Annotated in this window: 54 protein-coding genes, 3 pseudogenes and 1 other annotated feature (2 of these 58 running past the window's edge); of the genes and pseudogenes, 22 read left to right on the top strand and 35 right to left on the bottom strand. The window is 67.1% G+C overall.

Annotation, left to right across the window (positions count from 1 at the left end; all coding sequences use genetic code 11):
* Positions 1–219, bottom strand: partial view of a Fur family transcriptional regulator gene (locus tag EV657_RS07455; protein WP_113670623.1) — the 5' end (the start) only. Its footprint begins 270 nt before the window's first position; only the first 219 of its 489 coding nucleotides appear in the window; its start codon is at positions 217–219; its stop codon lies beyond the left edge, outside the window.
* An 81-nt stretch (positions 220–300) separates the two neighbouring features.
* On the opposite strand from EV657_RS07455, the gene EV657_RS07450 reads away from it, so the two are divergent.
* Positions 301–1296: a zinc ABC transporter substrate-binding protein gene (locus EV657_RS07450; RefSeq protein WP_113670622.1), complete on the top strand. Its 996-nt coding sequence runs from the start codon at positions 301–303 to the stop codon at positions 1294–1296.
* A 24-nt stretch (positions 1297–1320) separates the two neighbouring features.
* Here the strand turns inward: EV657_RS07450 and bhcD are convergent, their stop codons facing one another.
* The 4 genes from bhcD to bhcA all read right to left on the bottom strand — a co-directional run bounded on the left by bhcD (position 1321) and on the right by bhcA (position 5756).
* Positions 1321–2286: an iminosuccinate reductase BhcD gene (gene bhcD, locus EV657_RS07445; protein ID WP_134077525.1), complete on the bottom strand. Its 966-nt coding sequence runs from the start codon at positions 2284–2286 to the stop codon at positions 1321–1323.
* A gap of 58 nt (positions 2287–2344) precedes the next feature.
* Positions 2345–3508 (bottom strand): 3-hydroxy-D-aspartate aldolase BhcC, encoded by a 1164-nt coding sequence (bhcC, locus tag EV657_RS07440; RefSeq protein ID WP_134077524.1) that lies wholly within the window; start codon positions 3506–3508, stop codon positions 2345–2347.
* A gap of 93 nt (positions 3509–3601) precedes the next feature.
* Positions 3602–4570, bottom strand: coding sequence for a beta-hydroxyaspartate dehydratase BhcB (gene bhcB, locus EV657_RS07435; RefSeq protein ID WP_134077523.1), 969 nt, complete (start codon positions 4568–4570; stop codon positions 3602–3604).
* 7 nt (positions 4571–4577) lie between these two features.
* The gene (gene bhcA, locus EV657_RS07430; protein WP_134077522.1) at positions 4578–5756 is read right to left on the bottom strand and encodes an L-aspartate--glyoxylate aminotransferase BhcA; all 1179 of its coding nucleotides are present in this window, start codon (positions 5754–5756) and stop codon (positions 4578–4580) included.
* A 178-nt stretch (positions 5757–5934) separates the two neighbouring features.
* On the opposite strand from bhcA, the gene bhcR reads away from it, so the two are divergent.
* Complete coding sequence (bhcR, locus tag EV657_RS07425; RefSeq protein ID WP_075787201.1) at positions 5935–6774, top strand: HTH-type transcriptional regulator BhcR; 840 nt, start codon at positions 5935–5937, stop codon at positions 6772–6774.
* A 57-nt stretch (positions 6775–6831) separates the two neighbouring features.
* Here the strand turns inward: bhcR and EV657_RS07420 are convergent, their stop codons facing one another.
* Positions 6832–10428 (bottom strand): hydantoinase B/oxoprolinase family protein, encoded by a 3597-nt coding sequence (locus EV657_RS07420; RefSeq protein ID WP_243837506.1) that lies wholly within the window; start codon positions 10426–10428, stop codon positions 6832–6834.
* Positions 10429–10597: 169 nt separating this feature from the next.
* Here EV657_RS07420 and EV657_RS07415 point away from each other — a divergent pair, with 169 nt between their 5' ends.
* Complete coding sequence (locus tag EV657_RS07415) at positions 10598–11074, top strand: Lrp/AsnC family transcriptional regulator (RefSeq protein ID WP_075787203.1); 477 nt, start codon at positions 10598–10600, stop codon at positions 11072–11074.
* A gap of 16 nt (positions 11075–11090) precedes the next feature.
* Here the strand turns inward: EV657_RS07415 and ugpC are convergent.
* From ugpC to ugpB, 4 genes and pseudogenes are all read right to left on the bottom strand, one after another.
* Positions 11091–12133 (bottom strand): annotated as a pseudogene (ugpC, locus tag EV657_RS07410) (sn-glycerol-3-phosphate ABC transporter ATP-binding protein UgpC).
* 3 nt (positions 12134–12136) lie between these two features.
* Positions 12137–12985 (bottom strand): sn-glycerol-3-phosphate ABC transporter permease UgpE, encoded by an 849-nt coding sequence (gene ugpE / locus EV657_RS07405; RefSeq protein WP_075787205.1) that lies wholly within the window; start codon positions 12983–12985, stop codon positions 12137–12139.
* 10 nt (positions 12986–12995) lie between these two features.
* Positions 12996–13880 (bottom strand): sn-glycerol-3-phosphate ABC transporter permease UgpA, encoded by an 885-nt coding sequence (gene ugpA, locus EV657_RS07400; RefSeq protein WP_113670613.1) that lies wholly within the window; start codon positions 13878–13880, stop codon positions 12996–12998.
* A gap of 69 nt (positions 13881–13949) precedes the next feature.
* Entirely contained in the window at positions 13950–15266 is a 1317-nt protein-coding gene (gene ugpB, locus EV657_RS07395; protein ID WP_075787207.1) for a sn-glycerol-3-phosphate ABC transporter substrate-binding protein UgpB, read from the bottom strand.
* Positions 15267–15616: 350 nt separating this feature from the next.
* Here ugpB and EV657_RS07390 point away from each other — a divergent pair, with 350 nt between their 5' ends.
* Positions 15617–17764 carry a methyl-accepting chemotaxis protein gene (locus EV657_RS07390; protein ID WP_134077521.1) on the top strand — a complete coding sequence of 716 codons (2148 nt, stop codon included), beginning with the start codon at positions 15617–15619 and terminating at the stop codon, positions 17762–17764.
* Between the two features lie 478 nt (positions 17765–18242).
* On the opposite strand, the gene EV657_RS07385 is transcribed toward EV657_RS07390, so the two are convergent.
* Positions 18243–18542, bottom strand: a complete 300-nt coding sequence (locus EV657_RS07385; RefSeq protein WP_134077520.1) for a hypothetical protein — start codon at positions 18540–18542, stop codon at positions 18243–18245.
* A 72-nt stretch (positions 18543–18614) separates the two neighbouring features.
* Between EV657_RS07385 and EV657_RS07380 the strand changes: the two genes are divergently transcribed.
* The 3 genes from EV657_RS07380 (at position 18615) to pheS (ending at position 20872) form a co-directional block, all read left to right on the top strand.
* Positions 18615–18941, top strand: coding sequence for a DUF1491 family protein (locus tag EV657_RS07380; RefSeq protein WP_134077519.1), 327 nt, complete (start codon positions 18615–18617; stop codon positions 18939–18941).
* 62 nt (positions 18942–19003) lie between these two features.
* Entirely contained in the window at positions 19004–19729 is a 726-nt protein-coding gene (gene recO, locus EV657_RS07375; RefSeq protein WP_075787692.1) for a DNA repair protein RecO, read from the top strand.
* 69 nt (positions 19730–19798) lie between these two features.
* Positions 19799–20872 carry a phenylalanine--tRNA ligase subunit alpha gene (gene pheS / locus EV657_RS07370; protein WP_134077518.1) on the top strand — a complete coding sequence of 358 codons (1074 nt, stop codon included), beginning with the start codon at positions 19799–19801 and terminating at the stop codon, positions 20870–20872.
* 16 nt (positions 20873–20888) lie between these two features.
* Here the strand turns inward: pheS and EV657_RS07365 are convergent, their stop codons facing one another.
* The 3 genes from EV657_RS07365 to EV657_RS07355 all read right to left on the bottom strand — a co-directional run bounded on the left by EV657_RS07365 (position 20889) and on the right by EV657_RS07355 (position 24367).
* Entirely contained in the window at positions 20889–21533 is a 645-nt protein-coding gene (locus EV657_RS07365; RefSeq protein ID WP_134077517.1) for a phosphoribosyltransferase, read from the bottom strand.
* Positions 21534–21557: 24 nt separating this feature from the next.
* Positions 21558–23957 (bottom strand): phenylalanine--tRNA ligase subunit beta, encoded by a 2400-nt coding sequence (gene pheT, locus EV657_RS07360; RefSeq protein WP_134077516.1) that lies wholly within the window; start codon positions 23955–23957, stop codon positions 21558–21560.
* A 116-nt stretch (positions 23958–24073) separates the two neighbouring features.
* A complete protein-coding gene (locus EV657_RS07355) occupies positions 24074–24367 on the bottom strand; it encodes a hypothetical protein (protein ID WP_113670606.1) in 294 nt (97 codons plus the stop codon).
* A gap of 159 nt (positions 24368–24526) precedes the next feature.
* On the opposite strand from EV657_RS07355, the gene EV657_RS07350 reads away from it, so the two are divergent.
* Positions 24527–25219 (top strand): aspartate/glutamate racemase family protein, encoded by a 693-nt coding sequence (locus EV657_RS07350; protein WP_075787215.1) that lies wholly within the window; start codon positions 24527–24529, stop codon positions 25217–25219.
* Positions 25220–25223: 4 nt separating this feature from the next.
* Here the strand turns inward: EV657_RS07350 and EV657_RS07345 are convergent, their stop codons facing one another.
* Positions 25224–26894 carry a thiamine pyrophosphate-binding protein gene (locus EV657_RS07345; protein WP_134077515.1) on the bottom strand — a complete coding sequence of 557 codons (1671 nt, stop codon included), beginning with the start codon at positions 26892–26894 and terminating at the stop codon, positions 25224–25226.
* A 112-nt stretch (positions 26895–27006) separates the two neighbouring features.
* Here EV657_RS07345 and EV657_RS07340 point away from each other — a divergent pair, with 112 nt between their 5' ends.
* Together EV657_RS07340 and EV657_RS07335 are read left to right on the top strand one after the other, a co-directional pair.
* Positions 27007–27561, top strand: a complete 555-nt coding sequence (locus tag EV657_RS07340) for an NADPH-dependent FMN reductase (RefSeq protein ID WP_075787217.1) — start codon at positions 27007–27009, stop codon at positions 27559–27561.
* A 55-nt stretch (positions 27562–27616) separates the two neighbouring features.
* Positions 27617–28441, top strand: coding sequence for an HTD2 family dehydratase (locus EV657_RS07335; protein ID WP_113670603.1), 825 nt, complete (start codon positions 27617–27619; stop codon positions 28439–28441).
* A gap of 20 nt (positions 28442–28461) precedes the next feature.
* On the opposite strand, the pseudogene EV657_RS07330 reads toward EV657_RS07335, so the two are convergent.
* The 8 genes and pseudogenes from EV657_RS07330 to EV657_RS07295 form a co-directional block, all read right to left on the bottom strand.
* A pseudogene (locus tag EV657_RS07330) lies at positions 28462–29250 on the bottom strand (IS5 family transposase).
* Between the two features lie 92 nt (positions 29251–29342).
* A complete protein-coding gene (gene rnhA, locus EV657_RS07325; RefSeq protein WP_075787220.1) occupies positions 29343–29795 on the bottom strand; it encodes a ribonuclease HI in 453 nt (150 codons plus the stop codon).
* Between the two features lie 77 nt (positions 29796–29872).
* The gene (locus EV657_RS07320; protein WP_134077514.1) at positions 29873–30469 is read right to left on the bottom strand and encodes a class I SAM-dependent methyltransferase; all 597 of its coding nucleotides are present in this window, start codon (positions 30467–30469) and stop codon (positions 29873–29875) included.
* Positions 30466–30918, bottom strand: coding sequence for a DUF3429 domain-containing protein (locus EV657_RS07315; RefSeq protein ID WP_134077513.1), 453 nt, complete (start codon positions 30916–30918; stop codon positions 30466–30468). Before EV657_RS07315 ends, EV657_RS07320 begins: the two co-directional genes overlap by 4 nt.
* Positions 30915–31529 (bottom strand): LysE family translocator, encoded by a 615-nt coding sequence (locus EV657_RS07310; RefSeq protein ID WP_075787223.1) that lies wholly within the window; start codon positions 31527–31529, stop codon positions 30915–30917. Before EV657_RS07310 ends, EV657_RS07315 begins: the two co-directional genes overlap by 4 nt.
* Positions 31529–32479, bottom strand: coding sequence for a 4-hydroxy-3-methylbut-2-enyl diphosphate reductase (ispH, locus tag EV657_RS07305; RefSeq protein ID WP_134077512.1), 951 nt, complete (start codon positions 32477–32479; stop codon positions 31529–31531). Before ispH ends, EV657_RS07310 begins: the two co-directional genes overlap by 1 nt.
* A 64-nt stretch (positions 32480–32543) precedes the next feature.
* Complete coding sequence (locus EV657_RS07300) at positions 32544–32990, bottom strand: YqaA family protein (protein WP_075787225.1); 447 nt, start codon at positions 32988–32990, stop codon at positions 32544–32546.
* A gap of 105 nt (positions 32991–33095) precedes the next feature.
* A complete protein-coding gene (locus EV657_RS07295; RefSeq protein ID WP_113670598.1) occupies positions 33096–33668 on the bottom strand; it encodes a LabA-like NYN domain-containing protein in 573 nt (190 codons plus the stop codon).
* Positions 33669–33785: 117 nt separating this feature from the next.
* On the opposite strand from EV657_RS07295, the gene folK reads away from it, so the two are divergent.
* The 5 genes from folK to EV657_RS07270 all read left to right on the top strand — a co-directional run bounded on the left by folK (position 33786) and on the right by EV657_RS07270 (position 38489).
* A complete protein-coding gene (gene folK / locus EV657_RS07290) occupies positions 33786–34424 on the top strand; it encodes a 2-amino-4-hydroxy-6-hydroxymethyldihydropteridine diphosphokinase (RefSeq protein ID WP_134077511.1) in 639 nt (212 codons plus the stop codon).
* Positions 34425–34461: 37 nt separating this feature from the next.
* Positions 34462–34827, top strand: a complete 366-nt coding sequence (gene rpoZ, locus EV657_RS07285) for a DNA-directed RNA polymerase subunit omega (protein WP_075787228.1) — start codon at positions 34462–34464, stop codon at positions 34825–34827.
* 61 nt (positions 34828–34888) lie between these two features.
* Positions 34889–37006, top strand: a complete 2118-nt coding sequence (locus EV657_RS07280; RefSeq protein WP_075787693.1) for a RelA/SpoT family protein — start codon at positions 34889–34891, stop codon at positions 37004–37006.
* Positions 37007–37035: 29 nt separating this feature from the next.
* Positions 37036–37683, top strand: a complete 648-nt coding sequence (locus EV657_RS07275) for a DUF2062 domain-containing protein (RefSeq protein ID WP_075787229.1) — start codon at positions 37036–37038, stop codon at positions 37681–37683.
* 53 nt (positions 37684–37736) lie between these two features.
* Positions 37737–38489 carry a pyridoxine 5'-phosphate synthase gene (locus tag EV657_RS07270; protein WP_134077510.1) on the top strand — a complete coding sequence of 251 codons (753 nt, stop codon included), beginning with the start codon at positions 37737–37739 and terminating at the stop codon, positions 38487–38489.
* 78 nt (positions 38490–38567) lie between these two features.
* On the opposite strand, the gene rnc is transcribed toward EV657_RS07270, so the two are convergent.
* The 3 genes from rnc to acpS form a co-directional block, all read right to left on the bottom strand.
* Positions 38568–39248, bottom strand: coding sequence for a ribonuclease III (gene rnc, locus EV657_RS07265; RefSeq protein WP_134077509.1), 681 nt, complete (start codon positions 39246–39248; stop codon positions 38568–38570).
* Positions 39249–39250: 2 nt separating this feature from the next.
* Positions 39251–40042 carry a signal peptidase I gene (gene lepB / locus EV657_RS07260; protein WP_113670595.1) on the bottom strand — a complete coding sequence of 264 codons (792 nt, stop codon included), beginning with the start codon at positions 40040–40042 and terminating at the stop codon, positions 39251–39253.
* Positions 40043–40181: 139 nt separating this feature from the next.
* A complete protein-coding gene (gene acpS / locus EV657_RS07255) occupies positions 40182–40583 on the bottom strand; it encodes a holo-ACP synthase (protein WP_075787233.1) in 402 nt (133 codons plus the stop codon).
* A gap of 287 nt (positions 40584–40870) precedes the next feature.
* On the opposite strand from acpS, the gene EV657_RS07250 reads away from it, so the two are divergent.
* The 5 genes from EV657_RS07250 (at position 40871) to rpsO (ending at position 44469) form a co-directional block, all read left to right on the top strand.
* Entirely contained in the window at positions 40871–41395 is a 525-nt protein-coding gene (locus tag EV657_RS07250; RefSeq protein WP_113670593.1) for a hypothetical protein, read from the top strand.
* Between the two features lie 89 nt (positions 41396–41484).
* Complete coding sequence (locus EV657_RS07245) at positions 41485–41970, top strand: bacterioferritin (protein WP_113670592.1); 486 nt, start codon at positions 41485–41487, stop codon at positions 41968–41970.
* A 77-nt stretch (positions 41971–42047) separates the two neighbouring features.
* Positions 42048–42956, top strand: coding sequence for a GTPase Era (gene era / locus EV657_RS07240; RefSeq protein ID WP_134077508.1), 909 nt, complete (start codon positions 42048–42050; stop codon positions 42954–42956).
* 257 nt (positions 42957–43213) lie between these two features.
* Positions 43214–43951, top strand: coding sequence for a hypothetical protein (locus tag EV657_RS07235; RefSeq protein ID WP_134077507.1), 738 nt, complete (start codon positions 43214–43216; stop codon positions 43949–43951).
* A gap of 248 nt (positions 43952–44199) precedes the next feature.
* On the top strand, positions 44200–44469 hold the full coding sequence (gene rpsO / locus EV657_RS07230) for a 30S ribosomal protein S15 (protein WP_113670589.1): 270 nt from the start codon (positions 44200–44202) through the stop codon (positions 44467–44469).
* 120 nt (positions 44470–44589) lie between these two features.
* Here the strand turns inward: rpsO and EV657_RS07225 are convergent, their stop codons facing one another.
* On the bottom strand, positions 44590–45051 hold the full coding sequence (locus tag EV657_RS07225) for a hypothetical protein (protein ID WP_134077506.1): 462 nt from the start codon (positions 45049–45051) through the stop codon (positions 44590–44592).
* A gap of 334 nt (positions 45052–45385) precedes the next feature.
* On the opposite strand from EV657_RS07225, the gene pnp reads away from it, so the two are divergent.
* Positions 45386–47527, top strand: coding sequence for a polyribonucleotide nucleotidyltransferase (gene pnp, locus EV657_RS07220; RefSeq protein WP_134077505.1), 2142 nt, complete (start codon positions 45386–45388; stop codon positions 47525–47527).
* Positions 47528–47608: 81 nt separating this feature from the next.
* On the opposite strand, the gene EV657_RS07215 is transcribed toward pnp, so the two are convergent.
* From EV657_RS07215 to EV657_RS07195, 5 genes are all read right to left on the bottom strand, one after another.
* Positions 47609–48430 (bottom strand): glycosyltransferase, encoded by an 822-nt coding sequence (locus EV657_RS07215; protein WP_134077504.1) that lies wholly within the window; start codon positions 48428–48430, stop codon positions 47609–47611.
* Between the two features lie 76 nt (positions 48431–48506).
* Positions 48507–49160: a peroxiredoxin gene (locus tag EV657_RS07210; protein ID WP_134077503.1), complete on the bottom strand. Its 654-nt coding sequence runs from the start codon at positions 49158–49160 to the stop codon at positions 48507–48509.
* A gap of 120 nt (positions 49161–49280) precedes the next feature.
* The gene (locus EV657_RS07205; RefSeq protein WP_134077502.1) at positions 49281–49925 is read right to left on the bottom strand and encodes a pseudouridine synthase; all 645 of its coding nucleotides are present in this window, start codon (positions 49923–49925) and stop codon (positions 49281–49283) included.
* A gap of 38 nt (positions 49926–49963) precedes the next feature.
* Entirely contained in the window at positions 49964–50572 is a 609-nt protein-coding gene (locus tag EV657_RS07200) for a LysE family translocator (RefSeq protein WP_075787244.1), read from the bottom strand.
* Complete coding sequence (locus tag EV657_RS07195) at positions 50569–51021, bottom strand: GAF domain-containing protein (RefSeq protein WP_108024326.1); 453 nt, start codon at positions 51019–51021, stop codon at positions 50569–50571. The genes EV657_RS07200 and EV657_RS07195 overlap by 4 nt, the downstream gene beginning before the upstream one ends.
* 198 nt (positions 51022–51219) lie before the next feature.
* Here EV657_RS07195 and EV657_RS07190 point away from each other — a divergent pair, with 198 nt between their 5' ends.
* A complete protein-coding gene (locus tag EV657_RS07190) occupies positions 51220–52149 on the top strand; it encodes an HNH endonuclease (RefSeq protein ID WP_113670584.1) in 930 nt (309 codons plus the stop codon).
* A 241-nt stretch (positions 52150–52390) separates the two neighbouring features.
* Here the strand turns inward: EV657_RS07190 and EV657_RS07185 are convergent, their stop codons facing one another.
* The 3 genes and pseudogenes from EV657_RS07185 to EV657_RS07175 all read right to left on the bottom strand — a co-directional run.
* On the bottom strand, positions 52391–52666 hold the full coding sequence (locus EV657_RS07185) for a hypothetical protein (RefSeq protein ID WP_134077501.1): 276 nt from the start codon (positions 52664–52666) through the stop codon (positions 52391–52393).
* Positions 52667–52717: 51 nt separating this feature from the next.
* Positions 52718–53911 (bottom strand): annotated as a pseudogene (locus tag EV657_RS07180) (IS3 family transposase).
* Positions 53547–53663, bottom strand: a sequence feature (AL1L pseudoknot). (Overlaps the previous pseudogene by 117 nt.)
* A gap of 123 nt (positions 53912–54034) precedes the next feature.
* On the bottom strand, positions 54035–54834 hold the 3' portion of the coding sequence (locus tag EV657_RS07175) for an acetyl-CoA C-acyltransferase (RefSeq protein WP_134077500.1). The gene runs 373 nt beyond the window's last position; 800 of the gene's 1173 nt are visible here — the last part of the coding sequence; its start codon lies off the right edge, out of view; it ends in the stop codon at positions 54035–54037.

Raw genomic sequence — 54834 nt, 5'->3', positions numbered from 1 at the left:
CGGCGGTTGGCGCGCGAAGCCCGCCGCGACCAGCCGGTCGAGCACCTCATAGGCGCCGAGCGCCTGATGCGATTCAAGCAGGATCTCGAGAGTGCGTCGGCGCACCGGGGTCAGGCGCAACCCTTCGGCCGCGACGATTTCCTCGGCCCGCTCCAGCGTCGCCCGGCGGCAGGCGGCATGGTCATGGGCGGAAAACACCCGCTCGGCATCGATTCTCATCCGGACCCTCTTGACTTGTTATTTTATAACATATTCATTCCCGAGCACCTTCCGCAAGCGCCATTTCGAAGGAGTCGGTCCATGCGCCCCCTGTTTTTTCCTGTTTTTCTGGCCCTCGCCGCCCCTGCGAGCGCCCAGCCGCCGCGTGTGGTGACCGACATTCCCCCGGTCCAGTCCCTGGTGGCCGCGGTGATGGGCGATCTGGGCCGCCCCGAGATCCTGCTGGACCAAGGCGGCGACCCGCATCACTTCCAGCTGAAGCCCTCGCAGGCCCGCGCGATCAGCGAGGCCGGTCTGGTGTTCTGGGTCGGCCCGCAGCTGACGCCCTGGCTCGACCGCGCGCTCAAGGGGCTCGGCCCCGACGCGCAGGCCGTCGCTCTGATCGAGGCCCCGGGCACCTACCGGCGCAGCTACGGCACGCCGGACGGGCACGATCATGACCATGAGGGCGAGGCCGATGCCGAAGATCAGCATCATGGGGCCGCCGCGCCGGACGCGGATCACGACGCGGACGATCACGCCGCCGAGGAAGAGCATCACCATCACGAAGGCACCGACCCCCATGCCTGGCTCGATCCCGAGAACGCCCGGGTCTGGGTGCTTCGGATCAGCGGCGCCCTGGCCGAGGCCGACCCCGACAACACTGCGGTCTACGAGGCGAATGCGCGGTCTGCGCTCGACCGGATCGCGACAACCGAAACCGAGGCGCGGCAAGTGCTGGCCCCGGTGGGCGACCGGCCGATCATGGTCTTCCATGACGCTTACGGCTATTTCGCCGAGCATTTCGGGCTGAGCGTGGCCGGGTCCATCGCCATGGGCGATGCCGCCGATCCGGGGGCTGCCCGGCTGACCGGGCTGCGGGACGAGCTGCGCGCCGACGGCGTCGCCTGTCTCTTCCCCGAGGCCCAGCACGACCCGGCCTATGCCGAGGCCATCGCCGAGGGCACCGATGTGCGGGTGGGCGCGCCGCTAGATCCGTCGGGCAGCACGCTCGCCTACGGCCCCGATCTCTACCCCGCTCTGCTGACGGGCCTCGCCCGGACCATCGCCGACTGCGTCACCGGCTCGGACGGCTGAGTCCCGACCGCGCGGGGACGCAGGTCAAAGATCGACCTCGACTGCCACGCCCTTGGCCCGGGCCGCTGCGACCGCCCGGGCCGCCACCGCCAGATCCTGCAACCCGACGCCGGTGCCGTCGAAAAGCGTGATGTCGTCCTCGGACTGGCGCCCCGGCGCGGTGCCATTGATGACCTCGCCGATCTGGACGATGTCGCCCGCGCCGATCAGCCCGACCGCGACCGCATGCTGGGCCTCGCCGATCTCGACCGACTGCGCCACCTCGTCGGTGAAGACCCTGGCGCGGGCGAAGATCGCCGCATCGATTTCCTGCTTGCCCTTGGTGTCGGTGCCCATGCAGGCCAGATGCGTACCCGGTCGGACATGGGCATCCATGAGCTGGGCCGAGAAGGAAGACGAGATCGTGACGATGACATCGGCCTGCGCGCCGAGGTCTTCCAGCGAGACCGCCTCGAAGGGCAAGCCGAGCCCGGCCGCAGTCTCGGCCAGCCGGGGCAGCATCTCGGGATGATAGTTCCAGCCGATCACCTTCTCGAAGGGGCGCTCGGCGACGGCGGCGCGCATCTGGAAGGCCGACTGATGGCCCGCGCCCAGGAGGCCCAGAACGCGCGAGCCGCTGCGTGCCAGGTGGCGGATCGAAACCGCCGAGGCCGCCGCCGTGCGCAGCGCGGTCAACAGGTTGCCGCCGACCAGAGCCGCGGGCCGGCCGGTATCGGGGTCGAACAGCACCACGGTCGACTGATGGTTGGTCAGCCCCCTTTCAGCGTTGCCGGGCCAGTAGCCGCCCGACTTGAGCCCCAGCACCTTGCCGGCACGATCAAAGCCCGACTTGAAGCCGTAAAGCGCGTCGGCATGGCCGATCGCCTCGCGGATCACCGGGAAATTACAGGCCTCATTGCGGGCCATGGCAGAAAAGACGGCCTCGACCGCCTCGAAGCATTGAGCGGCTGACACGAGCCCAGCAATTTCGCTTTCCGGAACGACAAACATCTTACCCCTGCACGATTTTTCGCAGAAAAATCGGGGCCCGGAGGCCCCGAGACGCCAGTCAGTAGGCCTTGCCGCGCGCGGAAACCGGCCAGAGGCATTCGACCGTACCGTTGCGCACCCCCACATACCAGTCATGGACATTGCAGGTCGGATCGCAATGGCCCGGCACCAGCCGCAGCTTGTCGCCGACCTTCAGAACGCCCTCGGGATCCGCGATCACCCCATGTTCGTCGGAGCATTTCACAAAGCGCACATCCTCGCGCCCGAACACGACGGGCAGGCCGCTATCGACCGATTGCGCCTTGAGCCCGGCATCGCAGATCGCCTTGTCGGCCTTTGCATGGCTCATCACCGAGGTCAGCAGGAACAGCGCGTTCTCCCATTCGCCGCGGTCGATCCGGTTGCCCTCGGCATCGAGGATGCGGCCGTAATCGGCATCCATGAAGGCGTAGGAGCCACATTGCAGCTCGTTATAGACGCCCGAGCTGCCCTCGAAATAATAGGAGCCGGTGCCGCCGCCACCGACGATGTCGCAGGCAAGCCCCTCGGCCTTCAAGGCCTCGACCGCCTCGCGTGCCATGGCCACGGCAATCTCGATCTTGGCCTTCCGGTCCAAATAGGAATCGAGATGCTGCATCGCACCCTGATAGGCTTGCAGCCCGGCAAAGCGCAGGCCCGGCGCGGCGTCGATGGCCTTGGCGATGGCGACGACATCCGCAGTTTCCGTCACCCCGCAACGCCCGGCGCCGCAGTCGATCTCGACCAGGCATTCGATCTCGGTGCCGTGCCGCTCAGCCGCCTCGGACAGTTCGGCCACGTTCGCCGGGTCATCGACGCAGACGAGCGTCCGCGCCCCCAGCTTCGGCAGCCGTGCCAGCCGGTCGATCTTGGCAGGATCACGCACCTGGTTCGAGACCAGCACGTCCTTGATCCCGCCCCGCGCAAACGCCTCGGCCTCCGACACCTTCTGGCAGCAGACCCCGCAAGCCCCTCCGAGCCGCTCCTGCAGCCTGGCGACGTCTACCGACTTGTGCATCTTGCCATGGACGCGGTGACGCATCCCGTGCGCCCTGGCCCAGTCGCCCATCTTCTGGATGTTGCGCTCGAGCGCGTCGAGATCGAGCACCAGACAAGGCGTCTGGATCTCGGCCTCGGCCATGCCCGGCAGGGCCGGAATGTCATAGCCCACCTCGAGCCCGTCGAACTCGGTCACGTCCTTCATCGCATTTCTCCCAGCTTTCGAGACGCGCCGCGCGCGCCGTGTTTCCCGTTCCGCGCCCGAGGCGCGTCGTCACGTCCTGCCTTGCGGCGCGGCTCAGACCGTCCAGGGCAGACGGTCGAGATCGACATTGCCGCCGGTCACGATCACGCCCACGCGTTTGCCCGCGAAAACCTCGCGGTTCTTCAGCACCGCCGCCAAAGGCACCGCCGAGCTCGGCTCCATCACGATCTTCATCCGCTTCCAGATCAGCTTCATCGCCTCGACGATCTCGGCCTCCGAAACGGTCAGGATATCGGTCACGTTCGACGAAACGAAATGCCAGGTCAGATCCTTCAGCGGCACCTTCAGCCCGTCGGCCACCGTTTCGGGCGCGTCGTCGGCGACGATATGGCCCGCCCTGAAGCTGCGATAGGCGTCATCGGCCTGCTCGGGTTCGGCGGCATAGATTTCGATATGCGGCGCGAGGCTCGACAGGGTCAGGCAGGTCCCGGACACCATCCCGCCGCCGCCGATGGGCGCGATCACCGCATCGAGATCGCGGATCTGGTCGTTCAGCTCGCGCGCGCAGGTGCCCTGCCCGGCGATCACCCGCCAGTCATTGTAGGGATGGACGAATTCGGCGCCGGTCCGGACCTCGACCTCGGCAAAGACCGCCTCGCGCGAACTGGTCGAGGGGTCGCATTCGGTGATCTCGCCGCCATAGCCGCGCACCGCGTCCTTCTTGGCCTGCGGCGCCGTGCGCGGCATCACCACATGGCAGGGAATGCCCCGGCGGCCCGCCGCGTAAGACAGCGACAGTGCATGGTTGCCCGAGGAATGGGTGGCAACCCCCTTTGCCGCCCTCTCGTCATCGAGCCCGAAGACCGCGTTGCAGGCACCGCGCACCTTGAAGGCGCCGGCCTTCTGGAAATTCTCGCATTTGAAGAAGAGCGAGGCCCCCGCCATGCCGTCGATGCAGGACGAAGTCAGGACCGGCGTGCGGTGGATGTAGGGGGCGATCCGCTCATGGGCGCGGATCACGTCGTCATAGGTCGGAATATAGAGGGGTCCGTGATCCTTCATGGCATCCTCACGCCGCCGCCCGCACGGGCGCGGTCTTGCTGTTGCGATAATGCTCCTGGGCGGCGGCAACGCCGCTGCCAAGCCGAACGGGCAGGCCAAGATCGGTCATGGCCATTTCGGCGGTGGCGATGCCCGACAGCGCCATCACGTCGCTCATCAGACCCAGATGGCCGATCCGGAACACCTTGCCCGCGACCTCGCCCAAGCCCCCGCCGAAGGCCACGCCATAGGCCTCGGCCGCATGGCGCACGATCCGGCCCGCATCGACCCCGTCAGGCGTGACGATGGCCGTCACCGTGTCCGAGCAAAGCTCGGGCCGGGCCGCGCAGGTCGTCATGCCCCAGGCGGCGACCGCGCGGCGCACGCCCTTGGCGATGCGGTGATGGCGGGCGCGCACGTTCTCCATGCCTTCCTCAAGCAACAGGCCGGTCGACACCGCCAGTCCGTTGATCAGCCCGACCGGCGGCGTATAGGGATAGTTGCCGCCCAGCATGTCGCGGATGTCGAAGAAACAGCGCGGCAGTCCGGCGGTTTCCATCGCCGCCAGGGCTTTCGGGCCGATCCCGACGATGGCAAGTCCCGCGGGCAGCATGAAGCCCTTCTGCGAGCCGGTCACCGCCAGATCGACGCCCCAGGCATCCATCCGGAAGTCGATCGACCCGATCGAGCTGACGCCATCGACCATCAATAGCGCAGGGTGCCTGGCCGCGGTCATGACCGCGCGCACGGCCGCGACATCCGAGGTCACGCCGGTCGCGGTCTCGTTATGGGTGACGAGAACGGCGCGGATCTCATGGGACTTGTCGGCCGCCAGTGCCGCGGCGAAAGCCTCGACCGGCACGCCCTCGCCCCAGGGGCGCTCGACGATCTCGACGTCGAGCCCGTGGCGCTGGCAGAGGTCGATCCATTTCCGCGAGAACATGCCATGGCGGGCGGCCAGAACCTTGTCGCCGGGCCGGAGCGTGTTGGTGATGGCGGCTTCCCAGCCTCCGGTCCCGGTCGCGGGAAAGATCGCGACCTCGCCTTCGGACAGGTGCAGCACCTGCTTCACTCCGGCCATGGCGGAGGCGAGGATCGGCCCGAAAGCGGCCGAGCGGTGATCCATCGTGGGAATGTCGCAGGCCCGGCGCAGGGACTCGGGCAGGTTGGTCGGGCCGGGCAGGAAGACGGGGTTCAAGGCGTGCATCGGGCGGTCCTTCATCTGGCATCCCAACGGATAGCGCCCGGTTGCGCTGCGGCGCAATTTTTTCTGAAAAGCTTTTCCGCAAGGCGAAAAATGCGATAAAGTATCGAATTATCAATGTGTTTATCGTGCCTCATATTTTGAAAAAACATTTCACTTTCAACGCGAAGGAACGATTCGGATGACCCAGCCCCGCCTGCGCGGCCGCCCGCGCGCCTTTCACGACAAGACCGAGCAGAACACGGTCCGCGCGCTCGACCGGGCGATGGGACTGCTGGCGGCGCTGAGCGAAACGAAGGGGCTGACGCTTTCGGAACTGGCCGCGCTGACCGACCAGAGCCCGGCCACTGTCTACCGGGTGCTGATCACGCTGCAGGGGCACGACATCGTGGAACTGGAAGACGAGGCGCAGCGCTGGCATGTCGGGCCCGGCGCATTCCGGATCGGGTCGGGCTTTCTGCGGCGCACCAATGTCGCCGAGCGGTCCCGGGCGGCGATGCAGGCGCTGATGCGGGCCACCGGCGAGACCGCCAATCTGGGGGTCGAGGATCGTGACGAGGTGCTGTTCCTGACCCAGGTCGAAACCCATGAGGCGATCCGGGCTTTTTTTCCGCCGGGGACGCGCGGGCCGATGCATACCTCGGGGATCGGCAAGGCGCTGCTGGCGCATCTGCCGCCCGTCCGGGTCGCGGCGATCCTGAAATCGAAGGGACTGCCGGGCTTCACGCCGCTGTCGATCACCGACGAGGCGGCACTGGGCGAGGATCTGGCCCGGACCCGGGCACGCGGCTATGCCATCGACGATCAGGAACGCGCCGACGGCATGCGCTGCATCGCGGCACCGATCTTCAACGCCCATGGCGAGCCGGTGGCGGGGTTGTCGGTTTCGGGACCCGCGTTCCGGATCCCGCTGGAGGCCGCGGCGCGGATCGGGACCGATGTCCGCGCGGCTGCGGATCAGGTCACGGCCGCAATCGGCGGCACGGTGGGTTTTCCGACTGCGGGGGAAAAATCCGCGTAGCGGATTTTTCGGGCCCGGGAGAAAACGAGTTTTCTGCGAAAACTCGGGGCCGGGCGGTCAGGGACGTCCCCAGCCCCCGCCGCCGGGAGTGCGGATCTCGAAGAGCGTCCCGGCCTCGAGCGCGACCTCGTCATTGCCCGCCCGCCGCTCGCGCCGGCCATCTGCCCATTCGACCCAGTTCTCGCCGACCGCCCCATCGCCGCCCCCGGCCGCGCCAAAGGGCGGAATGCGGCGGTGGGAACAGAGCGTCGTCACCGTCACCGGCTCGAGAAATCTCAACCGCCGGATCGCGCCCTCACCGCCCGCCCAGCGGCCCGCACCGCCCGAGCCCTTGCGGATCGAGAAGGACTCGAGCCTTACCGGAAACCGCCGTTCCAGCACTTCGGGGTCGGTCATCCGGGTGTTCGTCATATGGCTCTGCACCGCATCGCATCCGGCAAAGCCCGGCCCCGCCCCGGTGCCGCCCGCGATGGTTTCATAATTCTGGAACCGGTCATTTCCCCAGACGAAATTGTTCATCGTCGCCTGGCTGCCCGCGACGACGCCCAGCGCACCGTAAAGCGCGTTGCAGGCGGCCTGGCTGACCTCGGTATTGCCCGCGATCACTGCGGCCGGATAGGCCGGGTTGAGCAGGCAGCCCTCGGGCGCGATGATCCGCAGCGGCTTGAGACAGCCTTCGTTCAGCGGGATGTCGGCGCCCACCATCGTCCGGAAGACATAAAGCACCACCGCGCGGCAGACCGCGAAGGGGGCGTTGTAGTTGCCCTCGTGCTGGGGGCTCGTCCCGGTGAAGTCGATCACCGCCTCGCGCGCCTTGCGATCCACTCGCACCGCGACCTCGATCACGGCGCCATGGTCCATCGGATAGCGGAATTGCCCGTCCTTCAGCGTGCCGATCACCCGCCGCACGCTTTCCTCGGCATTGTCCTGGACATGGCCCATATAGGCGACCACCACATCCCGGCCGTAGCGGTCGACCACCTCCAGCAGCGCGCGCCGCCCGGTTTCGTTGGCCGCGACCTGGGCCTTCAGATCGGCCATGTTCTGCCTGACGTTCCGGCAGGGCCAGGGTCCCGAACGCAACACCGCCTCGGCCTCGGCCTCCAGGAGCCGCCCGCCATCGACAAGGCGCAGGTTATCGATCAGCACGCCTTCTTCCTCGATCCGTCGCGAGTCGGGCGGCGAAGACCCCGGCGTGCGCCCGCCGATATCGGCATGATGCCCGCGCGACCCCAGCCAGAACAGGATCTCGCCCTCCAGAAAGACCGGCGTCACCACGGTCACGTCGGGCAGGTGGGTGCCGCCGTTATAGGGCGAGTTCAGCATGAAGGCGTCGCCCGGCCGGATCGCGCCCGCATGGCCGCGCATCACCGTGCGGATCGAGTCGGACATCGAGCCCAGATGCACCGGCACATGCGGCGCATTGGCAACAAGATCGCCCCGCGCATCGAAGATCGCGCAGGAAAAATCGAGCCGCTCCTTGATGTTGACCGACCAGGAGGTGTTGGCAAGCGTGGCCCCCATCTGATCGGCCACCGACATGAAGAGGTTCGACATCACCTCGAGCAGCACCGGATCGGCCTCGGTCCCCATGGCGGGGGCGCGCCCGGCGGCGGCGCTGCGGGTCAGGATCAGGTTGCCCAGGCCATCGACCTCGGCGGCCCAGCCCGGCTCGACCATGTCGGTGCCGGTCGGTTCCGAGATGATGGCTGGCCCCTCGATCCGGGTGCCCGCCCCCAGCGAGGCGCGGGCATAAAGCGGCACCTCGACGGTTTCGCCGCCCAGATGCACCGCCACCCGGTCGGCGATTTCCGCACGGGCCTCGGGCGCCATGGCGGCAGGCGCCGCCCCGGTCTCGCCGATGGCCTCCACATCCAGCATGTCGACGATCAGCGCGCGCTCGGGCGAGGCAAAGCCAAAGCGCGCCCGGTGGACCTCTTCGAAATCGGCCTGCATCGCGGCAGCGGGGCCGAAGGGCACCTCCAGCGTCTGGTGCGAGCCCTCATAGCGCAGATGCGCGCGGGCCAGCCTGCGGATCGCCCGCCTGGCCACGCCCTGACATGCGACAGCCTCCTCGGCCCGTGCGGTCAGATCGGCCAGCGCCGCCTCGGCCCCGGCCGTGTCGGACAGCGGCAGGTCGAGCTGGCCTTCCTCCATCGCGCGGATCTCGGCCAGCCCCATGCCATAGGCCGACAGCACCCCGGCGAAGGGATGCAGGAAGACCCGGCGCATGCCCAGCGCATCGGCCACCAGACAGGCATGCTGCCCGCCCGCCCCGCCAAAGCACTGCAGCGTGTAGCCGGTTACGTCATGGCCGCGTTGCACGCTGATCTTGCGGATGGCGTTGGCCATGTTGTCGACGGCGATGCGCAGGAAGCCCTCGGCCATGTCCTCGGGGCTGCGTTCGGGCGTGCCGGTCTCGGCCGCGACCTCGCGGGCAAGGGCCGCGAACTTCTCGCGCACCGCCGCAACGTCGAGCGGCTGATCGCCCCCGGGACCGAAGACGGCCGGAAAATGCGCGGGCGTCAGCTTGCCCAGCATGACGTTGCAATCGGTCACGGTCAGCGGCCCGCCGCGGCGGTAGCAGGCCGGGCCGGGATCGGCACCGGCACTTTCGGGGCCGACCTGGAACCGGCCATCCTCGAACTTGCAGATCGACCCGCCGCCTGCCGCCACGGTGTGGATGTCCATCATCGGCGCGCGCATCCGCACTCCCGCCACCTCGGTCTCAAAGCTGCGCTCGAAAGCGCCCGCGTAATGGCTGACATCGGTCGAGGTGCCGCCCATGTCGAAGCCGATCAGCCGGTCGAACCCCGCGGCTTCGGCGGTCCTGACCATGCCGACGATGCCGCCCGCGGGCCCCGACAGGATTGCATCCTTGCCCTGAAAGAGCGCGGCATCGGTCAGCCCGCCATTCGACTGCATGAACAAGAGCCGCTCGCAGCCCCCCTGCCCCAGATCGAGCGCCTCCGCCACCCGGTCGACATAGCGGCGCAGGATCGGCGAGAGATAGGCATCGACCACGGTCGTATCGCCGCGCCCGACCAGCTTGATCAGACGCGAGGCGCGATGGCTGACGGAGACCTGGGTGAACCCGATGTCGCGGGCGATTTCAGCCAGACGATCCTCGTGGACCGGGTTCAGATAGCCGTGCATCAGCGCGATGGCGACGGCGCGGATGCCCTTGCCATGGGCCGCCTCCAGCGCCTTGCGGGCGGCCTCTTCGTCAAGCGGCACCAGCACTTCGCCCTCGGCATCAAGCCGCTCGCGGATTTCGGCCACTTCTTCATAAAGCAGCTCGGGACGGCGGATATCGAGATCGAAAAGCCGGGGCCGCGCCTGATAGCCGATCCTCAGAAGATCGCCGAAACCCTCGGTAATCAGCAGCAGCACCCGTTCGCCCTTGCGTTCCAGAAGCGCGTTTGTGGCGACCGTGGTGCCCATCCGGACCGCCCCGATGGCGCCTCGCGGCAGCGGCTCGTCCGGGCCGAGGTCCATCAGGTCGCGGATGCCCTGCACCGCTGCATCGGCATAGCGTTCGGGGTTTTCCGATAAGAGCTTGCGAGTCACCAGCCGGCCATCGGGCCCGCGCGCCACCAGATCGGTGAAGGTGCCGCCCCGGTCGATCCAGAAATCCCACATGCCGCCCGCCATACCGTCCCCCTCCTGCGCCGTTCCCCTGGTCGCGGCACCTTGTCCGGGCCGCCCGGCCGAGGTCAAGGCTGCATCCCGCGGCGGACATTTTTCCTCAAGAATCGGAAATTCACCTTGCGCCTTGGGGAAGATATTCCGATCCTTGACGTTCAGATCGCAGGAGGCCCCGATGGCGCAGGATCAGACCCGGCACAGGCTCGACGCGCTCGACCGGCGCATCCTGGGCGAGCTGCAAGCCGATTCCGGCCAGTCGCTGGACGAGATCGCCCGCAAGGTCGGGTCGTCCAAGACGCCGGTATGGAACCGGATCCGCAAGATGCGCGAGGCGGGCGTGATCCGGCAGCAGACGGTGATCGTCGATCCGAAGGCGCTGGACCGGGGGACTTGCTTCTTCGTGCTGATCCGGACCTCGGAACACGAGGCCGACTGGCAAAGGCGGTTCCTGCAGGCGCTTCTGAAGCGCCCCGAGGTGCTGGAAGCGCACCGGCTGGCGGGCGAGATCGACTATATCCTGAAGGTCCGCGTCGCCGATGCCACCGCCTATGACGTCTTCTATCAGGCGCTGATCTCGGACGTGCGGATCTTCAACGTCACGGCCTTGCTGTCGATGGAAGAGATCAAGGCGACGACGGTGTTGCCGGTCTGAGCCTCAGGTGTGCGCCTCAGTCCAGCCGGCGCCCGGACACCGGATCGAAAAGGTGCAGATCGGCGAGGTCGGCCACCAGCGCCATGCGGTCGGCGACCGGGGCCTCGGCCGCGGTCTGGGCAACAGCCGCCTGCCCGCCGATCCGGCCGTGCAGCAGCCGCGCGCCCCCCAGTTCCTCGACATAGTCGAGAGGGAAGGCGCCGCCCGGATCGGGCAACAGCCGCAGCGCCTCGGGGCGAAGCCCCGCCGTCACCGCCCCCCGGGATGCGCCACCGCAGGGGCCAGCACCGCGTCGCCGACCCGAAGCACGCCCGCCTCGACCGTCGCGTCGAACAGGTTCATCGCAGGCGCGCCCAGAAACCCCGCCACGAAGGTCGTGGCCGGGCGCCGGTACAGATCGAGCGGCGCGCCCTGCTGTTCGATCCGGCCGCCATTGACCACCACCAGCCTGTCAGCCAGCGTCATCGCCTCGAGCTGATCGTGGGTGACATAGACCGAGGTCGTTCCCAGCCGCCGGTGCAGCTGCTTGATCTCGCCGCGCATGTGGATGCGCAGCTTGGCGTCGAGATTGGACAGCGGCTCGTCGAACAGGAACGCAGCCGGTTCGCGCACGATGGCCCGGCCCATCGCGACCCGCTGGCGCTGCCCGCCCGACAGCGCGCGCGGCTTGCGGTCGAGCAGGTCCGACAGTTGCAGGATGCGGGCGGCGGTCGCGATCCGGCGGGCGATCTCGGCCTTCGGCATCCGCCGGTTCCGGAGCCCGTAGGCCAGGTTCTGCCGCACGCTCATATGGGGGTAAAGCGCATAGGTCTGGAACACCATGGCGATGTCGCGCTCGGCCGGTTCGCGCTCGTTCACCCGGGTCCCGCCGATGCGGATCTCGCCATGGCTGACCCGCTCGAGCCCCGCGATCATCCGCAGGATCGTCGACTTTCCGCAGCCCGAGGGGCCGACCAGCACCACGAATTCGCCGTCGCCGATCACCAGATCGACGCCTTTCACCGCCTCGACGCCGCCGGGATAGACCTTGCCGAGGGATTCAAGCTCGATGGCCGCCATGGTCTATTTCTCCTGCTCGATCAGGCCCTTCACGAAGAGCCGCTGCATCGCGACGACGACCAGCACCGGCGGCAGCATCGCCAGCGTCGCGGTCGCCATCACATAGTTCCATTGCGGTTCGGCATCGGCCACGTCGACCATGCGCTTGATGCCCATCACGACGGTGTAAAGGCTTTCATCCGTGGTCACGATCAGCGGCCAGATGTACTGGTTCCAGCCATAGATGAAGAGGATCACGAAAAGCGCCGCCATGTTGGTGCGCGAGAGCGGCAGCAGGATGTCGCGAAAGAACTTCAGCGGACCCGCGCCGTCGATCCGGGCCGCTTCGACCAGCTCGTCTGGGATTGTCAGGAAGACCTGGCGGAACAGGAACGTGGCCGTCGCCGAGGCGATCAGCGGCACCGCAAGCCCGGCATAGCTGTTCAGCATCCCCAGATCGGCGACCACCTTGAAGGTCGGCACGATCCGCACCTCGACCGGCAGCATCAGCGTCACGAAGATCAGCCAGAAGGCCAGATGCCGGAAGGGAAAGCGGAAGAAGACGATGGCGAAGGCCGACAGGATCGAGATCGCGATCTTTCCCAGCGCGATGGACAGCGCCATGATCAGGCTGTTGCCCATCATCAGCCCCAGGGGCGGCGCGCCCGAGGTCGACAGCCCCGCGCCGAACATCTGCCCGTAGGTTTCGCGCCAGTGATCGCCCGGCCAAAGCGGCACCAGCCCCGACAGGAAGGTGGTCGAGGGATGGGTCGAGGCGACGAAGGCCAGCCAGACCGGAAAGGCCACGACCAGCACGCCAAGGATCAGGACGGCATGGGCCAGCGCGGTCAGGACGGGACGGTTTTCGACCATGGCGGGCCTCTCAGTATTGCACGCGCCGCTCGATGAAGCGGAACTGGATGAAGGTCAGGACCATCACGATCCCCATCAGCACCACCGACTGCGCCGCCGAGGACCCGAGGTTCAGCCCGATGAACCCGTCCTGATAGACCTTGTAGACGAGGATATTGGTGGCCTGGGCCGGGCCGCCCCCGGTGGTGGCGTCGATCACCGCGAAGGTCTCGAACATGGTGTAGGTGATGTTCACGACCAGCAGGAAGAAGGTGGTCGGCGACAAGAGCGGAAAGACGATGGTCACGAAGCGCTTGACCGGCCCGGCCCCGTCGATGGCCGCGGCCTCGCGCAGGCTTTGCGGGATCGCCTGCAGGCCTGCGAGGAAGAAGAGGAAATTGTAGCTGATCTGCTTCCAGGCCGAGGCCAGCACCACGAGGATCATCGCGTCGCCGGGCTTCAGGCGGTCGTCCCAGGCATAGCCCAGCCCGCCCAACAGATAGGGCAGGATGCCGATGGTCGGGTTGAACATGAACCACCACAGCACCCCTGCCACGGCGGGCGCGACCGCATAGGGCCAGACCAGAAGCGTGGTATAGCCGCGATGGCCCCGGATCACCCGGTCGGCCGACACCGCCAGCAACAGCGCCAGCCCGATCGACAGCGCGGCGACCGAGACCGAGAAGACCAGCGTGACCTTGAAGGAATTCAGATAGCCCGGGTCGTGAAAGAGCCGGGTGTAATTGTCGAGCCCGACGAAGCGCGTGGAAAGCCCGAACGGGTCCTCGCGCAGGAAGGATTGCCGCACGGCCTGACCGGCGGGCCAGAGGAAGAAGACGAAGGTGATCAGAAGCTGAGGCGCAAGAAGGAGATAGGGCAGCCAGGGGCTGCGGTAGGTCGCGCGTCTGCTTTGCATTTTCCGTCCCTTCCCGGCGAAGGAAACGGGCCCGCGCCATCGAGGTCGCGAGCCCGTGGGTTCGTTTCGTCAGTTCACGGCGTCGGCGAAGTCTTCGATCAGCGCGTTTCCGCGCTCGACCACTGCGTCCAGCGCCTGTTGCGAGCTCTTCTTGCCCGCCAGCAGCGACTGGAATTCCTCGTCGATGACGGTACGGATCTGCACGTAGTTGCCGAAGCGCAGGCCCTTCGAATTCGGGGTCGGCGGATTCAGCGTGATCTCACGGATGCCCATGTCGGCGCCCGGGTTCTGGTCGTAATAGCCCTGCGCCTTGCCCAGATCATAGGCCGCCTGGGTGATCGGCAGATAGCCCGAGAACTGGTGCCAGTCGGCCTGCACCTCGGGCGAGGACAGATAGCTGAAGAAGTCGGCCACGCCCTTGTATTCTTCCTCGGAATGGCCCCGCAGCACCCACAGAGTTGCACCGCCGATGATCGAGTTCTGCGGCGCGCCCTCGACATCGTCGTAATAGGGCATCATGCCGAAGCCGACCGGGAATTGCGAATTGGCCATGACGCCCGCGCGCGAGGCCGACGAGTTCATGTACATCGCGCATTCGCCCGCATAGAAGGCCGGCGCCGCGTCGCTGCCGCCGCCCGGGCCGCCATACTTGAAGACGCCCTCTTTCTGCCAGCGGGCGAGGTTGTCCCAGTGGCGCACCTGCACCGGACCGTCGACGGTCAGCTTGGCCTCGACCGAGCCGAACCCGTTCTCGTCGGTGCCGATCGGCTGGTTGTGCCAGGCCGACAGGTTTTCCAGCTGGACCCAGCTGATCCAGCCGGTGGTAAAGCCGCATCTGGCCGCCCCGCTGGCCAAGATCGTCTTCGACATCGCCTCGACATCGGCCCAGGTCGCGGGCGCGGTTTCGGGGTCGAGCCCGGCGGCGGCGAAGATGTCCTTGTTGTAATAAAGGATCGGGGTCGACGAGTTGAACGGCATCGACAGCATGTTGCCGTCGGTATCGGTGTAATAGCCCACGACAGCCGGCAGATAGGCCTTGGGATCGAAGCTGGCCCCGGCCTCCTGCATCAGTTGGTAGACCGGGTAGATCGCGCCCTTGGCGGCCATCATCGTGCCGGTACCGACCTCGAAGACCTGCACGATATCGGGCTGCTCGCCCGCGCGGAAGGCGGCGATGGCCGCAGTCATGGTCTCGGTATAGTCGCCCTTGTAGACCGGCACGACCTCATAAGTGTCCTGGCTGGCATTGTAGCCCGCGACGATCTGTTCGAGCTTGCTGCCAAGCTCGCCGCCCATGGCGTGCCACCAGGTCACCTGGGTCTTGGCGGCAGCCGCTGTGGCGGTCAGGGCAAGCGCCGCGGCGCCGGTAAGAAGAATGCGCGTCATGGAGTGATCCTCCCGCTGTTCTGGTTGCGACCCGCGCAGCCCTAATCTCCAATTGTAACGGTTTCTCTTCATTCGCGCGCAAAGCTGTGCAAGCGGAGTGCCGCAGGGGTGCGCCGCAACCGCACCGCCTTAAGGACATGATCCCGATGTAAAAATGCCGCGCGCTCGTGACAGAAGGTCGGACAGCTTACGGGGACAGGTCCCGACGGCAACGGCCCGGGACCTGCGGCATTTCTTTTGAATGCAGGGAAAACCTCGCGGCATCGCCGCGAAACCAGCCGCGCCGCGTCACGAACAATTAAAGAACCTTGCCTTAGGTAAGGTGCACCCATGGAGCTTCCGGACCCATCATGCGATTCTCCACCTCGATCCGTACAGCCATACTGGCCATCGTCCTTCTCGCCTCGGCCGTCATGCTGGGCCTGATCGGCCTGGCCTTGCATGTCGACAGCCTGAGGGACGCCGCAGAGGAACAGATCTCGCTGATCGCCAAGGAAGACAGGACCCTTGCCGATGTGGAGATCGGCCTGCTTCAGGCGCGCCGCGCGGAAAAGGACTTTCTGCTGCGTCACGAGGACAGCTTCGTCGACAAGCAGACGGCAGCGCTGGACGGGATCGCCCGCAATACCGAAGCGGCCGAGGCCCTGGGCAAGCGCGTTGGCGGTCTTGAAGCGTCCGAGCATGACTTCGTGGCCTTGACGACCGCGATCCGGACCTACGGAGAGGAGTTCGGCCGGTTGGTCGAGATCCGTCGCCGCCTCGGTTACGACGAAGAGAGCGGGCTTCAGGGCCAGTTGCGGAACGCGGTGCATGGCATCGAGGCCCGGCTGGAAGAAATCGGCAACCCTGAGATGCAGGTCAAGATGCTGATGATGCGCCGCCACGAAAAGGATTTCATCCTGCGTGGCGATCCCAAGTATCTGGACCGTCTGAATGCGCGCGTCGACGAATTTCACGCCTTCCCCGACAGCCTTTTCGCCGACGCGGCGCAGCGCCAGGAAATCGACCAGCTTCTCGCGACCTATCAGGGAGCCTTCACCGCCTTTGTCGAGGAAAACCTGGCCGAACAGACGCTGCGCGCGTCCCTTTCTGCCCATTACGCCGAAGCCGAGCCGATCCTGGCGCGGCTGGTTGCTACGGTCCGCGGCCGCGCCGACGAGGTCAACGCAACCGCCGCGATCGCCAAGGCGCGGGCCGAACGGCTGTCGAACTGGATCGGGGCGAGTGGGCTTGTCGTCTTTGTGGTGCTTGCGATCTGGCTTTCGTTCGCCATTTCGCGGCCGCTTCGCCGGATCGATATCGCCCTTCGGCAGATGATGAAGGGCGACTATACCCCGCATATCGGCACGTCGCGCATTTCTGAAACGGCGGCCATCGCCGCGGCCGTCGACAGCTTCCGCCATGAGTTGGCACAGAAGGACCGCCTCGACCGCGACATCTCCGAAGTGATCGATGCCTGCGCCGCCGGCGATTTCTCCAAGCGGCTGCCCGATCCCGGCGAAGACAGCAATTCGGCGGTGCTGGTGCGTGGCGTCAATGCCATCGGCGATGCTGCCCAGAAGGGCCTTGGCGACGTGTTGATCGTACTCGACACGCTCAGCAAGGGCGATCTCACGGTGCACATGCCGTCCGGACACCATGGCGTGTTCAGCGAAATCTCGGAGTCCATCGACACGCTGGTGTCCAGCCTCTCGAGCATCCTGCGCCAGCTGTCCGCCAGCAGCGATCTTCTGAACAGCACGGCCCGCAGGATTGCCTCGGCCTCGGACGAGGCCTCGCATCGCGGCCAGAACTCTGCCGCGTCGCTGGAAGAAACCGCCGCCGCCCTGCAAACGCTTGCCAACAACGTGCGCGGGGCGGCCGACAGCGCGAAGAGCGCCGAACAATTCGTGGAATCCGCCAGAGACCGCGCCGAAAACACGCGAACCGTGGCCGACAAGACAGTGGGCGCGATCCGCCGGATCGAGGAATCCTCAAGCGCCATCGGCCGGATTACCGGTATGATCGAGGATGTAGCCTTCCAGACCAACCTGCTGGCACTGAACGCGGGCGTCGAGGCGGCCCGGGCGGGCGAAGCCGGCCGCGGCTTCGCCGTGGTGGCCTCGGAGGTCCGCGCCCTGGCCCAGCGCGCGACCGAAGCGGCGCGCGAGATTACCGCGCTGATCCGCAGCAGCGAGACGCATGTGGCCGATGGGGTGAAGCTCGTTTCGGACACGGTGGCCGCGCTGGGGGCAATTCAGGACTCGGTAACCAGCGTTTGCGACAAGGTGGCAGCCATCGCCGCCAATACCATCGAACAGTCGACCAGCATCACCGAGATCAACACCGCGGTCGGCGCGCTCGACCGCGATGTCCAGCAGAACGCGGCGATCCTGGATGAAACGGCGACGGCGGGCCAGATGCTCCGCAGCGAGGCCGACTCTCTGGTCGACCTGGTCAAGCAGTTCCGTCTGCCCGACGAATCGGAGGCGCAGTCACACCGCTTCGCGGCCGAGTGAGCGGGAAACGCGATCCGGGATTCCAGCCTTTGCCTTAAATGGCCAAGACGCGTTCAGGCCGCAACGATCCGGCCCGCCGATGAGACGGATCCTCCGGCCATCCCCGAACGCCAAAGCTAACTTATGACCCAGCCGCAGGGCTTTATCGGCGTGCCTCTGGATATCCACGGGGCGCGCCGGGAACTGCCAACGCGAGTGAAGTCGGTGCCGTTCCAGAGCCGCATCGCCAGCCCCGCTCCGGTCTTCCGGATCGCACGCCCAGAATGACCGGCGGAAGAAAGCGGGTTTCGCTTTCTCGAACAGGGTCCTCACGACCCATGCCCGGTCAGTCGGCTCTGCTGCTCCAGGTTCGCACGACTCGCGGTATCTCCCGGCGCACGGAACCTTGAGACGCGCTCGCCTGCTCCGATCCTGGCCATGGCACCGGACTGCCGCCTCCGGGGAATCGCCGCCGGTCCGTGCCAAAGGTACTGGAAAGCTAACGGGTCCCGCGCCCATCCAGATCGAGACCGGCCTCGCTCTCCACTTGGGTTTCGGACCCGCCGGAGCGTTTCGCGTCGGTTTCGGCCGCACCGGCGGACGGCGTCGCGCCGATCCGGGTCACGAAATGGCGGATGATCAGCGCGTAAAGCGCCGCACACATGGCCAGCGTCGCGAAAAGCTGCAAGATGACGAGGATGGCCGCATGCGAGAGCCCGGTCAGCACGATGAGGTTCAACAGGATGCCGACCCCGAAGATCATCAGGAAGAATGGCGGAATTTGGCGAAGGGCCTTCATGCGTCGCAAGCCTTTTTATTCGGTCGTCTCGAAGTTTAGGGCGAAGGGCCGGGCGGGCCAAGGGGGCGTGGCATGCGCCTGACTGCGGCCTTCTGGGTGCAGGCCTATCTGGCGCGGCTGCGGCTGGAGGGCATTCCGGCCTTTGTTGTGGCGCATGGCGACGACACGGCGGGAGCTGTATTGGTCAAGCTCAACACGCTCGACGGGCACGCCTGCGCCTTCCAGCGCGCTTTCGACCTGACCTCGGGCGATCGGCGGTGGATGGTGCTGGCCGAAGGCGACGAGGCCGCGGTCGATGGCGCGGTCAGGCGGCAGCGCGGATTCGACCCGGATCTCTGGGTGATCGAGGTCGAGGATCGGGGCGGCCGCCACCTGCTGGACGCCCCCGGCCTGGCATGACGGCACCGTTGCGTCATGGGTATTTCTGCCAAGAAGAAGACCGGAGCGGAGGTACGGCGGTGATCGAGTGGCATGACGAGGGCGTGGTTCTGTCGGCGCGACCGCATGGCGAAAGTTCGGCCATCGTCGAGCTTTTCACCCCGGGTCACGGCCGCCATCTGGGAGTGGTGCGGGGCGGTACGGGCCGCAAGCTGGCGCCGGTGCTGCAGCCCGGAGCGCAGCTTTCGGCGGTGTGGAAGGCGCGGCTCGAGGATCATCTGGGCGCCTATACGGTCGAGCCGCTGCGAAGCCGCCTTGGCCATGTGCTGGGCGATGCCGCGGCCCTGGCGGGGCTGGATGCGGTGACCGCATTGCTGGCCTTCGCCTTGCCAGAACGAGCGCCGCATCCGGGGCTTTACGCTCGGTCGGTCGCGCTGCTCGATCTTCTGGGCGCCCCCGGACCCTGGCCTTTGGCTTATCTGCGCTGGGAACTGGCGCTGCTGGAGGAGACGGGGTTCGGGCTTGATCTGAGCCGCTGCGCGGTGACCGGAGATCGCGACGATCTGGTCTATGTCTCGCCCCGGACGGGGCGGGCGGTCAGCACGGCGGGCGCGGGCGACTGGGCCGACCGGCTGTTGCCCCTGCCGCCCTGCCTTTTGGGACAAGCGCCGGTCCGGGACGGGGATATTGCCGACGGCTTGCGGCTGACGGGCCATTTCCTTGGCACCTGGCTGGCGCCTGCGCTGGGTGACCGGCCGCTTCCGGGCGCGCGGGCGCGGCTGGTGCGGCTCATGGCCCGCGTCGGCTGAGCGCTGCATTTGCTTTCCCGAGGGCCTGTGCTATCGACGCCGCCGAACGGATGTGAAGGGGCGGCCCGCATGGACGATCTCAGGCAGAAATATATCGGCGCGATTGCGGATGCGGCGGACGAGTCGGCGCTGGAAGAGCTGCGGCTGCAGGCCGTCGGCAAGAAGGGCGAGGTCAGCCTGATGATGCGCGAGCTGGGCAGGATGACGCCCGACGAGCGTCAGCAGATGGGCCCGAAGCTGAACGCGCTGAAGGACGAGATCAATTCGGCGCTGGCGGCCAAGAAGGCGGCGCTGGCCGATGCCGCGCTGAACGAACGGCTTCAGGCCGAATGGCTGGACGTGACGCTGCCCAGGCGGCCGCGGCGGCAAGGCACGATCCATCCGGTCAGCCAGGTCACCGACGAGATCACCGCGATCTTCGCCGATATGGGCTTTTCGGTCGCCGAGGGGCCGCAGATCGAATCCGACTGGTTCAATTTCGACGCGCTGAACATCCCGCCCGAGCACCCCGCCCGGCAGGAGCATGACACCTTCTTCATGTCCCGCGCCGAAGGCGACAACCGTCCGCCGCATGTGCTGCGGACCCATACCTCGCCGGTGCAGATCCGCGCGATGCAGGAGACCGGCGCCCCGATCCGGGTGATCGCGCCGGGCCGGGTCTATCGCTGCGACTATGACCAGACCCATACGCCGATGTTCCATCAGGTCGAGGGGCTGGCGATCGGCCGCGACATCTCGATGGCCAACCTGAAATGGGTGCTGGAGGAATTCTGCCGCGCCTTCTTCGAGGTCGAGGGGGTCGAGCTGCGGTTCCGCGCCTCGCATTTCCCCTTCACCGAGCCGTCGGCCGAGGTCGATATTCGCTGTTCCTGGGCGGGCGGCAGCCTGAAGATCGGCGAGGGCGACGACTGGCTCGAGATCCTCGGTTCGGGGATGGTGCATCCCAAGGTCCTGAGCGCCGCGGGCGTCGACCCCGATCAGTGGCAGGGTTTTGCCTTCGGCATGGGGATCGACCGGCTGGCGATGCTGAAATACGGCATTCCCGATCTGCGCGCCTTCTTCGACAGCGACTTGCGCTGGCTACGCCATTACGGCTTCTCGGCGCTCGACGTGCCGACGCTGCAGGGCGGGCTCAGCGTCTGAGCCGGGCGGCGCGGCCCTAGCGCCGCGCCCGGGCCTCCTGCAGAAGCCGGGTGACATCGGTTTCTTCGACCTGACCGAAATCGGCGTAATGGGCGCCCACCGCGACGAAATCGCGGGGGGCTTCCAGAAAGATCAGCCGGTCGGTCATCCCGCGCATCTTCCAGACCGTCTCCTGCGGGCCGACCGGCACCGCCAGCCAGACCTCGAGCGGACCGCGATTGTGCAGCGCCCGCAGCGCCGCGCGCGCCGTGGCCCCGGTCGCAAGCCCGTCATCGACGACGATGGCCGTCCGGCCCGAGACCTTTTCGGGCGCGCGGCCGCCCAGAATGCGGCGGCGCGCCTCGGCGATGTCGGCAAGCCGGGCCTCGACCTCGGGCGCGACATCGGCCTGGGTGAGCCCCGCGGCGGCCAGAATCTCGGCATTGAAGACGACCTCGCGCGCGGCGCCGTCGACCACCGCGCCCGCAGCCAGTTCCGGATTGCCCGGCATCCCGATCTTGCGCACGAAAGTCAGATCGAGAGGACAGCCCAGCGCCTCGGCCACGGGGGCCGCGACCGGCACGCCGCCGCGCGGCAGGGCCAGCACCACGGGGTTTTCCGGGGCCGCCGCCAGAACCTTTTCTGCCAGCAGCCGTCCGGCCGCATCGCGGGACTGAAACATCGCCTCGTCCTCCCCCTGCGCGGCTCAGCGCCGGAGCGTGCCGCCCGTCGCCTTCTCGACCTTGGCCACGATCTTCTGACCGACAGCCTCGATGTCCTTCTCGGTCAGGGTCTTGTCGGTCGGTTGCAGCCGCACCGTGATCGCCAGCGACTTCTTGCCCTCGCCCAGCGCACCGCCGACGAATTCGTCGAAGACCCGGACCTCCTCGATCAGCGCCTTGTCGGCCCCGGCCGCGGCATTGACCACGTTGATCGCCTCGACGCCCGCATCCAGCACGAAGGCAAAGTCGCGTTCCACCGCCTGCAGGTCCGAAACCGTCAGCGCGTCGCGGGTGGCCCCCTTGCGGCGCGGCATCGGCGGTTCCTCGACGAAGACAGTGAAGGCGACCGCGGGGCCCTTCACGTTCATCTCGGCCAGAACCTTGGGGTGAAGCTCGCCGAAGGTGGCCAGCACCTTCTTCGGCCCGAGGCAGATCCGGCCCGAGCGGCCCGGATGCCACCAGCCCGGTGCCTCGCGCAGGATCTGCGCCTTGGGGGGGGCGCCGATGGCGGCCAGCACCGCCTCGCAATCGGCCTTGGCGTCGTAAAGATCGACCGGGCGGCGCGAACCGTAGGGATTGCGCGGGGCCGAGGCGCCGACCAGAAGCCCCGCCGCCTGGATATGCTGTTCGCCCGGTTCGGCGCCCTGGAAGGCGGGACCGACCTCGAACAGGGCCAGATCGGCGAAGCCGCGCGCCTGGTTCCGCGCCGCTGCCTGCAACAGCCCCGGCAGCAGGTCGGGCCGCATATGGCTCATCTCGGAAGAGATCGGGTTTTCCAGCGCCATCGCGTCGCTGCCGCCGCCGAAGAGCGCGGCACTGGCGCGGTCGACGAAGGAATAGGTGACGCATTCGTTATAGCCCAGCGCCGCGCAGGTCCGCCGCGCGGCCGAGGACCGGCGCTGCATGGGCGTCAGGATCGCGGTCGGCACGCCGGGCTGCGGCCGCGCCATCGGCCTGCCCTCGAGCTTCGTCAGCGAGGCGACGCGGGCCACCTCCTCGACCAGATCGGCCTCGCCCAGCACATCGGGGCGCCAGGAGGGCACATGAGCCATGTCGCCCTCCATCCGGAAGCCAAGGGCGGTCAGCGTGGCGCGCTGGGTTTCGGCCGGGATCTCCATGCCGACCAGGCTTTCGACCCGGTCGGTATCCAGCCGGTAGGCCCGCGCCATATCGGGCACGGCGCCCGCGACCACCAGCTCGGAGGCCTCGCCGCCGCAGAGATCGAGGATCATCCGGGTCGCGGCCTCGATGCCCAGGGGCGTCCAGGCCGGGTCGATGCCGCGTTCGAAGCGGTAGCGCGCATCCGAGTTTATCTTCAGCGCGCGGCCGGTCATGGCGGTGCGGATCGGGTCGAAATAGGCCGCCTCGAGGAAGACATCGACGGTCTCTTCGGTGCAGCCGGTCGCCTCGCCGCCCATCACGCCGCCCAGGCTCTCGACGCCGGTTGCGTCCGAGATCACGGTCATGCCGGGGTCCATGACATAGGTCTTGCCGTCGAGCGCGAGGAACTCCTCGCCGCCCTCTGCGGCATGGACCCTGAGCCCTCCGGCGAGCTTGGCGATGTCGAAGACATGCAGCGGGCGGTTCATGTCATAGGTGAAGTAGTTGGTGATATCGACCAGCGCCGAGATCGGCCGGAGCCCGATCGCCTTCAGCCGCTGTTGCAGCCATTTCGGCGAGGGGCCGTTCTTCACGCCGCGGATCGCACGGCCGTAGAAGACCGGGCAGGCGCGTTCCCGGGTCTCGGGGTCGATGGTGACGTCGACCGGACAGGGGAAGCTGCCTGCGACGGGCGCGACCTCGACCGGTTTCAGCCGCCCGACGCCGCGCGCGGCCAGATCGCGGGCGACGCCATGGATGCCCAGCGCATCGGGCCGGTTCGGCGTGATCGCGATCTCGATCACCGGATCGACCTTGGCCGGATCGTTCGCCGCCAGCCAGTCGACAAAGCCCTGCCCGACCTCGCCCGAAGGCAGCTCGATGATGCCGTCATGTTCGTCCGACAGCTCCATCTCGCGTTCCGAACACATCATGCCATGGCTTTCGACGCCACGGATCTTGCCGACCTGGATGGTGGTGTCGATGCCCGGGATATACATGCCCGGATGGGCGATCACGACGGTGATGCCCTCGCGCGCATTGGGCGCGCCGCAGACGATCTGTTTCTCGCCCTGCCCGGTCGCGACCTGACAGACCCGAAGCCGGTCGGCATCCGGATGCTGTTCGGCCTTCAGGACCTTGCCGATGGTGAAGTCCCGCAATGCCCTGGCCGGGTTCTCGACGCCCTCGACCTCGAGCCCGAGGTCGGTCAGCGCATAGAGGATCTCGTCGAGCGTGGCCTCGGTCTCGAGGTGCTCCTTCAGCCAGGACAGGGTGAATTTCATCGTGGATGAGCCTTCTGGGGTCGCGGGTCGGGCCTGTCTCTAGCCCAAAGGACCGTGCGGCGAAAGGGGCTAGGCCCGGCGACCGGCGTGGCGGGCCGGGCGGTGCCGCCGCGCGGTCAGGCCCCGGGGCAGGTCAGCCTGGCATAGGCCACCGCCGGATCGCCCCTGAGCGTATCGGGCCGGATCGCGCAGCCGGAGCCGGTCTCGATCGCGCGGAACGCCCGGGCCATCGTGCCCGCGCGGTATTCACGGTTGAGCCGAATCGCCTGCGCCTCGCCCCCCTTGCGGCGCACGGCGAAGCGCGAGCCGTCGATTTCGACCATGACCGGGGGAATGCCGGCATAGTCCATGCCCGGCGAGTCGCAGGCCGAAACGACGAGAATCAGGGCAATGCACAGAATGCGGACCATCCTCCAAGCTCCTCCGAACATGGTTTACGTTAAGTAAACGTGCGGTTGGCGCCACAGTCGGCAGGAGTCCTGCAGGGTATGCCCGCCCGCGCCCGCAGCCGTCTTGCGCGGACCGGGACCCGGCGCGAGCATGGTGAAAAAAGACCAAGGAGCAGGCAAATGAAAACCATCGGCATACTGGGCGGCATGTCGGCCGCCTCGACGGCACTTTATTACGACGTGCTGAACCGGGGCGCGCGGGCGCGGCTGGGCGGATTGCACTCGGCGGATCTGCTGATCCGCTCGCTCGACTTTGCCCTGGTCGAGGAAATGCAGGCGGCGGGCGACTGGGACGCGGCGGGGCTGATGCTGAACCGCGAGGCCCGGGCGCTGGAAGCGGGCGGCGCCGATTTCCTGATGCTGGCGACCAACACCATGCACAAGCTGGTCGAGTCGATGCTGGACGGCGTGTCGATCCCGTTCCTGCATATCGCCGACGCGACCGCGCATCAGATCAGCGCGGCGGGGCTGAAGCGGCCGGGACTGATGGCGACCGCCTATACGATGGAGCAGAGCTTCTACACCGACCGGCTGCGCGCCGCCGGGCTGGACCCGATGTTGCCCGGCCCCGAGGACCGGGCCGAGACCCACCGCATCATCTATGACGAGCTGTGCGTCGGCATGGTGCGCGAGGAAAGCCGCCAGAGCTATGTCGAGATCGCCGGGCGGCTGGCCAAGCGCGGCGCCGATTGCGTGATCCTTGGCTGCACCGAGGTGGGCCTGCTGCTGAACGCCGCGAACGCGCCGCTGCCGGTCTTCGACACGACCGAAATTCACTGCGCCGCCGCGCTGGAACTGGCTTTGGCGGCCTGACCGCTCAGCCAGTTTTCGCCGCCTCGCCCAGCGCCCGCGCCTCGGACAGGGTCAGCCCGGTGGCCAGGGCCTCGGGGTCCAGCCGCAGCTCGATCACGAAGGGGCGGTCGGCCCCCAGCGCCTGCGCCAGCGCCTCGGGGAAGGCCGCCTGATCGGTCACCGTCACCCCGTCGCCGCCATAGGCCCGGGCCAGCGCCGGGAAGTCGGGATTGGCCAGATCGGTGCCGCTGACCCGGCCGGGATATTTCCGTTCCTGATGCATGCGGATGGTGCCGTAGCGGCCGTTATTGGCGACGATCACCACGATATTCGCGCCGTGCTGCACCGCCGTCGACATTTCGTTCAGGGTCATCTGGAAACACCCGTCGCCCGCGAGGCAGACCACCGGAACGTCGGGCCGCGCCAGCTTGGCCGCGATTGCCGCAGGGAAGCCGTAGCCCATCGATCCCGAGGTCGGTGCCAGCTGGGTGCCGGGCCCGCGATAGCGGAAATAGCGGTGCAGGAAGGCCGCGTAATTGCCCGCGCCATTGGTCAGCACCGCCGTTTCCGGCAAGGTCTCCGACAGGTGGGTCACGACCTCTTCCATCCGCACCGCGCCCGGCGTCGGCTTCGGCGCGGTCCAGGCCTCGTAATCCGCGCGGGCGGCGCGGGTCCAGGCCGACCAGCGCGGCGGCGTGGACGGCCCGCCCGCCCGCGCCAGCGCCGCGACCACATCCGGCGCGGTCAGCGCGATGCCCGGATCGGGGCGCCAGACCCGGCCAAGCTCGTCGGGGTCGGGATGGACATGCACGACGCGCTTGTCCTGCATGGCCGGGTCCATCAGCGAATAGCCCGCCGTCGCGGTATCGCCCAGCCGGGTGCCCAGCGCGATCACCAGATCGGCATCCCGCAGACGCTGGCCCAGCACCGGGTTCATGCCGACGCCAAGATCGCCGACATAGTTCGGGTGGCGGTTGTCGAGCCGGTCCTGACGGCGGAAGCTGACCGCGACCGGCAGGTCACGGCGTTCGGCGAAGATCGCCAGATCGGCCGCCGCCTGCGCCGACCAGTGCGGCCCGCCGACAACGACCAGCGGCCGCTCGGCCTCGTCCAGGGCGGCGAGAACCGCAGCCACCTGCGCCGGGGTCGGGTCGGGCTCGGGCCAGACCCGGGCCAGAATGTCGGGCACCTCGGCAAAGCCGCTCAGCATGTCCTCGGGCAGGGCCAGCACCACCGGCCCCGGGCGCCCCGATTGTGCCGTATGGAAGGCGCGCGAGATGTATTCGGGCAGCCGCCGCGTCTCGTCGACCTCGGCCACCCACTTGACCAGCGGCCCGAAGAAGCGCCGGTAGTCGAGTTCCTGGAATGCCTCGCGGTCGCGGTCGCTGCGCGCGATCTGGCCGACGAAAACCACCATCGGCGTCGAATCCTGCCGCGCCACATGCAGCCCGCTGGCGGCGTTGCAGGACCCCGGACCACGGGTGACGAAAAGCACCCCGGGCCGGCCGGTCAGCTTGGCATGGGCCTCGGCCATCATCGCCGCGCCACCCTCGTGGCGACAGACCACATTGGGAATGCCCACATCGTAAAGCCCGTCGAGGGCCGCGAGAAAGCTTTCGCCAGGGACCGAGAACACCCGCTCCACTCCCTGGATCGCCAGCTGATCGGCCAGGATCTTTCCGCCATGACGCCGCATGTTTTTCCCTTTCCTCCGCTCCCCATCGGGCGCAGCCTGCGCCAAGCCTGCGCCAAGCCTGCGGCAGGAGCAAGGCGCGCCGCTGCGGACGGCAACCGAATGGAGAGGACAGATGTCGGACCACAAGCTGCTGGGAATTGCCGGAGCGCTGCGCAAGGCGTCGTATAACCGGATGCTGCTGCGCGAGGCGGCGCGGATCTTCGATCCGGCCGAGTTCGTCGAGGCCGACCTTCGGCTGCCCCTCTTCGATCAGGATCTGCAGGACGAGGCGGGCATTCCGCCCGAGGTCCAGCGCCTCGCCGATCAGATCGCCGCGGCCGATGCCGTGGTGATCGCGGGCCCCGAATACAACAAGAGCATCAGCGGCGTCCTGAAGAACGCGCTCGACTGGGTCAGCCGGACCGAGGGCAATCCCTGGGCCGACAAGCCGGTGGCCATCGTTTCGGCGGCGGGCGGCCGGGCCGGGGGCGAGCGGACGCAATTCGCACTCAGGCTGTGCCTGGTGCCGTTCCGGGCGCGGGTGCTGGCCGGACCCGAGGTTCTGGTGGGGCAGGCTCCCGGCCAGTTCGACGCCCAGGGGCGGTTGACGAACGAAATCAACCTCAAGGCTCTCGAGACCCTGATGCAGGCGTTGAAAACCGAAATTTCACCAGCTGTCGGGCATTAATCACGGGCGCGCATGCGCGTTGCGCGAAAACTGTTGAAAAGCTAGGGTCCCGCTTATGGAAGACGCCGTTGGAAAGTCGCAGGTCGCCACGGATGTGCTCGATCCGACCCGGATCGTGGCACTGTTCCTTGCCCTCGGCCTCGACGGCAAGCCACCGGGACATTACGACCCGCTGCCGCCCTATTTCCACCAGGTCTATTTCTGGGACGTGCACCGCCCCGAAGACCTTGGGCGCGACGGCCATCCGCATATCGGCGGCGACGGGTTCATTCCCGATCTGGGCCTTCCGCGGCGGATGTGGGCCGGCGGACGGCTGACCTTCTTCGGCCCGCTGCGCCAGGGGCTGCCGGCGCAGAAGACCTCGACCATCGAGAAGGTCCAGATCAAGACCGGCCGGTCGGGGCCACTGGCCTTCGTCACGCTGCGCCACGACATCGTCGAGGGGGGCATGCTGCGGGTCACCGAATACGAGGATCTGGTCTATCTGCCCGATCCCGACCCTGCCCGCCCGCGCCCGCCCGCCCCCGCGGCGCCCGAAGTCTGGGACGACGCGATCGACCTGACCTTCACGCCCACGCTCCTGTTCCGCTATTCGGCGCTGACTCTGAACGGTCACCGCATCCATTACGACCGCGACTATTGCCAGCGGGTCGAAGGCTATCCGGGTCTTGTGGTTCATGGCCAGCTTCTGGCGCAGTTCCTGATGCTGCGGGCCAATGCCCATGGCACGATCCGGCATTTCAGCCTGCGCGCCTATGCGCCGGTCTTCGATTTCGAGACGGTGCAGCTCTGCCGCGCGGGCGATCGCTACTGGATCCGCGGCGAGGACGGGCGGCTGGCGGTGATGGGCGAGGCCGTCTTCGCGCCCAGTTCGCTGTGACCCGGCCCTGGGGTCAGGATTCATAACCAGCAGATGACGACCGCTGCGAGGGCGCTGGCGGAGAGGAACACCTTGGGACAGCGATCATAGCGTGTCGCCACCCGCCGCCAGTCCTTGAGCCTGCCGAACATGATCCCGATGCGGTTGCGCCGCTTGTCGTATTTGACCGGGGTTTTGCGTTGCTTTCGGCCGGGGGTGACGGGCGACAAGATTTGATCCAGTGGATCAAATCTGCCCCGAACGGCGCGTATCCCTTTGTCTTTCAACGCTTCCCGGAACCAGTCGGCGTCATGGCCGCGATCCCCGAGCAACCAGCCGACCTTTGGCAGGGGGCCGAGCAGTGCCCGCGCGCCGATGTCGTCGCTCACCGGTCCTGCCGTTACGAACAGGTTGAACGGCCGTCCCTTGCTGTCGCAGATGGCGTGCAACTTGGTGTTCATGCCGCCCGTTCTCAGGAAAACGATCCCCCGGATCGTTTTCTGATCGTCGAACTCCGCCTGATCGGGCGGCCCCCCTCTTTCGCGGCCATGCTGGTCGCTGTGCGGTGCGCCTTCAGATAGGTCGCATCGATCATTACGGTCTTCTGCTCGCCGTGTCCGGCCGCCAACCCGGCCATCATCCTGGCGAAGATGCCTTTCTCGCTCCAACGCTTCCACCGGCTGTACAGCGTCTTGTGCGGTCCGTAGGCTTCGGGCGCGTCGCGCCAGCGCAAGCCATTGCGATTGAAGAAGATAATCCCGCTCAAGACCCGTCTGTCATCGACCCGAGGCTTGCCGTGGACTTGGGAAGAAAGGGGCAAGCTTGGCCATCCGCTCGTCAGCCAGTACAGGTCGCGCATGTCACCGCTCCGTTGTGCAGGCCCTGAATCACGCAGCGCGTCGAAAATCAATGCATCCTGACCCTAGCGCTTGTAGGGAGCCATGCCCGCCCGGGCCAGTTCGTCGGCGCGTTCGTTCTCGGGATGACCGGCATGACCCTTGACCCAGGTCCAGATCACCTTGTGGCGGGCCTGCGCCGCATCGAGCCTTTGCCAAAGCTCGACATTCTTCACGGGCTTTTTCGCTGCGGTCTTCCAGCCGTTCTTCTTCCAGCCGTGAATCCAGCCGGTGACACCATTCTTCACATAGGCGCTGTCGGTGACGACGGTGATTTCGGACGGGCGGCTCAGGCTTTCCAGCGCGCTTATCGCGGCCAGAAGCTCCATCCGGTTGTTGGTGGTCGCCGCCTCGCCGCCCGAAAGCTCGCGCTGCTTGACCACGGCATCGCCCTCGCGCGCCAGCAAAAGAACGCCCCAGCCGCCCGGTCCCGGGTTTCCGCTGCAGGCACCGTCGGTATAGGCGAAAAGCTCGGCCATGATCCTGTCCTTCCTGGTCCGGAGGGTGTAGGGTGCGGCGCGCGCGGGGTCAATCGGCGCCCGTCGCTGACCCGAGATCAGGCGGCGCGGCGGGCCAGCAGATAGAGGCTGGCAAAAGGGCTGCCGTCGAAACCCGTGCCGGGCTCGGTCTCTTCGGACTCGACGCTCAGGCCCGCCTGCTCCAGCGCGCAGCGGAATTCGACCGGAGCGACATAGGTGTAAAGCCGCCCGATCCGGTCGCGCGCCTCGCCCTGCCCCTGTTTCATCGCGACCGCGAAGATCCCGCCCGGACGCAGCGCGCGGGCAATGGCGGCCAGATGCGCGGGCAACGCCGCGCGCGGCGCGTGCAGCAGGCTGAAATGGGCCCAGATCCCGTCGAAGGCGGCCTCGGCCGCGAGGTCTGCAAAGCCCGCGACCTCGACCTCGATCCCGTAGCGGGCGCGCGCGGCGGCGGCCATTTCGGGGCAGGCGTCAAGGGCGGTGACACGAAGCCCCGCCGCCGCCATCTCGGCCGCCGCCCAGCCCGGCCCGCAGCCCAGATCGAGCGCGGTGCCGCCCTTGGGCAGGCGCGCGATGAAGGCCGCCAGCCGGTCCTGCGCGACCTGACCGTGATGGATCGCGGAATAGGCTTCGGCCCGGGCCGCGTAGACGGCCAGCGTCTTCGCGTCGCTCACAGCAGCAGCGGCAGCGCGAGGCAGCCCACAGCGACCGCGACCAGCGGCAGGCGCAGCCGCAGCCACCAGGCGGGCGCCAGCCCGATCTTCCAGAAGAAGCCGTCGAGCAAGAGAAGCCCCAGATAGCCCCCGATCAGCGCGACAAGGCTGCTTTCGGGGCCGCCGCCCACCATCAGGAAGGCCCAGATCGCGGGCAGGGCCGAAAGCCCGTAGGCCGGGCCAGCCACGGGACCGTCAGCGCGGCTGGCAAAGCCCCAGAGGATGCCCGACATGAAGACCAGCAACACCGTGCCGTAGAAGTTCAGCAGGTAGATCCCCATGAAGCGGGGGCCGACGGTCTGGATGCCGATATCGAAAAGGCCCGGCACGGCCGCGCTGAGCGTGCCCCACAGAAGCGGCGCGAGCCCGGCCAGGCCCAGCAGACGCGGCGCGCGGGGAATGCCGGTCATGCTTTCTCGAAGGCCAGTTTCAGGCCGAGCCCGGCGAAGACGGCGGCAAAGCCCCGGTTCATCCAGGCCATGACCCGGGCACTGGCCAGCAGCCGGTCGCGGGCGGCGGCGGCGAACAGCCCGTAGCCCAGAAAGACCGCCAGCGTCAGGCCCATGAAGATCCCGCCCAGCGCCAGCATCTCGGCGGTAGCCGTGGCCGGATTGCCCGACAGGAAGGGCGGCAAGAGCGCCAGGAAGAAGATCGAGAGCTTGGGATTGAGAATGTTGATCAGCGCGCCGCGCAGGGCGATGCGGAAAAAGCCGTCGCGCCCGGCCCGTTCGCCGATCTGCAGCGCGCCGCCCTGCCGCACGGCCTGCCAGGCCAGATACAGCAGATAGGCGACGCCCGCGAACTTGACGATCTGAAAGAGAACCGCCGAGGAATGCAGAAGCGCCGCCAGCCCCAGCATGGCGGCGGCCAGATGCGGCACGATGCCGAGGGTGCAGCCCAGCGCGGCAGGCAGCGCAGCCCGGCGCCCCTGACCCAACGACATCATCAGCGTGTAGACGACGCCCGTGCCCGGGGCCAGAACCACCACCAGCGCGGTCAGCAGGAACTGCGCCGAGAGCATCAGGCCAGCTCGCGCACGATGCGCGGCAGGCGGAACTCGATGGTCTCGTCGGCGGTCACGACCTCTTCGACACTCAGGTCGAACCGGTCGCGGAACGCCTGTACCACTTCCTCGATCAGCACGTCGGGGGCCGAGGCCCCGGCGGTCAGTCCGAGGGCCGAGACGCCCTCGAGCGCGCGCCAGTCGATATCGGCGGCGCGCTGCACCAGTTGCGCGTAGTCGCAACCCGCATTGGCGGCGACCTCGACCAGACGGCGCGAATTCGACGAGTTCGGCGCGCCGACCACCAGCAGCGCCTGCACCTTGGGCGCCACCGTCTTGACCGCGCCCTGGCGGTTGGTGGTGGCGTAGCAGATGTCTTCCTTGTGCGGCCCCTCGATATTCGGGAACCGCGCCTTCAGCGCCGCGACCACGCCCACGGTGTCGTCGATCGACAGCGTGGTCTGGGTGATGTAGGCCAGCTGGTCGGGATCGCGCACCTCGAGACCCGCGACCTCGTCGGCGGTCTCGATCAGCAGAACCTCGCCCTCGGGCAGCTGGCCCATGGTGCCGATGGTCTCGGGGTGACCGCGATGGCCGATCATCACCATCTGCTTGCCGTTCTCGTGATGGCGCTGAGCCTCGAGATGGACCTTGGACACAAGCGGGCAGGTCGCGTCGACATAGACCATCGCGCGGCGCTCGGCCTCGGCGGGCACCGCCTTCGGCACGCCATGGGCCGAGAAGATCACCGGCCGGTCGGGCGGGCAGTCGTCCAGGTCCTCGACAAAGACGGCACCCATGTCGCGCAGCCGGTCGACCACGAACTTGTTGTGGACGATCTCGTGACGGACATAGACCGGGGCGCCCCATTTCCCAAGAGCGGCCTCGACGATCTTGATCGCGCGATCGACACCGGCACAGAAGCCCCGGGGGGCGGCAAGATAGAGAGTCAGCGGGGGCTTGGTCATGGGCTCTGTCTCCTGTTCGACTGTCAGAGGTAAACCCGGCAAGGCCGCGCGTAAAGTCCGGGGCTCAGCCAGAGGCCGCCGCGGTGGCCCAGGCAAGCGCGGCATATCGCCCGGTCTTGGCCAGCGTGACCAGCAGCACGAACAGCCAGACCGGCGTGCGCATCATGCCCGCGACCACGGTAAAGGCATCGCCGAAGGGCGCCCAGCTCAGCAGAAGCGACCAGACGCCCCAGCGCCCGTACCAGCGTTGCGCCCGGGCAAGCTGCGCCTCGCTGGCGGGAAACCAGCGGCGGTGGCGGAACCTCTCGATGCCGCGGCCGAGCACGTAGTTCACCACGGCCCCCAGCACATTGCCGATGCTGGCCACCAGGATCAACCAGCCGATGCCGATCTGCCCGGCCAGTTGCAGCCCGACGAAAACCACCTCGGACTGGAATGGCAGGATCGTCGCGGCCCCGAAGGCCGCGGCAAAAAGCGTGACAAGCTGAAGGGTGACGGCGGTGACGGGCATCGCCTCATCAAATGAGATGCGACGCCCGTCTTTCAAGCACGCTGCGAGCACGGAACCGGGTCACGAAGAGGGGGACGAGACAGGGGCCCCGCGGGCGGTCAGGGGTCAGTCGTTCTGGGCCAGTTCCGACCGGGGCTCGGCGCGGGGTTCGCGCGGCGGACGGCCGATCACCTCTTTCAGTTCGTCCAGCTCGATGAAATTGTCCGCCTGGCGACGCAATTCGTCGGCGATCATCGGAGGCTGGCTGCGGATGGTCGACACGACCGAGACCCGGACTCCCTGGCGTTGCAGGCTCTCGATCAGGGGCTTGAAGTCGCCATCGCCCGAAAACAGGACGATGTGATCGACCCGGGGGGCCAGCTCCATGGCATCGACGGTCAGTTCGATATCCATGTTGCCCTTGACCTTCCGGCGGCCCTGGCTGTCGGTGTATTCCTTCGCGGGCTTCGTCACCATGGTGAAGCCGTTGTAGTTCAGCCAGTCGACAAGCGGCCGGATCGGAGAGTAATCGTCGTTCTCGAGCAGGGCGGTGTAGTAGAACGCCCGCAGCAATTTGCCGCGGCGCATGAATTCCTGTCTCAGGAGCTTGTAGTCGATGTCGAAGCCAAGTGCCTTTGCGGCCGCATAAAGGTTCGATCCATCAATGAACAGCGCCAAGCGCTCGTCTCTGTAAAACATCGTTGGTCCTTCTGGTCAGCGCCCGCCGGACGAACGCCGAGAGTGGAACGTGGTAAGGCGCGTGCTTGAAAAACGTAGTCCTGCGGGCTGCCGATGAACATGTAAGGATAGCACCCTATGCCGCAACCAGAAAAATCAACCCCGTCCCGGCCAAAAGGACTGGTTGCCCTCGGCGGCAATGTCGCTTTCGGCGGAGGTTCGCCTGAATCGACCCTGGCCGCGGGCCTCGTCGCGCTGGACAGCGAATCGGTGCACGTCGCAAGGATCAGCCGATTTTACCACACGCCCAGCGTGCCCGAAGGGTCTGGCCCCGATTTCGTGAACGCAGTTGTAGAGATCGCGACCGACCTTGAGGCCCCGGCCCTGCTGGCCCGGCTGCACGCGATCGAGGCCCGGTTCGGCCGCGAACGCCATACCCGCTGGGCGCCGCGGACGCTCGATCTCGATCTGCTCGATCTCGGCGGCGCGGTGCTGCCCGATGCCGCCACCCAGGCGCGCTGGATGGCGCTGTCGCCCGAGGCGCAGGCACGCGAGGCGCCGGCCCGGGCGATCCTTCCCCATCCGAGGATTCAGGATCGGGGGTTCGTGCTGGTACCGCTCGCCGAAATCGCGCCGGACTGGCGTCACCCGGTGCTGGACCGGACCGCGGCAGAGCTGCTAACCGCCCTGCCAGAGGCCGAAATCGGACGGATTTCCCCGGTTTCCGGCCCTTGGACAGGTGTATCCGCTCTTGTCAAGACCTATCCAACCCAATAGATAGGGGCTTCAACTTTCCAATGGAGCGGAGAGACCCATGGCCCGCGTGACGGTCGAAGATTGTGTCGACAAGGTACCGAACCGGTTCGAGCTGGTGATGCTTGCCGCCCATCGCGCCCGCGAAGTCGCTTCGGGTGCGAGCCTCACCGTGGACCGCGACAACGACAAGAACCCGGTGGTGGCGCTGCGCGAAATCGCCGAGGAAACCCAGTCGGCCGACGATCTGCGCGAGCGGATGATCGAGGCGCACCAGACCCAGATCGAGGTCGACGAACCCGAAGAGGATTCGATGGCGCTTTTGATGGGCAGCGGCGCGGTCAGCGAACCCGACCGCCCGTCGGACGACGACATGTCGGAAGAAAAGCTCCTGCGCGCGCTGATGGAAGCACAGGGTCAAAAGTAGGACGGCCGGGGCGCGGACGGATTTGGCGATCCGGCGCGCCCCCCTTCAAGATGGCGACCAGATGATCGACGTCGAAGACCTGATCTCGCTGGTCCACAACTACAACCCCCGCACGGACGAAGACCTGATCCGCCGCGCCTATGCCTATGGGCGCGAGATGCATGCCGGCCAGCTGCGCCGGTCGGGCGAGGAATATTTCATGCATCCGGTCGCGGTCGCCGCGATCCTGACCGAACAGCGGCTGGACGATGCGGCCATCGTCACCGCGTTGCTGCATGACACCATCGAGGATACCAAGTCGACCTTCTCGGAGATCGAGCGCCTGTTCGGCCGCGAGGTGGCCGAGTTGGTCGACGGGGTGACCAAGCTGACCAACCTGCAGCTTGCCTCGAACGAGACCAAGCAGGCCGAGAACTTCCGCAAGCTCTTCATGGCGATGTCGAAGGACCTGCGGGTCATCCTCGTCAAGCTGGCGGACCGGCTGCACAACATGCGCACGATCAAGTCGCTGCCGCCCGAAAAGCAGGTCCGCAAGAGCCACGAGACCATGGACATCTATGCGCCGCTTGCCGGCCGGATGGGCATGCAGTGGATGCGCGAGGAGCTGGAGGACCTGGCCTTCCGGGTGCTGAACCCCGAGGCGCGCAACTCGATCATCCGCCGTTTCATCACGCTCCAGCGCGAATCCGGCGACGTGATCCAGCAGATCACCCAGGACATCCGCAAGGAACTGGACCGCGAGGGGATCGAGGCCGATGTCTTCGGCCGGGCCAAGAAGCCCTATTCGATCTGGCGCAAGATGGAAGAGAAGGGCCAGGGCTTCTCGCGGCTGTCGGACATCTACGGCTTTCGCGTGATCACCCAGACCGAAGGCGACTGCTACCGGGTGCTGGGGGCGATCCACCAGCGCTGGCGCGCGGTGCCGGGGCGGTTCAAGGACTATATCAGCCAGCCGAAGTCGAACGGCTACCGGTCGATCCAGACCACCGTGTCGGGGCGCGACGGCAAGCGGGTCGAGGTGCAGATCCGCACCCGGCAGATGCACGAGGTGGCGGAATCGGGCGTGGCCGCGCACTGGTCCTATCGAGATGGCGTCCGGGCCTCGAACCCCTTCGCGGTCGATCCGGCCAAATGGCTCGCCTCGCTGACCGAGCGGTTCGAGACCGAGGACCATGACGAGTTTCTCGAGCATGTGAAGCTCGAGATGTATTCCGATCAGGTGTTCTGCTTCTCGCCCAAGGGCGATGTGGTCAAGCTGCCCCGGGGCGCCACGCCGCTGGATTACGCCTATGCGATCCACACCCGGATCGGCGACAGCTGCGTCGGCGCCAAGGTCGATGGCATCCGCGTGCCGCTGTGGACCCGGCTGAAGAACGGCCAGTCGGTCGAGATCATCACCGCCGAGGGCCAGCGCCCGCAGGCGACCTGGATCGATATCGTGGTCACCGGCCGCGCCAAGGCCGCGATCCGCAAGTCGCTGCGCGAGGAAGACCGCGAGCGGTATATCAAGCTGGGGCGCGAACTGGCGCGGGTCGCCTTCGAACATCTGGGCAAGAAGGCCACCGACAAGGCGCTTCGGACGGCGGCCAAGACCTTCGGGCTTTCCAGTTCGGCCGAGCTGCTGGCCCGGCTCGGCTCGGCCGAGCTGCGCGCCCAGGACGTGGTCGAGGCGCTGTACCCCGAGCTTGCCAACACCACCGGCGACGAGATCGACGCCACCCGCGCGGTGATCGGCCTGAGCCCGGACGAATCCTTCACCCGTGCGCCCTGCTGCCAGCCGGTCCCGGGCGAACGGATCGTCGGTATCACCTATCGCGGCCGGGGGGTGATCGTGCATGCGATCGACTGCCCGGTGCTGGAGAAATTCGAGGAACAGCCCGACCGCTGGGTCGATCTGCACTGGCATTCGGGCAAGCACCCGGCGGTGCATAACGTGGGCTTCCTGCTGACAATCCGCAACGATGCCGGCGTGCTCGGCCGGATCTGCACCCTGATCGGCGAACAGAAGGCCAATATCTCGGATCTCGAATTCGTCGACAAGAAGCCCGATTTTTACCGCTTGCTTGTTCAAGTGGATCTGCGGGACGTCGAACATCTTCACACCGTGATGACCGCCCTTGAGGCCGAAAGCGACGTGGCCGAGATAGAGAGATACCGAAACCCCGAACGCGCGATGTAAGGGGCCACCCGCCGGAAAGGACCCAAGGCTTGGTATTCAAGCGCCGCGACAGACGAAGCGTCGGCAAGATCCTGCTCGACAGCGTGTATCCGCGCGGCGGATGGGGACGGGCGGCCTATTACATCTCGCACCGCCTGCGCCGCCTGCCCGACACGCCGAACAAGATCGGCCGCGGCATCTTTGCGGGCGTCTTCGCGACCTTCACCCCGTTCTACGGCCTGCATTTCGTGATCGCCGCGGTGCTGGCCAAGGCGATGCGGGGCAACATCCTGGCCAGCCTTCTGTCGACGCTGGTCGGCAATCCGCTGACCTATGTGCCGATCGGGGTGGCGTCGCTGAAGCTGGGGCACTTCCTCCTGGGCACCCGCTTCGACGAGAATGTCGACGAGACGCTCGTGGCCAAGTTCACCGGCGCCGCGCTCGATCTCAAAAGCAACCTGATCGCGCTTTTCACCGATGCGGTGCCGCACTGGGCGCGGCTGTCGACCTTCTATCACGAGGTGTTCCTGCCCTACATGGTGGGCGGCTGCATCCTCGGTGTGGTCGCCGGGCTGATCTCGTACTATGTCAGCGTTCCGGTGCTGACTGCGTATCAGAACCGCCGCCGCGGGCGGCTGAAGAAGAAACTGAGCGAGCTGCGCGCGGCCGCCGCGGTCAAGGCGGAAGACCGGGGCTGACGCCCCTGCCCCACCTGACGCAGGCCAGGCGCGCCCCAGAGGAGAGAAACGATATGGCAGCGACCGGCAACGCGCTTCGGCTCGGCGTCAACATCGACCATGTGGCCACGGTGCGAAACGCCCGCGGCTCGGCCTATCCCGACCCGGTCCGGGCGGCGCAACTGGCCGAGGCGGCCGGCGCCGACGGCATCACCGCGCATCTGCGCGAGGATCGGCGGCATATCTCTGACGCCGATATCGACGGCCTGATGGCGGCGCTGCGGGTGCCCCTGAACCTCGAGATGGCGGCCACCGACGAGATGCAGGCGATCGCGCTCCGGCACCGCCCGCATGCGGTCTGCCTGGTGCCCGAACGGCGCGAGGAACGCACCACCGAAGGCGGGCTCGACGTCGCCGGAGACGAGACGCGGCTGGCCCGGTTCATCGCGCCGCTGGCCGAGGCGGGCTGCCGGGTGTCGCTGTTCATCGGCGCCGATGCCGCCCAGGTCGAGGCCGCGGCGCGGGTCGGCGCGGCGGTGGTCGAGCTGCATACCGGCGCCTATTGCGACCTGCACCACGAGGGCCGGTTCGAGGCCCGCGACGCCGAACTGGCGCGTCTCGCCGCCATGGCGACGCATGCGCAGGGTCTGGGGCTCGAGGTCCATGCGGGTCACGGGCTGACCTACGACACCGTGGCGCCGATTGCCGTCCTGCCCGAGATCCGCGAACTGAACATCGGGCATTTCCTGATCGGCGAGGCAATCTTCCTCGGCCTCGAGGCCTCGATTGCCGGAATGCGTACGCGAATGCAGGCCGCTCGGGGCTAGACGCTCGCGCCCGGCTGCGCAGGCCGGGCGGCCCTGTCGCTTTCGCCCCGGTTCGGGTCCCGACGGGCCCGCGCCTCGCTAGGTTCGCAGGGCCTTCAGCAAGGCCGCCGCCGCAGCCTGTTCGGCCTGGCGCTTGGCACCGGCGGTGGCCCGGGCCTCTTCGCCGGTTTCAAGCCGGGCCGCAATGGTGAAGACCGGCGCGTGGTCGGGGCCTTCGCGGGCGATCTCGACATAAAGCGGCGGCTGCAGCCCGCGCGCCTGCGCCCATTCCTGCAGCGCGGTCTTGGCATCGCGCGCATCCGGCTTGACCTTGTCGATCCGCGCGCCCCAGAGCCGCAGCACCATGTCGCGCGCGATCTCGAACCCGGCGTCGCGATAGACCGCTGCGATCACCGCCTCCATCGCATCCGCCAGCAGCGCCTCCTTGCGGCGCCCGCCCGACATCATCTCGGACCGGCCGAGCTTCAGCACATCGCCCAGCCCGATCTCCCGGGCGACATCGGCGCAGGTCTCGCGGCGCACCAGCGCGTTGAAGCGCGGCGCAAGCTGGCCCTCCGAGGCGGCCCGGTCGGCCTTCAGCAGCGCCTCGGCCATCACCAGCCCCAGCACCCGGTCGCCCAGGAATTCCAGCCGCTGGTTGTCGGGGCGGGTCGGGCTCGACAGCGAGGAATGGGTGACGGCGCGCAGCAAAAGCTCGGGCCGGGCGAAGTCATGGCCCAGCCGCTTCGAGAAGGCGACCAGATCGGCGGCGAGTTTCACGGTCAGTCGATTGCCTTGAAGAACCGGTCGGGGCGCCAGGTCCAGATGAAGAACAGCGACCGCCCGGCCGACGAGAACATGATCCGGTCGGCCCGGCCGATCAGGTTTTCGGCGGGCACGAAGCCGACGCCGCCATTGGCCTGAGCATAGCGGCTGTCGCGGCTGTTGTCGCGGTTGTCGCCGAGGACGAAATATTCGCCTTCGGGGACGGTAAAGACCGGCGTCGTGTCGCGCGCGCCGTTAGCGGTGATGTTCAGCACAGCGTGGCTCACGCCATTGGGCAGCGTCTCGATCGAGCGGCCCTTCATGCAGGTGCCGCCGATGCCGACCGGCGCGTTCTCGCATTCCGGGTAATAGCCCATCGGCCCCTGCTTTTCGTAGGGCTCCTTGAAGATCCCGGCGGGTTCGACCTTGACCGCCTCGCCGTTGATGTAAAGCACGCCGTCGCGCATCTGCACGGTATCGCCCGGCAGGCCGATCAGCCGCTTGATGTAATCCGAATTGCTGACCGGGTGGCGGAAGACGACCACGTCGCCGCGCTCGGGTTCCGAGCCCATGATGCGGCCCGAGAAGGGGCAAAGCCCGAACGGGCAGGAATAGCGCGAATAGCCATAGGCCATCTTGTTGACGAAGAGGAAATCGCCGATCAGCAGCGTGTCCTTCATGCTGCCCGACGGGATCCAGAACGGCTGAAAGAACAGCGTGCGGAAGATGCCCGCGATCAGCAGCGCCCAGAAGATCGTCTTGACCGTCTCCCAGAGACCGCCGCCCGCCTTTTCGTCCGTCTTCGCCATTCGCCCGGTCCTGCCTTGTAGCCGCGCCGAGAGACGGCGCCGGAAATGCCCCCGCTTCATGGGCGTGCCCGCCCGGCCTGTCAAGGCGACCGACACCCTGCCCCCCGATCCGGGGGCCGGCGACGGCCACGCGGCCCGACTAGCCCTTGGGCCGCGCCTCGATCACCACGAAGGCCTGCGCCCAGGGGTGGTCGTCGGTCAGCGAGACATGGACGATGACCTCATGCCCGGGCGGCGTCATCTCGGCCAGCCGCTCGGCCGCCCAGCCGGTCAGCCGCATCACCGGCTGTCCGGTCGGCAGGTTGGTGACCGCCATGTCCTTCCAGGAAATCCCCATTCTCAGCCCGGTGCCCAGCGCCTTCGAACAGGCCTCCTTGGCGGCCCAGCGCTTGGCATAGGTGCCCGCGGCATCGGCCCGGCGCTCGGCCTTGGCCTGCTCGGCCTCGGTAAAGACGCGGGTCCGGAACCGGTCGCCGAATCGCTCCAGCGTCGCGGCGATGCGTTCGATATTGGCCAGATCGGTGCCGATACCCAGGATCATGCGCAAGGCCTCCGTCCGGCGCGGGCGCAGCGCGGCGGCACGCCGCGCTGCCGGGCCCAGCGGGAGGCGACGCGGCAGCGGCGCCGACGGGCGGGAGCGCCCCCGTCCCCGGCGGGACGGACAATCGGAACGGGCAAAACGCTGCGCATCGGGGTCTCCGGATCGGTCGGTTCGCCCGGCTTTACGCCACCCTGTGCGGTCAGGCAAATCCCCAGCCGCCGCGACGGTTGCGTTTCGGCGCCAATGGCGCTTGGCTCGAACCGGACGAACCCGCAGAGGAGAGCGTCATGCGGCTGGAAGACCGGGCAAGCGAGGCCTTCGCCCATCTCGCCAATGCCCCCGGGGCCAGATCCGACCCGAAGGGCACCGCCCGGGCAGTCGCGGCGGCGCTGGAGGCGGCGCCCGACGATCTCGACATCCGGCTCGGGGCCTACCGGTTCTATTTCTACACCCACCGCTTCGCCGAGGCCGTCCCCCAGGCCGAGGCGATCCTGGCCCAGACCGCCCGACGGCTGAACATCCCCGCCGACTGGCGCGCGGTCGGCCCCGCCGACGCGGCCTTCAGCGCGCCCGAGACCGCGCCCGGGCTCTATCTGCAGGCGCTGATCGCGCTGGCCTATTGCCATATGCGGCTCGGCGACATGACGCTGGGATGGGCCTATCTCGACAAGGCGCTGAGCCTCGATCCGACCGACCGCTTCGCGGCATACCGGCTGGTCCGCGCCGCCGATCCCCCCACCGAGGAAGACGAGGACGACCCGGCGGGAGCTTCGGGCCGACGCGCCTCCGGCTGCGACAACCCGCGCAAATGAAATCTCTCCGATGCTTCTTACATCAGCCCCATGGCGGGACCCGGAACCGGCAGCCCGCTTCGGAAAAATCCACAACAGGAGAGCCCCCCATGTCCAATGACCAGACCATCAAGGACCTTCAGACCGCGCTCGAAATGGAAATGACCGCGGGCCATCAGTACCAGTTGCATGCGCAGGTGCTCGACGACTGGGGTCTCGACCTGCTCGCCGCGAAGATGCGCGAAGAGATGCTTGAGGAAATCGGCCATTCCGACCTCTTCATGGAACGGATCATCTTCCTTGGCGGCACGCCCGAGATCCGCTTCCAGAAACAGCCGGTGCGCGCGGAAAGCCTCGAACAGATGTTCGAGATGGATGCCGCCGACGAACAGGAAGCGATCGACGTCTACAGCAAGGCCGCGCAACGCGCCGCCGAGGTGGGCGATATTGGCAGCCGGGCGCTTTTCGAGAAGATCGTGCTGGACGAGGAAGGCCACAAGGGCTGGCTCGACACCCAGCTGGCGCTGCTCAAGCGTCTCGGCGAACAGGCCTACAGCGCCAAGCAGGTCTCGGGACCGGGCGCCGGCGAGGACTGAGGCTCCCTGCCCGCATCCGGCTGGCGCCGGGGCCGCTTATCGCGTAAAGCCCGGGGCTGAACCGGAGGTCTACGCGCATGAGCACACGCAGCGGATTCGTCGCCCTGATCGGAGAGCCGAATGCGGGCAAGTCCACCCTGCTGAACCGGATGGTCGGGGCCAAGGTCTCGATCGTCACCCACAAGGTCCAGACCACCCGCGCCCGGATCCGGGGCGTGGCGATGGAGGGCGACGCACAGATCGTCTTCGTCGACACGCCCGGTCTTTTCCGGCCCAGACGCCGGCTCGACCGGGCGATGGTGGCTGCGGCCTGGGGCGGGGCTGCCGATGCCGATATCGTGGTCCTGCTGATCGAGGCCCATCGCGGCCGGACCGACGGCGTCGACGGAATTCTGGAGGCGCTGCGCGAGCGGGCCGCCGGGGGCCAGACGGTGGCCCTGGCCATCAACAAGATCGACCGGGTCAAGGCCGAGGCGTTGCTGGCACTTTCGGCCGATCTGAACGAGGCCTATCCCTTCGCCAGCACCTTCATGATCTCGGCCGAACGGGGCCACGGGGTCGAGGACCTGCGCGCCTGGCTGGGCGAAACCCTGCCCGACGGCCCCTGGCTTTACCCCGAGGACCAGATCGCCGACCTGCCGATGCGGATGATCGCGGCCGAGATGACCCGCGAGAAGCTGACGCTGCGGCTGCATCAGGAGCTTCCCTACGAGCTGACCGTCGAGACCGAGAAATGGGAAGACCGCAAGGACGGCTCGACCCGAATCGACCAGGTGATCTATGTCGCGCGCGACGGCCACAAGGGGATCGTGCTGGGCCACAAGGGCGAGACCGCGAAGGCCATCGGTCAGGCAGCCCGGGCCGAGATTGCCGAATTCCTCGGCCGTCCCGTGCATCTGTTCCTGCATGTGAAAGTGCGCCCGAACTGGCTCGAGGACTCGGAGCGCTATTCCGAGATGGGCCTCGACTTCCGCGACGGAGACTGACCCGGCGCCTCTTCCGCGCATCCTGCGCCGGGCGCCCGTCCCCCCGTGCCCGGTACGCAACGTCGTCTTTTGCGCGACGAGATCCCCGGGGGGCTGTTCAGCAAACGGTAACCACTTAACCTGATTGAGATAGTCGCGCGCCCGTCGGACGCGTAGGATGATCTTGGCGCAGACCGTCAAACGCGTGGCGGACGGCCGGTTGCGACCGCGATCTGCGGACGTCTCCTTTCGACGGAACTCTTGCGACGGAGTTGACGATGATAACGACGGTGAGTCTCCTGGGCCTGATGGCGGCCGGCGCAACGGCCGATCTGGACGACAGCGTCGGATCTCACGCCCAGGGCGATGACGATAGGGACGGCGCTCTGCCGGACGACGCCGCGCGAGACCCCGCGCCCGACAGCCTGATCGCCTTGCAGGATCTCGACGCCGCATTGCTCGGCGCGCCGCAGGATACCGCCCCGGCTGGCGGCACCGAAGACCTGTCGCGCCCCGACGAGCTTCTGTTTTCCTGGCTGTCCGGCGATGCCGATAGCGAGGATGCGGACGACGCCCATTTCTCGGATGCCGATCTTTCGCCGCAGGACGGCGAAGACCTGCTGGCCGAACTCGACCGGGCCGCCAGTGCCGAAATGGCCGCCGCCGCGGCACCTGACGGCGTCCTGGACGACAGGCTTCTGGCCGATGACGGCCTGGCCGACGGAGAGGACGGCTTTTCCATCGGGGACCTTTTCGATGACGGCGAAGCCCTGCCCACGCTGATCGAGGATTACGACCAGACCGCTGACGCGCTGTTCGTGGTCTATGACAGCGCCGCCCATCCCGACCCGGTGCTGTCGATCGGTGCCGCGGACAGCGGAGCGGAAGACGCGCTGATCTCGATCGACGGCATGCCGCTTGCCATCGTCGCGGGAGCTGCGGCCACCCTGCGGCCCAGCCATCTGAGCCTGGTGCCCGACACGCTGCTATCCGACGCGCTGGCCGCCGGGGCCTGACCGACCGGCCTTGCGTCCCGTGCCAGACCGGCCGACCCGGGACCCGGTGGCTTCCGCCATCCGGTCGGTCCCGTCGTCGCACTGTCTCGGCCACTGCGACGGACCGGATGGCGGCAAGTTCCGCTTTCAAAATGCCCGCGAATCCCCTATACGCCCGCATCCGCCCCGCACTGGGGCGGCACTCTCTCCAAGGGCCTCGCTGGACGACATCCCGGCTTGTGCCATCACCCTCAGACAAGGAGACCCCGATGTCGATCACTGCCGAAGAAAAGACCCGCCTGATCAAGGAATTCGGTGCCAAGGACGGCGATACCGGTTCGCCGGAAGTCCAGGTCGCGATCCTGACCAGCCGGATCAACACGCTGACCGAGCACTTCAAGACCCACAAGAAGGACAACCACTCCCGCCGGGGTCTGCTGAAGCTCGTCGCCCAGCGCCGGAAGCTTCTGGACTATCTCAAGGGCAACAGCGAGGACCGCTATCAGGACCTCATCAAGCGCCTCGGCATCCGCCGCTGAGCCAGGCCGCAGCGCCCGACACGAAAGCCGCGTCCCGAGGGGCGCGGTTTTTTCTTGTGCGGCGCGCGTCTTGTCCGCTGTCCCGGCCGGGCCTGATGCCCGGCGGGGATCAAGCCACGGTCAACTGGCCAGCCCCATCTGGGTCAGCGTGCCGTCCAGCCGGAATTCGGCGGCGAAGGCATGGGGCATCGCCGTGTCGCGAAAGCCCAGATCCAGCACGACGGCGGTTCGGTCGCGGGTCCAGATCGAATTGACATCGAGCGCCAACCACAACGTCTCGGCATCGACGGCGGCGGCATCGGGCGCGGCCGGGAACATCGCCGCGAAAATCCCGGGCTCGTTCTCGTAAAGCCAGGCCGGCACATCGGCGGCGACCCGGTCGTAATTGTCCAGAAAATGCTCGCGCGCCGTTTCGATATGGCGCGGCAGCCGGTCCAGGAACTCGGACAGCGCGGCCATGGTCTCGCGATCCTGCACCGTCGCCAGAACGTCGAGCCCGGCCGGACGGACGATGCCCGGCCCCACCGGCAATGTCGCCTGGCCATCGTCCAGCGGGATCGTCCCGAATGCGGTCGTTTCCATAAGGTTAACTCCTTTGAACCCGTTAAGGTGAGTCGACGCCCCCTGATTACCCGCAAACATCCAAGAAAATTTTACACTCACCAGACCGAACTGGGCATATCCGGTTTTCGGTCAGTGCAATTGCCGCGCATTGGCGGGGATACGCGCCACGACGCGGGGCATTAACGACTTCGTCCTTTCCAAACGGCGCGATTTTCCTTATGTCGCACGCATCTGAGACGTTGTGCCCGGACCCCGGCACTCGAGAGGATAGGAGGGGTCGGCGGCAATGGGGCCGCCATTTCAACGGGAGACCCGGGAACGCCCGGGAGGGCTCCCTTACAGGATACGCTGAATGTTCAACGTGACGACCAAATCGATGCAGTGGGGGGAAGAGACCCTCACGCTGGAGACGGGCAAGGTTGCCCGTCAGGCCGACGGGTCCGTGATCGCCACCCTGGGCGAAACCTCGGTCATGGCCAACGTGACCTTCGCCAAGGAACAGAAAGAAGGGCAGGATTTCTTCCCGCTCACCGTCCACTACCAGGAAAAATACTATGCCGCGGGCAAGGTGCCCGGCGGCTTCTTCAAGCGCGAGGCGCGGCCGTCCGAAAAAGAGACGCTGACCGCCCGCCTGATCGACCGTCCGATCCGTCCGCTGTTCGTGCCGGGCTTCAAGAACGAAGTTCTGGTCATGTGCACCGTGCTGAGCCACGATCTTGTCAACGATCCCGACGTGGTGGCGATGATCGCCGCCTCGGCCGCGCTGACGATCTCTGGCGTGCCGTTCATGGGGCCGATCGCCGGCTGCCGCGTCGGCTTCGTCGATGGCGAATACGTGCTGAACCCCGATGTCGAGGACATGCAGGGGCTGCGCAGCAATCCCGACCAGCGCCTGGACCTCGTGGTCGCGGGGACCCGCGACGCGGTGATGATGGTCGAATCCGAGGCCTATGAGCTGACCGAGGAAGAGATGCTGGGCGCGGTGACCTTCGCCCATGACAACATCAAGCCGGTCTGCGACCTGATCGTCAGCCTGGCCGAAGCCGCCGCGAAGGAACCCTTCGACTTCACCCCGCCCGACTATTCCGAGCTTTGCGCCGCGGTGAAATCGGTCGGCGAAGAGAAGATGCGCGCCGCCTACGGCCATACCGACAAGATGGAACGCATCGCCGCCGTCTCGGCCGCCAAGACCGAGATCAAGGCCGCGCTGAGCGAAGAGCAGCTGGCCGACCCGAACCTCGGTTCGGCGATCAAGAAGCTGGAATCGACCGTGCTGCGGTCGGATGTCGTCAAGAACGGGCGCCGGGTCGATGGCCGCTCGCTGACCCAGGTTCGCCCGATCGTCAGCGAAGTGGGCCTGCTGCCGCGGACCCATGGTTCGTCGCTGTTCACCCGCGGCGAAACCCAGGCGCTGGTCGTGACCACGCTGGGCACCGGCGATGACGAACAGATCATCGACGCGCTGCACGGGAACTATCGGTCGAACTTCCTGCTGCACTACAACTTCCCGCCCTATTCGGTCGGCGAAGTTGGCCGTGTCGGCAGCCCGGGCCGTCGCGAGATCGGCCATGGCAAGCTGGCCTGGCGCGCGCTGCAGGCGGTTCTGCCGGCGCCGACCGACTTCCCCTACACCATCCGCGTGGTGTCCGAGATCACCGAATCGAACGGCTCGTCCTCGATGGCAACCGTCTGCGGCGGCTCGCTGTCGATGATGGATGCGGGCGTGCCGCTGAAAGCCCCGGTGGCCGGTGTGGCCATGGGTCTGGTGCTGGAAGAGGACGGCTCCTTCGCGGTTCTGACCGACATTCTTGGCGACGAGGATCACCTCGGCGACATGGACTTCAAGGTCGCGGGCACCGAGAAGGGCATCACCTCGCTGCAGATGGACATCAAGGTGGCGGGCATCACGCCCGCGATCATGGGAAAAGCCCTGGCCCAGGCCAAGGACGGCCGGATGCATATCCTGGGCGAGATGTCCAAGGCGCTGACCGAAGCTGGCGAATTCTCGGCCTATGCGCCGCGGATCGAGACGATGACCATCCCCACCGACAAGATCCGCGAAGTGATCGGCTCGGGCGGCAAGGTCATCCGCGAGATCGTGGAAGTGTCGGGCGCCAAGGTCGACATCAACGATGACGGCGTGATCAAGATCGCGTCGGCCAATGGCGATGCGATCAAGAAGGCCTATGACATGATCTATTCGATCGTGGCCGAGCCGGAAGAAGGCAAGATCTACAAGGGCACCGTCGTCAAGATCGTCGATTTCGGCGCCTTCGTGAACTTCTTCGGCAAGCGCGACGGCCTGGTCCATGTCAGCCAGATCGAGAACCGCCGCCTGAACCATCCGTCGGATGTTCTGAAGGAAGGTCAGGAAGTCTGGGTCAAGCTTCTGGGCTTCGACGATCGCGGCAAGGTGCGCCTGTCGATGAAGAGCATCGACCAGACGACCGGCGAAGAAGCTCCGAAGGAAAAGGATGCCGAAGCCGAGGAATAAGGCTTCGGGACTGTCCGGACAGGGAGGCGCGGGCCGCGAGGGCCGCGCCTCTTTCCGTTTCCGGGAAAGACGGTTAGCCGGCTAGCCCTTCGCGATGCCGTCCGGGGTCCAGAACGCGCCGTTCTTGCGCGCGGCCCGGATCAGCGCCTTGTGGCGGCGCATCTTCTCGGGGTCGGCATAGGCGCGCGGGTGATCGAGATGCACCAGAGGTGCCGAATAGCGCAGATGCACGCCCTTCACCCCGGCATTGTTCAGCCGCACGCCCAGATGCTTGTCCTGCCCGCCATATTTGATCGTCTCGTCATAGCCGTTGATCTTCAGCAGATCTTCGCGCCAGACCGAGGCATTGGCCCCGCAAAGCGCCCGCGTCACCGGCGAGAGCCGGTCGAAGAGCGCCATGACCGGCACCGGAAACGGCCGGGTCTTCAGCCAGGTCGACAGCTTGCGGATCGCGCGGTGTTCCGCCAGCCAGCGGCGGTCGAAGACGGTGCCGTCCCGCACCAGTCCGGGAGTGACAGCGGCGGTCGCCTCGGCGTCAAGCCGGATCAGGCTGCCGGTCGCGAACCGCCCCGGCCGGGTCAGCGCCAGATGCCGCCCGACGAAATCGGGATGGATCAGCACATCGCCGTCGACGAAGACGATGACCTCGGCCTCGGAGCTGGCAATGGCCTTGTTCAGGATCGCGCCCTTCTCGAAGCCGCGATCCTCGTGCCAAAGATGGCGGACCGCCAGGTCGGGATGGGCGGCGGCGAAGGCCTCGATCGCCGCCTTCGTCTCGGGGCCCGAGCCGTCATCGGCGATGCAGATGCTGCCCGGCCGCACCCGTTGGCAAGCCACCGACTCGAGGCAGAGCGCCAGCGAGCGCGGGTTGTTGTAGGTCGAAAGGATCAGTTCGGATCGCATCGCTGGCCCCCGGGGACATGACGTTCCCCAGATAGGCGCTCCTCCCGGCAAAGCCAAGCGGGAGGAGCGGCCGGGCTTAGCTGGCGCGTCTGACCTTGCGCAGATAGGGGAAGATCTCGTCGACCTCGCCGAACTGCGCCCGCGCGTCCTCGGTCGAAACCGACAGGCCGACGATCACGTCCTCGCCGGGACGCCAGTTGGCGGGGGTGGCGAAGGGGCCGGTCTTGTTGCCCTGGATCGCGTCGAGTACGCGCAGGATCTCGTCGAAATTGCGGCCCACCGTCATCGGATAGATCAGCATCAGCTCGATCTTCTTGTTGGGATTGATGATGAAGGTGGTCCGCACCGTGGCGGAATCGTTCGGGGTGCGGCCGTCGGGCAGATAGGCCTCGGCGGGCAGCATGTCGTACAGCTTGGCGACCTTCAGCCCGTCATCGGCGATGATCGGGAAGGACGCATCGCAACCGGCATAGGTCTCGATATCGGCCTTCCATTTCAGGTGCTCTTCGACCGGGTCGACCGACAGGCCGATGATCTTGGCGTTGCGTTTCGCGAACTCGCCCGAGAGCCGGGCGGCGGCGGCGAATTCGGTGGTGCAGACCGGGGTGAAGTCCTTGGGATGCGAGAACAACACCGCATAGCTGTCGCCGATCCAGTCATGGAAGTCGATCTGACCTTCGGTCGTGTCGGCGGTGAAATTCGGGGCAATATCGTTGATGCGGAGAGCCACGGGAGAAGTCCTTTTCGGCCAATGAAGCGCGTTCCAGTCCTTAGATAGGTTCCAGTTTCTGCACTTGCATCCCCTTTCTTGCTGCAACCGCAAATTGGGCAGGATCAGGGGCGTGGCGGTTCAGAACGGCGCTTTCGCGGCGAAATTCATGCCCGCGCCGCCATCGGGATGGCGCAACCGCAGCGCCTCGGCATGCAGCATCAGCCGGGGCGCCTCGCGGGCCGGGCCCTCGGCATAGAACGGGTCGCCGAGGATCGGATGGCCCAATGCCAGCATGTGGACCCGCAGCTGGTGGCTGCGCCCGGTCTTCGGGAACAGCCGGACCCGGGTCGCGGTCTCTTCATAGCGCACGACGCGCCAGTCGGTGACCGCCTGGCGGCCGTTCTGATGGTCGACCATCTGACGCGGCCGGTTCGGCCAGTCGACGATCAGCGGCAGATCGACGGTCCCGGTCTTGGGCTCGAGCCGTCCCCAGACCCGGGCGACATAGGTCTTCCTGGTCTGCCTCTTCTCGAATTGCAGGCCCAGATGGCGCTGGGCATGGGGCGTCAGCGCAAAGACCATGACCCCCGAGGTGTCGCGGTCGAGCCGGTGCACCAGCAGCGTTTCGGGAAAGACCGCCTGCAGCCGCGCCAGCAGGCAATCGGCCAGATCCGCGCCCTTGCCCGGCACCGACAGAAGCCCCGGCGGCTTGTTCGCCACGAGGATCTCGTGATCGTGGTGCAGGATCTCGAGCGGCGTGTCGGGAGGCGCGTAGCTGTCCATGGGCCGCGCGGTAGCGGGTTCGGAGGGACGGTGCAAGCTCAGAGCGCCGAGGCGCCCAGCAGGACGCCGTACAGGATGAAGCAGGCTGCCAGGACCTGCCGCAGCCGGGTATTCATCACCGCCCCAAGCGCAAGCCCGCCCAGCCAGGCGCCCAGCGCGGTATAGGTGCTGTAGGACAGCGCCGTCAGCGTCAGCGCGGTCGGCACGATGGCGGTCATCTGATTGGCAATGGGCACGCCCGGCTCGACGAATTGCGAGAAGGCGGCGAGGTACCCGGCCACGCTTTTCGCGTTCACCGTCGCGATCAGCAAGGCACGGGTATAGATCGAGGCGCCGGTCGCAGGCCGGGGCGCCACCGCGATGGCCGCATTGCGCCAGCCCCGCACGCCCAGCCAGATGAGCACCGCAGCCCCCGCCAGCTTGGCCCAGGCAAAGACCGTGGGGCTGGCCGCGATCAGCGCGGTGATGCCCGCCGCCGACAGCGTCAGGAACAGCGCCGCCTGGGTCAGGATGCCCGCCACCCCCCAAAGCGCACGCGGCAGGCCATGGCTCATGCCGTTGGTGATGCAGTTGACCGCGTTCGGCCCGGGCGTGGTGACAAAAAGCGCCCAGAAAACCGCAAAGACCGCCCAGGCCCCGAGGCTCATCGGGCGAAGGTCTGGGCCAGCAGCCGCGCCAGCCCCTCGGCATCGGTGGCATCGAAGGCGGCAGGCCGGTCGCTGTCGATATCGAGCACGCCCAGAAGCGCCCCCGACGCGTCATGGACGGGCAGCACGATTTCCGAGCGAGTGGTCGAGGAACAGGCGATATGCCCGGGGAAGGCCTCGACATCCTCGACGATCTGGGTCTCGCCGGTCCGGGCCGCCGCGCCGCAGACGCCCCGCGAGAACGGGATCGTCAGGCAGCCATGGCCGCCCTGATAGGGACCGATCTTGAGCGTCTCATCCCCCACATGACGATAAAAGCCGGTCCAGTCGAAGCGGTCGTCGGCATGGTGCAGCTCGCAGGCCATGGTCGCCATCAGCGCAACCGGATCGGTCTCGCCCTCGGTGAGGGCCGCCAGCGTTTTCGAGAGGGCGTCATAGTCGATGCGCAAGAGAGGGTCCTTTCGTCGGAAGCGCCACGTTGCGACAGACCCTCGCCGATCCGCGCGCCTCTGTCACGCGCCCGCGTGCTGCGCGTCGTCACGTGCGGGTGTTCCCCCCCGCCTCGCCCCCTTCTTGCCTGCGCCCCCGGACAGTCCGCCGCGTCCGCGCCCTCTTGCGTTTTGCCGCAGCGGTGCTTTCCTGGCCCCATGGCCAGGCTCGTTCTTCTCCACAAGGCGGACTCGATCTACGAGGACGAACCGGACGTCGTCTACGATTTCCCGCGCCCCTATCTGAAGGCGATGCAGGCGGCGGTCGGCGACTGGATCGTCTATTACGAGCCCGTCAGGGCCGGGCCTCGCGGGTATTTCGCGGTGGCGAAGATCGAGCGGGTGATCCCGAAGCCCGGCGCCGAGGGGCGGTTTCTGGCGCTGATCGCCCCGGGCAGCTTTCTGGAGTTCGACCGCGCGGTGCCGCGCCTTCTGGACGGGCGGCCGCTTGAATCGGCACTGGCCGGACCGGACGGGCGGCCCAAGCCGGGCGGCGCCACGCAACTGGCGGTGCGCCGCCTGCCCGAGGCCGAGTTCGCCCGGATCGTGGATCTGGGCCTGCCGCAAGATCTGGAGCGGCTCGAAGAGACCCGCTACGATCCGCCGGGATCGGGGGACGGGCTGGCCGAGCCCGCCGCCGCCTTTGCGCGCCCGGTGTTGGAGCGCCTGACCCGCCGCCCCTATCGGGACGTGGCCTTCCGGCGCAAGGTCCGCGACGCCTATGATTACCGCTGTGCGATGTCGGGGCTTCGCCTGCGCAATGGTGGCGGACGGCCCGAGGTCCAGGCGGCGCATATCCGGCCGGTCGAGCGGCAGGGCAGCGACTGGGTGCGCAACGGGCTCGCGCTGTCGGGCACGCTGCACTGGATGTTCGACCGCGGGCTAGTTTCGGTCGCCGAGGATGGCGAGACGATCCTGGTGTCGCGCAACAAGGTTCCGGGCGATGTGGTCGCGCGGCTGATCCGCCCCGAGGGCCGGCTGATCCGCCCGGCCGACCCGCGGAACCTGCCCCATCCCGCCAATCTGCGCTGGCATCGGGAGAACGTTTTCGGCCAGGTTCTGGCGGACGGCCCGGCGCCCTGGGACTGAGGTTGTTTGAGGGGGCGCTGGTTTTTTGAGGGGGCGCTGCCCCGGCCGCTGACGCGGTTCAGATCATCTGATCACCGGGCGGAAAAATAGCAATCTTTTTCAGTAGGTTGCAATGGGATTGGTTCACACGGCTCGATACCGATTGGGCCGATTTGGGCCGGAAACGCCGCAAAACACCCAAAGGTGCAGTAAAAAATCCAATGATATCAATGGGAGCTTGCAGGGATCGTCAAGCTGAGACTTAACGCTTGATGGTCGTTGTCGCGGGCAAAATGCGGAAGTGCCGCCCAACGAATTGCCGGTGGACGTCGTCGGCTCGGTCAAGCGCAACGCGCATAGTGAAGTCCGAGAACGCATCGGAACCGGGCTCGAGTTCGGCAAAGGTTCTTGAAAGCTCCGGGTCCGACTTGAGGTCGCGCAGAAGCTTGATGACCCCGTCAAAGGCGGCTCGGTGGGCCGCCCTCTCCGTCATCTCATAGAACTCGCCGAATACCAGGGCATCCGTGCTGATATTCAACGCTCTCGCAAGCGAACCGCTCCGGGTTTGGCGGAGGCTGATTGACGTTGGTTACGCGGTCATGGCTTCGGTTTCCAGAGCTGCATAGAGGTTGGCCTCGGCTTCTGCGGGCGGGATGTTCCCGATGGGCTCGAGAAGACGGCGGTTGTTGAACCAGTCCACCCATTTGAGCGTCGCGTATTCCACGGCTTCCAAGCTGCGCCATGGGCCGCGGCGGCGGATGATCTCAGCCTTGAACAGGCCATTGACCGTCTCGGCCAAGGCGTTGTCGTACCTGTCGCCGACGCTGCCCACCGAGGGTTCGATACCGGCCTCCGCCAAGCGCTCAGTGTGGCGAATAGACAGGTATTGGAGCCCCTGTCGCTGTGGTGAACCAGCCCCATGCCCTTTCCGGGGCGGCGATCATGCACCGCCTGTTCCAGGGCATCGAGAACGAACCCAACATGCGCCGATCTGCCGACGCGCCAGCCAATGATCTTGCGAGCATAGGCATCGATGACGAAGGCGACTTAGACGAAACCCTTCCAAGTGGCGACATATGTGAAATCCGACACCAACGGCATGTTCGGTGCCGGAACACGGAACTGGCGGTTCACCTTGTCCAGCGGACACGGCGCCTTCTTGTCGGGGATCGTCGTTCGATGCGGCTTGCCCCTGATAATGCCTTGAATACCCATGCTCTTCATCAGCCGCGCGACCGTGCAGCGGGCGACATCGAAGCCCTCGCGGCGCAGCTGGTGCCAGATCTTGCGCCCGCCGTAGACGCGCCAGTTCTCTTCAAGAACACTGCGGATCTCGGGCGCAGGGCTTCATCGAGGCGGGCGCGGTCCGACAGGCGAGCTGGATCAGCCCGCGTCGCCAGATGATCATGGCAGGTGGATGGGGCGATCGGCAGCACGTCGCAGATCGGCTCGACCCCGTGCGCATCCCGGTGCGCGTCGATGAAACCCACCATCCCTTCGACCGGCGGTCGAGTTCCGCCATCGCAAAATACGCTGACGCCTTGCGCAGGATCTCGTTCGCCTGACGCAGATCGCGGTTCTCCCGTTCCAGGGCCCTCATCCGCTCAGCCACCTCGCTGGAGACGCCCGACCGCTTGCCGCCATCAACCTCGGCCGTCTTGACCCAATCGTTCAGGGTCTGCGGCGCACAGCCGATCTTCGCCGAAATTGACATGACCGCCTGCCGCCGCGATCCATGCTGACCCTCATTGTCCAGGGCCAACCGCACCGCACGTTCACGCATTTCCGGAGAAAACTCGTTCGTCGTCTAGCTCATGATGCTCCACCTTGCTCTGGAGTTGGAGCCTCCGGCAAAACCGGAGCGGTTCAAGACGGCTCCACGGGGTATTTCGGCCAAGAAGAAGGGTCAGGCGCGCTCAATGGCCATCGCCGTGCCTTCGCCGCCGCCGATGCAGATCGCAGCGACGCCGCGCCGGAGCCCGCGCGTTTCGAGCGCGTTCAGCAAGGTGACGAGGATGCGCGCCCCCGAGGCGCCGATCGGATGGCCGAGCGCGCAGGCGCCGCCATTGACGTTCATCCGCTCGCGCGGGATGTCGAGTTCGCGCATGAAGGCCATCGGCACCACGGCAAAGGCCTCGTTCACCTCCCAGAGATCGACATCGCCGACCGACCAGCCGATGCGGTCCAGCAGCTTGCGGGCGGCGGGCACCGGGGCAGTCGTGAACCAGCCCGGCGCCTGGGCATGGCTGGCATGGCCGAGGATCCTGGCCCGGACCGGCAGGCCGCGGGCCTCGGCCTCGACACGGGTCGCGAGGATCAGCGCGGCCGCGCCGTCCGAGATCGAGGAGGCGTTGGCCGGGGTGACGGTGCCGTCCTTGCGGAAGGCGGGTTTCAGCTGCGGGATCCTTTCGGGGCGGGCAAGGCCGGGCTGTTCGTCCTCGCGCACCACCGTCTCGCCCTTGCGCCCGGCGACCGTGACCGGAACGATCTCGGCCGCGAAGGCGCCCGAGGCCTGTGCCGCCAGCGCGTTCGAAAGCGAGCCCAGAGCATAGTCGTCCTGCGCCTCGCGGGTGAACTGGAAAGCCTCGGCGCAGTCCTCGGCGAAGGTGCCCATCAGGCGGCCCTTGTCATAGGCATCCTCGAGCCCGTCGAGGAACATGTGATCGACCGCGCGGCCATGGCCGATCCGGGCGCCGCCGCGCATCG

It is taken from the genome of Rhodovulum visakhapatnamense (genome assembly GCF_004365965.1).
GTDB classification, from domain to species: domain Bacteria; phylum Pseudomonadota; class Alphaproteobacteria; order Rhodobacterales; family Rhodobacteraceae; genus Rhodovulum; species Rhodovulum visakhapatnamense.
This window is presented reverse-complemented; position numbering and strand designations above follow the sequence as displayed.

Excerpts from the sequence above, each read along its gene's own strand:
- EV657_RS07450 (WP_113670622.1), top strand. The coding sequence starts at position 301 with ATGCGCCCCCTGTTTTTTCCTGTTTTTCTGGCCCTCGCCGCCCCTGCG.
- bhcD (WP_134077525.1), bottom strand. The coding sequence starts at position 2,286 with ATGTTTGTCGTTCCGGAAAGCGAAATTGCTGGGCTCGTGTCAGCCGCT.
- bhcC (WP_134077524.1), bottom strand. The coding sequence starts at position 3,508 with ATGAAGGACGTGACCGAGTTCGACGGGCTCGAGGTGGGCTATGACATT.
- bhcB (WP_134077523.1), bottom strand. The coding sequence starts at position 4,570 with ATGAAGGATCACGGACCCCTCTATATTCCGACCTATGACGACGTGATC.
- bhcA (WP_134077522.1), bottom strand. The coding sequence starts at position 5,756 with ATGCACGCCTTGAACCCCGTCTTCCTGCCCGGCCCGACCAACCTGCCC.
- bhcR (WP_075787201.1), top strand. The coding sequence starts at position 5,935 with ATGACCCAGCCCCGCCTGCGCGGCCGCCCGCGCGCCTTTCACGACAAG.
- EV657_RS07420 (WP_243837506.1), bottom strand. The coding sequence starts at position 10,428 with ATGGCGGGCGGCATGTGGGATTTCTGGATCGACCGGGGCGGCACCTTC.
- EV657_RS07415 (WP_075787203.1), top strand. The coding sequence starts at position 10,598 with ATGGCGCAGGATCAGACCCGGCACAGGCTCGACGCGCTCGACCGGCGC.
- ugpE (WP_075787205.1), bottom strand. The coding sequence starts at position 12,985 with ATGGTCGAAAACCGTCCCGTCCTGACCGCGCTGGCCCATGCCGTCCTG.
- ugpA (WP_113670613.1), bottom strand. The coding sequence starts at position 13,880 with ATGCAAAGCAGACGCGCGACCTACCGCAGCCCCTGGCTGCCCTATCTC.
- ugpB (WP_075787207.1), bottom strand. The coding sequence starts at position 15,266 with ATGACGCGCATTCTTCTTACCGGCGCCGCGGCGCTTGCCCTGACCGCC.
- EV657_RS07390 (WP_134077521.1), top strand. The coding sequence starts at position 15,617 with ATGCGATTCTCCACCTCGATCCGTACAGCCATACTGGCCATCGTCCTT.
- EV657_RS07385 (WP_134077520.1), bottom strand. The coding sequence starts at position 18,542 with ATGAAGGCCCTTCGCCAAATTCCGCCATTCTTCCTGATGATCTTCGGG.
- EV657_RS07380 (WP_134077519.1), top strand. The coding sequence starts at position 18,615 with ATGCGCCTGACTGCGGCCTTCTGGGTGCAGGCCTATCTGGCGCGGCTG.
- pheS (WP_134077518.1), top strand. The coding sequence starts at position 19,799 with ATGGACGATCTCAGGCAGAAATATATCGGCGCGATTGCGGATGCGGCG.
- EV657_RS07365 (WP_134077517.1), bottom strand. The coding sequence starts at position 21,533 with ATGTTTCAGTCCCGCGATGCGGCCGGACGGCTGCTGGCAGAAAAGGTT.
- pheT (WP_134077516.1), bottom strand. The coding sequence starts at position 23,957 with ATGAAATTCACCCTGTCCTGGCTGAAGGAGCACCTCGAGACCGAGGCC.
- EV657_RS07355 (WP_113670606.1), bottom strand. The coding sequence starts at position 24,367 with ATGGTCCGCATTCTGTGCATTGCCCTGATTCTCGTCGTTTCGGCCTGC.
- EV657_RS07350 (WP_075787215.1), top strand. The coding sequence starts at position 24,527 with ATGAAAACCATCGGCATACTGGGCGGCATGTCGGCCGCCTCGACGGCA.
- EV657_RS07345 (WP_134077515.1), bottom strand. The coding sequence starts at position 26,894 with ATGCGGCGTCATGGCGGAAAGATCCTGGCCGATCAGCTGGCGATCCAG.
- EV657_RS07340 (WP_075787217.1), top strand. The coding sequence starts at position 27,007 with ATGTCGGACCACAAGCTGCTGGGAATTGCCGGAGCGCTGCGCAAGGCG.
- EV657_RS07335 (WP_113670603.1), top strand. The coding sequence starts at position 27,617 with ATGGAAGACGCCGTTGGAAAGTCGCAGGTCGCCACGGATGTGCTCGAT.
- rnhA (WP_075787220.1), bottom strand. The coding sequence starts at position 29,795 with ATGGCCGAGCTTTTCGCCTATACCGACGGTGCCTGCAGCGGAAACCCG.
- EV657_RS07315 (WP_134077513.1), bottom strand. The coding sequence starts at position 30,918 with ATGACCGGCATTCCCCGCGCGCCGCGTCTGCTGGGCCTGGCCGGGCTC.
- EV657_RS07310 (WP_075787223.1), bottom strand. The coding sequence starts at position 31,529 with ATGCTCTCGGCGCAGTTCCTGCTGACCGCGCTGGTGGTGGTTCTGGCC.
- ispH (WP_134077512.1), bottom strand. The coding sequence starts at position 32,479 with ATGACCAAGCCCCCGCTGACTCTCTATCTTGCCGCCCCCCGGGGCTTC.
- EV657_RS07300 (WP_075787225.1), bottom strand. The coding sequence starts at position 32,990 with ATGCCCGTCACCGCCGTCACCCTTCAGCTTGTCACGCTTTTTGCCGCG.
- EV657_RS07295 (WP_113670598.1), bottom strand. The coding sequence starts at position 33,668 with ATGTTTTACAGAGACGAGCGCTTGGCGCTGTTCATTGATGGATCGAAC.
- folK (WP_134077511.1), top strand. The coding sequence starts at position 33,786 with ATGCCGCAACCAGAAAAATCAACCCCGTCCCGGCCAAAAGGACTGGTT.
- rpoZ (WP_075787228.1), top strand. The coding sequence starts at position 34,462 with ATGGCCCGCGTGACGGTCGAAGATTGTGTCGACAAGGTACCGAACCGG.
- EV657_RS07280 (WP_075787693.1), top strand. The coding sequence starts at position 34,889 with ATGATCGACGTCGAAGACCTGATCTCGCTGGTCCACAACTACAACCCC.
- EV657_RS07270 (WP_134077510.1), top strand. The coding sequence starts at position 37,737 with ATGGCAGCGACCGGCAACGCGCTTCGGCTCGGCGTCAACATCGACCAT.
- lepB (WP_113670595.1), bottom strand. The coding sequence starts at position 40,042 with ATGGCGAAGACGGACGAAAAGGCGGGCGGCGGTCTCTGGGAGACGGTC.
- acpS (WP_075787233.1), bottom strand. The coding sequence starts at position 40,583 with ATGATCCTGGGTATCGGCACCGATCTGGCCAATATCGAACGCATCGCC.
- EV657_RS07250 (WP_113670593.1), top strand. The coding sequence starts at position 40,871 with ATGCGGCTGGAAGACCGGGCAAGCGAGGCCTTCGCCCATCTCGCCAAT.
- EV657_RS07245 (WP_113670592.1), top strand. The coding sequence starts at position 41,485 with ATGTCCAATGACCAGACCATCAAGGACCTTCAGACCGCGCTCGAAATG.
- era (WP_134077508.1), top strand. The coding sequence starts at position 42,048 with ATGAGCACACGCAGCGGATTCGTCGCCCTGATCGGAGAGCCGAATGCG.
- EV657_RS07235 (WP_134077507.1), top strand. The coding sequence starts at position 43,214 with ATGATAACGACGGTGAGTCTCCTGGGCCTGATGGCGGCCGGCGCAACG.
- rpsO (WP_113670589.1), top strand. The coding sequence starts at position 44,200 with ATGTCGATCACTGCCGAAGAAAAGACCCGCCTGATCAAGGAATTCGGT.
- EV657_RS07225 (WP_134077506.1), bottom strand. The coding sequence starts at position 45,051 with ATGGAAACGACCGCATTCGGGACGATCCCGCTGGACGATGGCCAGGCG.
- pnp (WP_134077505.1), top strand. The coding sequence starts at position 45,386 with ATGTTCAACGTGACGACCAAATCGATGCAGTGGGGGGAAGAGACCCTC.
- EV657_RS07215 (WP_134077504.1), bottom strand. The coding sequence starts at position 48,430 with ATGCGATCCGAACTGATCCTTTCGACCTACAACAACCCGCGCTCGCTG.
- EV657_RS07205 (WP_134077502.1), bottom strand. The coding sequence starts at position 49,925 with ATGGACAGCTACGCGCCTCCCGACACGCCGCTCGAGATCCTGCACCAC.
- EV657_RS07200 (WP_075787244.1), bottom strand. The coding sequence starts at position 50,572 with ATGAGCCTCGGGGCCTGGGCGGTCTTTGCGGTTTTCTGGGCGCTTTTT.
- EV657_RS07190 (WP_113670584.1), top strand. The coding sequence starts at position 51,220 with ATGGCCAGGCTCGTTCTTCTCCACAAGGCGGACTCGATCTACGAGGAC.